Raw genomic sequence first — 56,877 nt, 5'->3', positions numbered from 1 at the left:
CACCACGGTGACCGGGGCGGTGAGGAGGCCGGCTGGCCGGCCGTCCCCCTCACCACCCGCCTCCGGGGATCAGGGCTGCGACGGTCCTTCCAAGAGCTCAGCAGCACTCCGGAGCGCGGCCGAGAGGGCGCCGGCGCACGCGACGGCGTCCTCTCGGCTCATGACCAGAGCCACCGCCCCCGCGCCCTCCGCAGCCACCGACAACCACCGGAGCCGCCCGGCTGACCGACGACGGCGGGCCGGTTGGCCCGCCGGGCCAGTCGTTCTTCCTCGCGTCATTTCTCCACCCTTAGTTGCACGTTGCACCGATGGGATTTCCATCGGCAAAATTCGCGCATCCCGATAGCGAGCCCGCCCACAGATCGCAGCCGCATCGGTCACGCGAGAGAAACAACGAGGCGGTGGTAGTGGCGGCGCGGGGTTTTGGCCGGGTGCCGCAGGCCGGTGGCAGGCCAAAGTAGACGGTGCGGGCGGCGCATCCAGAACTCAGTGGTGACAGCGCAATGCGCCGGGACTCGGGCACCACGCACAAACCGTCCTACCCGGACGGCCCCCACCCGGCCAAAACAAACCGCGAGGGGCGGCAAATTTGGTCGTGCCATTGATCAAAGGGGGTACAACTACGAGTTACCGCGTCATGTAGCTCTTGGAAGGACCGACATGACCCCCCAGAACAACACGCCGACCTTCGGCGGGGAGCCGCATGTGCGGCACCGGCTCCTCCCGCCCGAACGGCTCGCCGCCGCGTACGACGAGCGCTGGCGGTCCCCGGCGGTCTCCGCGTACGCGCTGGCGGTGCGCGCCGTCATCGAGGACTGCCCGGAGATCGGCCCGGTCAACACCTGGAGCAGGCTGGCCGAGCGGATCTGCCAGGGCCGACCCGGCCGCGATCGCGACGTCTGGCGCAAGAAGCTCTCCCGGCACTTCGCCCCCGAGTTGAAGGGCCCTCCGTGGCAGACGGTGGAGATGATCGTGCGGTACGTCGTCCCGGAGTCCGAGCGTGAGGCAACGCTCGGTCGCTTCAAGCGGCTGCACGACGCGGCCCGGGAAGGCTCCCCGCGCAAGGGCTGCAACCCGGGGCGCTTCCCCGCTGGCACGTCCGCGGCCCAGTACCTCCCCGCCGGGCCGTCGCCGACCAACCACGCCCCGGCTGGTCGGCGACGGGCCACCCGGCTCGATCAGGTCTGGGCCACGTCACGGCCAGCAGGTCCGCTTTCCGTCCACCACCAGGTCGACCCGCTTCCGTACGCCCCCGACGGTGCCCGGCGACGCTGACGCGCCGTGCCCACGGGAACCCGGTGCCCACGTCCGGGGGTGTACGTCTACGCCGGAGGAGCGGCCCTCACGTTCCTCGTCCTCGTCACCGAGCGGGGCCGCGACTTCTGGGTCGCCGAGCGCCACGGCAGGGTCCGCCGCTGAGCGGGGCCCATCGCTGAGCCGTCCGGGCCGCAAGGCCCGGGCAGCCCGCAGCGGTCAGCGCATCCGGCCGACGATGCCGGTGTCGTAGTCGCCGGAGCGGAACTCGGCGTTCTCCAGCAGTTCGGCGAAGAACGGCAGGTTGCACTTCGGGCCGCCGATCTCGAACGCCGCCACCGCCGCGCGGGCCCGCTCCAGGGCCTCCGCCCGGTCGTCGCCGCTGACGATGAGCTTGGCCATGAGGCTGTCGTAGTACCGAGGCACGGTGTTTCCGGCGACGTAACCGGAGTCGACCCGCACGCCGTCGCCGGTGGGCTCGTTCCAGGTGCTGATCACGCCGGGGCCGGGCAGGAACCGCTTCGGGTCCTCCGCGTTGATCCGCAGCTCGATGGCGTGCCCGCGCGGGGCGAGCGCGTCCGGGTCGAACGTCGGGGCCAGCCCGGAGGCCACCCGCAGCTGCTCCTCGACCAGGTCGACGCCGTAGACGTACTCGGTGACCGGGTGTTCGACCTGGAGCCGGGTGTTCATCTCCAGGAAGTAGAACTCCTCGGCGCCGGGGGCCGCGCCTTCGGTGTTCCGCTCACGCGGGACCAGCAGGCACTCGACGGTGCCGGCGTTGCGGTAGCCGACCGCCTCCCCGGCGCGCACGGCCGCGGCGAGCAGCCGCTCGCGCAGCTCCGGCGAGACCGCCGGGGACGGGGACTCCTCGACCAGCTTCTGGTTGCGCCGCTGCACTGAGCACTCCCGCTCGCCGAGCGCTACCACCCGGCCGTCGGCCAGGCCCAGGATCTGCACCTCGACGTGCCGCACCCGGGGGAAGTACCGCTCGATCAGCACCGACCCGTCGCCGAACATCCGCTCGGCGAAGGCGCGCACCTTGTCGTACTCGCTGCGCAGCCCGGCCTCGTCGGTCGCCACGCCCATGCCCATCCCGCCGCCGCCGGCCGCCGCCTTGACCATCACCGGGTAGCCGATCTCGGCGGCGGCGACCACGGCCGCGTCCAGGTCGGCCGCCGGCTCGGTGGTCCCGGGCGCGACCGGCACCCCGGCCGCCGCCATCAGGTTCCGAGCATTGATCTTGTCGCCCATCGCGGCGATCGCGTCCGCGTCGGGCCCGACCCACACCAGCCCGCTGGCCGACACGGTACGGGCGAACTCGGCGTTCTCCGACAGGAAGCCGTAACCGGGGTGGATCGCCTGCGCGCCGGTCGACTTCGCGGCGGCGAGGATCGCCTCGACGTTGCGGTAGCTCTGCGCCGGGTCGGCCGGGCCCACGCAGACCGCCTCGTCGGCCTCGGCCACGAACGGCAGGTCGCCGTCGGCCTCCGAGTGCACCGCGATCGTACGGATCCCGAGCCGCTTCGCGGTGCGGATGATCCGGCGGGCGATCTCGCCCCGGTTGGCGACCAGCAGCGACTCGATCATGTTCTCCTCCAGCGTCCAGCATCCGGCGTCCAGAAGGTGGGACGAGGAAAGGAAACCATGACCGACCCGCTCCCCACGAGTCGAGCGCTTCGCCGGCCGGGCAGATCCCGCTCTCGGATACGACATCAGCCACGTCCGCCGCGATCGGCGGCCTCCAGCGGACGGCCCGACGGGCACCGGGTAGGGCGACAGCGGCAACCCGCCCGGGCCCTGATGACGTAAACGACTCAGCTCCATAGGCGCCGCGACACGACACCGACCGCCGCGCCCACGGCCCCGCCGCTCCCGGGCCGACCGGGGACCACAGCCGGGCGACACGCCTGGCCCTTGCGCTCGGACATGGCACAGGCCCCCGACGTATGCGAGGGCCTGTGCTCGAAGGGGCCAAACGTTGAGCGGCGTCAGCCGACGCTCTGCGCCAGGGCGACGAAGCCGCGCCAGGCGGCCGGCGAGAAGGAGAGCATCCCGCCGGAACGGTCCTTCGTGTCGCGGACGAGGACAACACCGGGCAGGTTGCCGGCGACCTCGACACAGTCGCCGCCGTTGCCGCCGCTCTTGGTGCTCTTGCGCCACTGCGCGCCAGTCAGGTCCATGATGCCGCCGCCTCCCCCAGAAGGCCCAGGGACTGCGACCGAGGCAGGGCCTCGCCTCGGATGCGCTCCCACCGCCGCTCGAGCGTAGCTTCGCGGCCGGCCCGGCGGCCCGACGCCTCCGGAGATCGTCAAGCGCTTCCTGTGGTTCCTTCCGCTCACCGACGACGCGCCGGTGCCCACCCGGCAACCGGGGTCAGGCGTCCGTCTCGGCCAGCAGGGCGGCCAGCGTGGCGGCGCGCAGCAGGGCGGCCCGGCGCTGCCGGTCCACCTCGCCGCCGAGGAACGGGGTCGAGTTCATCAGGCCGAACGCGGCGTGCGCCAACACCCGTGCCTCACCGGCGGGCAGGCCCGGGTGCAGTGCCGTCAGCACGGTCACCCACTGTTCGACGTAGAGCCGCTGGAGCCGGCGGATGGTGCGGCGCGGCTCGTCCGGCAGCCGGTCCAGCTCGTGCAGGTGCAGGGCGATCACCGCCGGGTTGGCCAGCGCGAACTCGACGTGGAAGTCGATCAGCGACTCCAGGGTGCCGCGCGGGTCCTCCGGGTGGGCGGCGGCGCGTTCCCGCCCGCCCTCGAGCAGCCCCTCGCTGACCGGGATGAGCGCTGCGGCCAGCATCGCCTCCTTGCCGGCGAAGTGGTGGTAGAGCGCCGGGCCGGTGACGCCCGCCGCCGCGCCGATGTCGTCCATCGATACGTGGTAACCCCGGGTGGCGAAGAGGCCGACCGCGATCTCCAGGATCTCGTCCCGCCGGGAACGCCGTCGGCCCGACCCCGTCGCGCCACCCGCCGCTCCGCGTGTCTGCTGTCCCACCGTCACCGGGTTAGCGTAAACCCGGTGTTGGGGGGCGCATCGCTCCGGTTCCGGCGGATCGGTCAGTTTTCGTCGTCGTTCAGCCCGTGCTCCGCGCGGATCGCCGCCGCCTCGTCCGGGCGGCCCAGTTCGTCGAGCGTTCCGGCCAGCAGCCAGGCGGCCCGCAGGGCCGACCGGGAGCCCTGCGGCATGCCGCCCAGCACCTCGCGCAGCAGCGGCTCGGCCTCAACGGGGCGGCCGGCCCGGCTCAGCGTCTCGCCGACGAGCAGTTCCACGCGCGCCGCCTCACCGAACGCCTCGATCGACCGCAGTCGCGCCGGCACCCCGGCCAGCCGCTCCAACGCCTCGTCCGGCCGGCCCGCCCCGTTCAACACCAGGCCGGCGACCTCGGCGACCAGCGCCACCTCGTACGTCACCGCCGGCGGCTGCTCCGGCTGCCCGGTCAGCGCGACGGCCAGGCCGTCGCAGAGCTCGACCCCGCGCTCCGCCGCCGGCACGTCGCCCGCCCAGAGCAGCGACTCGGCCTCCCGGCGACGGGCGCGCAGCTCGTCGACCGCCGCCCCGGCCAGCCGGTACGCCGTGGCGGCCTCGGCGAACCGCTGTGCGGCGAGTGCATCCCGGTCGGCGTCGTAGAGCAGGCCACCGGCCTCCTCCAGCATCTGCGCCCGGTGCGGCAGGTTGTCCGGCCCGTCCAGGTTGTGGGCCAACTGTTCGAGCAGGGCCAGCGCCGGGTCCAGCTCGCCCAGGTCGACGTAGATCCCGGCCAGCAGGTGCCGGCACCCGTCCGCCTCGGCCTGCGCGCCGAGCCGGTCCAACCCCAGCACCGCCTCCTCGGCGACCTCGGCGGCCTCCGCCGGCCGCCCGGCGGCCCGGTACGCGCTCGCCAACTCCCAGCGCAGGAAGGCATCGCCCTCCGCCCCCTGCTCGACGCAGAGGGTGACCGCCTCGACGAAGTCGTCCACCGCCTCGGCCGCCCGGCGCGCGGCCAGCAGCGCTCGGGCCCGGAACACCCGCACCGGCAGGCGGGCCTCCGGCGGCGCGGCGCGCAACGCCTCGTCGCAGGCCGCCACCTGCTCGGCCGGTGCCTCCACCGCGCGGGCGCAGGCCAGGGCGGCGGCGGTGACCAACTCGCCGACGCCGACGTCCCGGGCCAGCCGGCGGGCCTCGTCGGCCGCCGCCCGGAACTCCTCCGGCCGGTCCAGCTCCTCCACGGCGTGCGCCCGGTGCAACGCCACCCGGGCGGCCAGCCACGGGTCGTCGTGCGGCTCGGCGGCGGCCCGGTCGGCGGCGGCGAGGGCCTCGTCCCAGCGCCCGAGGTGCGCCAGCGCCAACCCGAGCCGGTCGTGGGCGGCGGCCCGCTGTCGGGCGTCGCCGTGGGCGGCGAGGAAGTCGTCGGACTCCCGGGCCAGCGCCAGCCCCTCCTCGCCCTCCCCGGTCAGGCAGAGCAGCACCCCCAACCGTCCGGCGACCACCTGCGCCCGGACCTGGTCGCCCAGTTCCCGGTACGCGGTCAGCGCCGCCCGGGTCGCGTCCCGTACCGCCAAGGGGCCCTCGGCGTCGCCCAGCTCGCCCGCGCGCAGCTCCAACCGACGGGCCACCACCGGTGGCGGGGGCTCGGCGTCGGCGAACCGCTCGTCGTAGGCGGCCAGCGCGGCGACGAACCCCGCCCGGCGGTGGGTGCGCAGGCACTCGTCGGCCAGGTCGAGCAGTTCCTCGGCGGTGGCCCCGGCAGGGACGGGCGTCTCCACCTCCGGGGTCGCCGCCGGCCGACCCGACCCGGCCGAACCGACCGAGCCAACCGAACCGGCGGAACCCGCCGGGCCGGCCGGGCGGCGGCGCAGGCTCGCCGAGAGCGGCAGGTGTTCCCCGACCGGCTCGGCGGCCAACCGGCGGGCGATCAACGTCGACTGGTGCGCGGTGCCGTTGCGGGCGTCGAAGCGGGCGGCCAGCTCCGTCGCCGTGGCGGTCAGCTCGGTGGCGAGCGCGGCGGCCGACACCTCGCCCGCCGGCCGGTCCCCGGTCGCCCGCCGGTGCAGGGTGACCCCGCCACCCCCGGCCGCCCGCCGCAACGCGGCGGCGGCGGTGGCCGCGAAGTGCATCGCGGCGGCCTGGGTGGGCGCCCGGTCCAGCCAGTCCAGGTGCCGCTCGACGATCTCCAGCGCGCGGGCGTCGTTGCCGGTCAGGGTGCAGAACTCGACGTGATCGGCGATGTCCCACAGATCGGCCAGCCGGTCCCGCTGCCGCCGGTACGCCTCCCGGTGCGCGTCGCGGGCCGCATCGAGGCGCCCGGTGCGCAGGTAGGGCACGAGCAGCGCGGTGAGGATGGCCTGCGGCTGCTCGGTGCAGGCCAGCCGGCCGGCGAGGACCGGCTCCGCCAACGCCACCGCCTCGCCGTACCGGCCCACCTGGGCCAGGTACGCGACCTGGGTGGTCGGGTCGCAGCCGGCGCAGTCGGAGAGGTCGTCGCGCGGGGCGGTCAGCCACTCCCGGTGCCACCGCTCGGCGGCCTCGGCGTCGCCCACGTGGTCGGCGACCAGGTAACGGTGCTTGTAGACGGCCTGGAGGCTGTGCCCGCCCTCGGTGTATCGGCGTTGCATGTCGTCGAGCACCGCCAGGGTGCGGTCCAGCGGCAGCTCGGGGAAGCGCAGCATGGCGTTGACCATGTACTTGAAGTGCCACAGCAGCAGGTGGGCGAAGCCTTGGTGGTAGGGCTGCGGGTCCCGGTCGAACTCGGCCAGGCACCAGGAGAAGGTGACCAGCGACTTGGCCGGCTCACCGCCGGAGACGTACGCGGTGGTGGCCTCCATCCGCACGGCGAACGCCAGGCGCCGGTCGTCGCCGGCGTCGGCCCGGCGCATGATCTGCTCCACCGCGGCCGTCCGCCCGGCCCCGTACGGCAGCGCGGTGCTTTCGCGCAGCATCCGCCACAGGTCGCCCTCGCTCATCGCGGTCTCACTCCCGTCCCGGTACGGCCCGGCCCAGCAGGCCGAGGAAGGAACTGTTCAGCAGCGCGGCGTCGGCCGCGCGGATGGGATGGTGGCCCAGCAGCAGGGCCTGCCCGTACAGCGCCTCGACGGCGAGCCGCACCAGCTCCGGGTCGTCCAGGGTGGTGATCCTGCGGACCAGCGGGTTGCGGTGGTTGAGCACGAGCTGCGGGCGGTCCGGCGGGGCGGAGGCGGCGAGCGCGTCGAGCACCCCGCCCCACAACTCGTCGGCCTTGTCCCGGGTCGCGGCGAGCTGGTCGTTGAACGCCGCCGACCGGCTGACCAGGTAGAGCGCGGGCAACGACACCGGGTCGTACGCCCGGATCACCACCTCGCAGCCGAGCCGTTCCAGGGCCCGCTGCGCCCCGGCGAGGAACGGCCGCAGGGTCAGCTCCACCCGCGCGTCGACCGCGTCGAAGCGGGTGGTCAGGTCGCTGGGCTCCAGCCGTTCGATGAGCACCGACCGGTCCACCGACGGCAGCCGCTCGATCAGCTCGCTGTCGTAGGTGTAGCCGGCGTTGACCACGGCCAGGTCCTGCGCGGCGGCGACGGCGGCGAGCTGACGGAACTCGTCCAGGCCGGCGGCGTAGCGGAGCAGGCCGTGACGTTGGCGGAACTCCGCCAGGGTGAGGGTGCCGACGTTGGTCTCCATCGGCCACCACTGGTCGACCAGCCGCAGCATCTCGTCGTCGTGCAGGGCCAACGCCTTGACCCCGAGGTGGTGCACCTGGAGGAACTCGCCGAGCCGGCGCGGGTCGTGCCGGGCCAACCGGACCAGCCAGCCGCGCACCTGCTCGCCCAGGGCGTCGCGGGTGGTGGCGAGCAGGGTGTCCTCGTAGAGCGCCTCGCGGCTGGCGGTGGGGCGCAGCTCGGCGGCGTCCACCACGCAGTGGGCGAAGAACGCCCAGTCGGGCAGCAGCGCGTCGGCGTGCTCGGTGAGCAGCATCCGCTTCAGGTAGACCCGGTGGCCGGCGCGGGCGGCCGGGTTCACCGGGGCGGACAGGATGAACGCGACCCCGGTCAGCCCCGCCTCCGGCACCGACAGCGGCACCACGTCGAACGGGTCGACGCCGAGGAGCCGCCGGGCGTACCCGAGCAGGGCCGGGCGGTCGGCGGGCATCCCCGGGGCGGTCGGCCAGGGCGGCTCGCCGACGGTGGTGACGACGTCGCCGACCCGGACGGTGACCGGCAGCAGCGAGCCGAAGCGGCGGGCCAGGTCGGTGACCGTGGCGGTGTCGAACCACTGGCCGGCGTCGCGGCGCGGCACCAGCGTCACCGTGGTCCCCGGCTCGGGGCGCTGCCGGCCGGCGGGGGCGACCGCCACGGCGTAGCGGCCGTCGGCGTAGCCGGTCCAGAGCACCGTCGGCTGGTCGGCATGCCGGGTGACCACCCGGATCTCGTCGGCGACCACGAAGCAGGAGAGCAGGCCGATGCCGAACTGGCCGAGGAACTCGTGCCGGGAGAAGCCCAGCTCGTCCCGTTTGGAGCTGCGGCCGATGGTGGCCAGCAGCTCGTGCACCTGCGCCTCGGTCAGGCCGATGCCGGTGTCGTCGACCCGCAGCGTGCCGTCGCCGGTCAGCTCCGGGGGCAGGATCCGGACCAGCGCCGGGGCGTCCGGCTCGGTGGCGCGGCGGGCGGTGATCGCGTCCACCGCATTTTGCATCAGCTCGCGCACGTAGACCCGTGGGCTGCCGTACAGATGGTGACTGAGCAGGTCGACCACGCCTCGGAGGTCGACCTGGAAGGTGCGGTCCACGCTGCGCTCCCCGGTCCGATGCCGGCGCTCACCGTACCGGGGCGCCCGGTCGCCCGGCTGCCCCCTGTTGCGCAGTGCGGTCAGGCGCGGCGGTGCACGAGTCGACCGGCGAGGATCGTGGCGAGGCAACTGCCGTCGGCGGCGAAGACGGCCAGGTCGGCCCGGCCGCCCACGACCAGCGCCGGCGGGCGTACCGGATCGAGGACCCGGACGCCGCTGCGGCCGGCCGCCGCCCGCAGCTCGACGTCTTCGAGCGCCCCGGCCGGGACCACCGCCGCCCCCGCCCGGAACAGGGCGTGCACCCGCTCGCGCGGGGTGGGCGCGGCCGGCAGCGGCCCGTCGTGCACCAGCGCCGGCCCGAGCGTCCCGGCCCACCGCCGCACCCGCACCCCCGGGTACGCGGCCAGCAGCTCCTCGGCCGGCGCGACGGCCTCGATCCGGTCGCCGGCCACCAGGACGGCCCGGCCGGGCGTCGGCGGCTCGTCGAGGGTGGCCCGCAGCAGCGGCGCGGTGTGCAGGGTGAGCATGTCAGTCCGTGACCGGGCCGAGCAGGGGCCGCTTCGCGCTGACCGTGTCCCCCGACGACCGGCCGGTCAGCCGGCGCTTGACCCACGGGGCGAGGTGCTGGCCGACCCAGCGCACGTCGGCGGCGCGGGCGGCCAGCCACGGCGTCGGCGCGGGGTGCGGCGGCACCAGCAGCCAGTCCTCCTCGCAGCCGACCCCGAGCGCGGTCAGCACCTGCGCGGCCACCCGCCGGTGCCCGGCCGCCGACATGTGCAGCCGGTCGGTGCTCCAGAGCATCGGGTTGAGGTAGGCGTCGTCGGAGTAGAGGTCGACGAGGATCGCGCCGTGCCGCTGCGCGGTGTCGCCGACGGTCTGGTTGAGCAGCTTGACCCGGGGGGCGACGAGGCGTTGGCCGGGCAGCCGGGCCATCACGTCGGCGAACCGGAACAGCACCACGTCCGCGCCGCCGGAGCGCAACCGGCCCACCACGTCGTCGAAGCGGGCCACCAGGGCCTCCGGGTCGAAGGTGCGGCGCAGCACGTCGTTGCCGCCGGCCGCGAAGCTGATCAGGTCGGGCTTCATCGCCAGTGCCGCCGGCACCTGCTCGGCCGCCACGTTGGGGAAGAGCCGACCCCGGATGGCCAGGTTCGCGTAGCGGAAGTCCGGGCCGGCCTCGGCGGCCAGCCGGGTGGCCACCAGGTCCGCCCAGCCCCGGTACGTCCCGTCGGGATAGGCGTCGTCCATGCCCTCGGTGAAGCTGTCACCCACCGCCACGAAACTGCGCCAGCGCACCGCGCCCTCCCCGATGTGAAGGAAGGGCACCCGATCGACGCGGGTCCCTTCTTGACCTCCGTCAGTCTGGCACCGAACGACCGGGTCACACCGGCGCGACGGCGGCAACGTGAGGGAGTTCATCGCCCGGCGGGCCGGGAAAACCTCGTCGCTGCGCCGGTCCGTGCGTCGTACGCTGCGCTGATGTTGCTGCGCATGTCGACCCTGCTGCTCCGGACCCTGCGCGAGGATCCGGCGGACGCGGAGGTGCCGAGCCACCGGCTCCTGCTGCGCGCGGGCTACGTCCGCCGCGCCGCACCGGGCGGCTACACCTGGCTGCCGCTGGGCAAGCTGGTGCTCGACCGGGTCACCGAGATCGTCCGGCAGGAGATGGCCGCGATCGGCGACCAGGAGGTGCACTTCCCGGCGCTGCTGCCGGCCGAGCCCTACCGCACCAGCGGCCGGTGGACCGAGTACGGCGACGACATCTTCACCCTGGCCGACCGCAAGGGCGCCGAGCACCTGCTGGCCCCGACCCACGAGGAGATGGCCGCGCTGCTGGTGAAGGAGGTCTTCACCTCGTACCGGGACTTCCCGGTGACGCTCTTCCAGGTGCAGACGAAGTTCCGCGACGAGGCCCGCCCCCGCGCCGGGCTGCTGCGGGGCCGCGAGTTCCTGATGAAGGACGCGTACTCGTTCGACCTGGACGACGCGGGCCTGGTCGAGGCGTACCAGCGGCACCGCGCCGCGTACCGGCGGATCTTCGACCGGTTGGGGCTGGACTACGCGGTGGTGCACGCCGTGTCCGGGGCGATGGGCGGGTCGGCGTCGGAGGAGTTCCTGGCCGACACGGCGGTCGGCGAGGACACCTTCGTCGGCTGCACCGCCTGCGACTACGCGGCGAACACCGAGGCGGTCGTCACCCCGGCCCCGCCCGCCGGCGACCCGTCGGCGCAGCCGCCGTCGGTGGTGCACGACACCCCGGAGACGCCGACCATCGCCGCCCTGGTGGAGCTGGCCAACGCCCGCCGGCTCGCCGACCGCGCCGACTGGACCGCCGCCGACACCCTGAAGAACGTGGTGCTGGCCGTCCGCCGGCCGGGCACGGAGACCGCCGAGCCGCTGGTGATCGGGCTGCCGGGCGACCGCGAGGTGGACCTGAAGCGGGTCGGGGCGGCGCTCGCCCCGGCCGGCGTGGCGGTCTTCGACGACCTCGCCGCGCACCCGGAGCTGGTGCGCGGGTATATCGGCCCGCAGGTCCTGGCCAAGCTGGGCATCCGGTACCTGGTCGACCCCCGGGTGGCCGTCGGCACCGCCTGGCTGACCGGGGCGAACGAGCCGGGCCGGCACGCCACCGACGTGGTCTGCGGCCGGGACTTCACCCCGGACGGCACGATCGAGGCGGCCGAGGTGCGCCCCGGTGACCCCTGCCCGGCCTGCGCCGACGGCACGGTGACCATGCGGCGCGGCATCGAGATCGGGCACATCTTCCAGCTCGGTCGCCGCTACACCGACGCCTTCGCCGTCGACGTGCTCGGCCCGGCCGGCAAGCCGGTGCGCCCCACCATGGGCTGCTACGGCATCGGGGTGTCCCGGGCGGTCGCCGCGATCGCCGAGCAGCACCACGACGACCGGGGCCTGGTCTGGCCGGCGGCGGTCGCGCCGTGCGACGTACACCTGGTGGCGGCGGGGAAGGGGCCGCAGCTCGACGCGGCCCTCGACCTCGGCGGACGCCTCGCCGCCGCCGGCCTGCGGGTGCTGGTCGACGACCGCACGCACGTCTCGGCGGGGGTGAAGTTCACCGACGCGGAGCTGATCGGCATTCCCCGCGCCGTCGTGGTCGGCCGCCGCCTCGCCGACGGATACGTCGAGCTGCGCGACCGGGCCACCGGCGAGCGGGTCGAGCTGCCGGTGGACGAGGTGGTCGACCGGCTGGTCGACGAGACGTCGCAGGGAGCGGAAGCGGGCATGCTCACAGAAAGGGTGTAGCGAACGCCGCACAGGGTACCAGTTACCAATCGGCACGGTTATGCATTCGGAGGCTTCTCATGACCGGTTACCGCGTCAGCGACGTGATGACCAAGCAGGTCGTCTACCTGTCCACGGACACCACGCTGGACGAGGCGGCGAGGGTGATGAAGGAAGCGGACATCGGCGACGTGGTGGTCACCGACGGGGCCAGCCTCGCCGGCATGTTGACCGACCGCGACATCGTGGTCCGCGCGGTGGCGGAGCGCAGCGATCCGGCCACCACCACCATCGGCTCGATCATCACCCGTGAGGTGGTGATGATCGAGCAGCACTCCACCGCCGGTGAGGCGGCGGCGCTGATGCGGGAGCGCGGCATCCGCCGCGTCCTCGTCTGTGACAGCGATCGCAAGCTCGTCGGCATCGTCTCCCTCGGCGACCTGGCCATGCAGCTCGACCCCAACTCGGCCCTCAGCGACATCAGCGAGCAAGCCCCGACGGCCTGACGAGCCGACCCCGCCGTCCGCGCGCCTCCGCGCCGACGGCGGGGTCGCCCGGACGGCGGTAACCTGACCGGATGCCCGAGATGCCGACCAAGCTGGCCGAGATCGTCGACGAGTTCGCCACGGCACCGCGCGACGTGGTGCTGGAGATGCTCCTCGAGTACGCCGACGTCATCCCCGCGCTGCCGGCGGAGCTGACCGACCGGGCGGGCATGGAGCAGGTGCCCGAGTGCCAGTCCCCGCTCTTCCTGCGCGCCGAGGTGGCCCCGGACCGGACGGTGACCGCCTGGTTCGACTGCCCGCCGGAGGCGGCCACCACCCGGGCCTTCGCCGGCATCCTCGCCGAGGGCCTAACCGGGGCGAGCGTCGAGCAGGTGCTGGCCGTGCCGGACGACCTCTACCAGCGGCTGGGGCTGACCCAGGTGGTCAGCCCGCTGCGGGTCCGGGGCGGCACGGCGGTCCTGACCCGGCTGAAGCGCCAGGTCCGCGAGCAGACGGGCTGACCGCTGCGGCGCCGCGTCCCCGCGCCGCGCCGCGTTTCCATGGCGCGCGCCCTTCGGGGGAACAGCCGAGCCCGCCGGCGGGTTGACCCCGGTCATGGAGATCGAAATCTACGCCGACGTGGTCTGTCCCTGGTGCTACATCGGCAAGCGCCGCCTGGAGCAGGCCCTGGAGTCGTACGACGGTGAGGTGACGATCCGGTACCGGCCGTTCCAGCTCGACCCGTCGCCGGTGTCGACCCCGCAGCCACTCATCGACGGGCTGGCCGCGAAGTTCGGCGACCGGGCCCGCGCCGAGCAGATGCTCGCCCAGGTGACCCAGGTCGCGGCGGGCGCGGGGCTGCGGCTGGACTTCGACCGGGCGGTCACCGCCAACACCTTCGACGCCCACCGCCTGGTCCGGTACGCCACCGGGCGGGGCCGCGCCGCCGAGGCCGTGGACGCCCTCTACCGGGCCTACTTCACGGACGGCGTGGACGTCGGGTCGCGTCCGGCGCTGGCCCGGATCGCCGCCGAGGTGGGCCTCGACGAGAACGATGTGCGGACCTTCCTCGACTCCGACGCCGACGTTGCGGAGCTCACCGCCGAACTGGCCGCCGCCCGGAGTCTCGGCGTCACCAGCGTCCCGACCTTCGTGCTGGCCGGCAAGTACGCCGTCACCGGGGCGCAGGAGCCGCAGACCCTGCTGGCCGCACTCTCCGAGGTGGAGCAGCGCGAGGCGGCCACCCGCTGACATCGACTGCCGTGATGTTTCACGTGCAACGACATCCGCGCTGATCGATCGCTAGACGGCCCTGGCCAGGCCCTCCAGCACCTGCGCACCGGGCAGCGCGCCGAGCGCCGGGCCGGGAAGGGCGATCTTGCTGTGCCGCACGCCCGATCCGACGATCACGTGCGGAGCGGCGATCACCCGTGCGTCGACCAGGATGGGCCACTCCTCCGGCAACCCGATCGGGGTGATCCCGCCGTACTCCATGCCGGTCGCCTCGACCGCGTCGGCCATCGGGGCGAAGCTCGCCTTGCGCAGGCCGAGCGTCCGGCGGGCCACCCCGTTGACGTCGACCCGGGTCGTGGCGAGCACGACGCAGGCCGCGTACCGGAGCACGCCCTCGCGCTTGCCGGCGACCACCACGCAGTTCGCCGACACGTCGAGCCCCACCTCGTACGCGGCGCAGAAGGCGGCGGTGTCCGCGAGGTCCGCGTCGATCGGCGCGACCAGCACGTCGTCGACGTCCACCGGCGCGTCGGCGGCCCACTGCCCGATCGCCGCGGCCACCGGCGAAGCCAGCAGGTCGGGGCGGCTGCGGGCGGGCTCGGTCTTCAGCGTTCCCATCACGGCTGCGATCCTCGCACCCCCGGACGAAGCCCGCCCGCCGGGCCACCACCTGCCGCCGGGTGCCGTGCCCGTCAGGCCGGGCGGCCGTCAACCGTTGGCGACGAAGGGGTTCTCGCGGACGAAGGACCGGTCCTGCGCGGCGGCGGCCTCCTGGCCGCGCAGCAGCCCGGGACGGCGGGTCTCCAGGTCCTCCAGGGCGTGCCGGACGGCGAGCCGGATCACCCCGTAGAGGAACACGAACCCGCAGACGTAGAGGATCACGGTGGCGACAAGAACCAACATGGCGTCACGGTAGGCGGACGCCCGACCGGTGAACTTCTCATCTTCCGCCGGTTCCCCCGTACGTGTCCGGCCCAGGTCACCGGCCCGCAATTCCGGCCGCGCGGGAGGCGCTCAGCCCGCGGTCGCCGGCTCGGTCGGTCGCCGCGTGAAGAAGCGGACGATGTCGTCGGCGGCGGTGGGGGAGAGCATCATCGCCTGGACCCGCGCGGACATCTCGGCGATCGGGTGGATCCTGGCGAACATCGCCTCCTCGTACGCCAGGATCGCCGAGTCGGGGTCGGCGGGATCGGCGGCGATAGCGGCGGCGAGTTCGGCGGCGTCGAGCATGGCCTGGTTGGCGCCCTCGCCGACCGGCGGCATGAGGTGCGCGGCGTCGCCGAGCAGGGTGATGCCCGGCCGGTGGGCCCAGCGGGTGCCGCGGGGCATCGCCTCGATCCGGCGCGGGACCGGCGCGCCGTCGCCGGCTTCGACGAGGGCGGTGAGGCCGGGATCCCAGCCCTCGAACATCTCCAGCAGAGCACCCTTGCTGCGCAAGGTGTCGAGGTCGCGCTCCTCCGCGCGCAGCGAGACCCCGACCTGCAGGCTGCCGTCGCCGAGGCGTTGCGCCGCCAGGACCTGGTCCACGCCCACGCACCACAGGTTGCCGGGGCCGACCAGCTCGGCGAGCGCCGGGTGGCGCCGGTCGACGTCGTCGATCCTCAGCTGCACCAACGTGGCGACGTAGGAGAGTTTCGCGTCGGTCAGCAGCGGTCGGACGACCGAGCGCGCGCCGTCCGCGCCGACGAGGACGTCGCAGTCGACGTGGTGGCCGCCGTCGAACGTCAGCCGAAAGCCCCCGCCGGGTCGTGGCGTCGCCGCGACGAGCCGGTGCTGCCACGCCACCGTGTCGCCGGGGAGCGAGTCGAGCAACAGATCCCGCAGTACGCGCCGGTCGATCTCCGGGCGTCCGGCGAACGAGCCGGGTCGTGGCTTGTGGTGCACGAGGGTGCGTCCGGCCGGGTCGAGGATGCGATGCTCCTCGCCCTCCGGCCGCGCCTCGGAGCGGAACCGGGCGGTCAGCCCCGCCTCGGCCAGGGCCCGCTGCCCGGACTCCGGGTGCAGGTCGAGCATTCCGCCCTGCGACCGCGCCGATCGGCTCGCCTCGCGTTCGTAGACCACCGCGTCGACGCCGTGCCGGCGCAGGATCCGGGCCAGGGTCAGGCCGCCGAGGCCGCCACCGGCGATCGCCATTCGCATCGTCAACTCCCTTAACGTACGCTGTATCTTATGGATACGCCGTACGGTAGCGCGCCGCTGCCCGTCTGGGAACGGCCCGAGCCTCAGCCGCGAGCGGCCCCGGTGCCGCTGAGCCGGGCGAAGATCGCCGACGCCGCGATCCGGCTCGCCGACGCCCACGGCCTCGACGGGCTCTCCGTGCGCAAGATCGCCAAGGAGCTCGGCGTCGGCCCGATGCGGCTCTACGACTACGTGGCCAACAGATCCGAACTGCTCGACCTGATGGTCGACGCCGTCTATGCCCGGATCGCCGAGGCCGACCAGCACCCCGAGTGGCGCGACACGGTCCTGGCCATCGTCCACCGGACCCGCGCCGCCGCCCTCGACCACGAATGGTTCGCCGACCTGCTCGGCGCGCGGCCGCACCTCGGGCCGCACGCGCTCGCGGTGGGCGAGTCGACCGCGGCGGCGCTCAGCCAGGCCCCCGGCGTGCGGAGCCTCGACGACCTCCAGCGGGCCACGGGAGCCCTCAACGCCTTCCTCGTCGGAGCGCTCCGCAGGGAGGTCACCGAGCGACGCACCGCCCGTGCCACCGGCACCGACGTGACCGCCTGGCAGGCCGCCCTCGGGCCCTACCTGAACCGCATGCTCGCCACCGGCCGCTACCCCACCATCGCCCGGCTCGTCGTCGACGGCGCCCACCTCGACGCCGAGGAGACCTTCCGCCACAACCTGACTACCGTCCTGGACGGCATCACCGGCCACCCCCACCCCTGACCTGCTGCCCGCCTGACTGTGCGGCTGGCCGGCCAGCGATCGGCCGACGTCACGTCGTTGCCGCCACGTCCGCCGACCTGCGGCCTTCTTCCCGCCGCCCAGGCAGGGTGGTCAAGAGTGGTCAAGGGAAGACGCCGCCCGGGCACGGCGATTCCGGCTGTCCGATCGAGGCGTATCGGCAGCGGGAAGGTGGTGGCCCGTGGATCCTTTGGAGCTGATGTCGTAAGTGCATCACCGTGAAAGACCCCGATCGAGCGCGCTGATGTCGTAGGTGACTCAGCTCCAAAGGGCCCGCAGTAGCGCAACGCTCAGCTCCAGAACAGCCGCAGTAATCCACCGTCGACGAAGGCAGGGCGCCCGCCGTAGCCCGCGCCGAGGCAGACCGGCGGGCAGCCCGGCAGGCACGGTCGATAGGCACGCAGGCACGGTCGATAGCCACGCAGGCCCGCTCGGATAGGGCCGTACTCCCCCCGCCGTCCGGGGTCAGGGCCGGGGCCGGGGCAGCGGGACGACCCGGCCGGCGAGGAGGACCCCCACCGTGGCCAGGCCGGCGGCCAGCGCGAGCGTCGTGGCGTAGCCGGCCCGGCTCGGAGCCGCTCCTGCGGCCAGCACCGCGCCGGTCAGCGCCAGTACGGTCGCCGCGAAGAGGGAGTCGCCCAGTTGCAGCGAGGAGCTGTTGCGGCCCTGCTCGCCCGGGGCCGACAACTCCAGGGTGAGCACCGACAGCGACGGGTAGAGCAACCCCATCCCGAGCCCGGCGACCGCCCAGCCGAGCACGCCGACGGCCAGCGGCACCCGGGGCCACACGGCGAGCGTCACCGTCGCGGTCCCGACGGCGATGCAGACCAGGCCGGCGCGCACGAGGGTGGCCGGCGAGCCCGTCAGGGACAGCCGGACGGCCCGCCGTCCGCCCACCGGGACGGTCCCCGGGGCGGGCAGCCGGCCCTGGAACCAGGACCCGGCCGACCAGGAGAGCGCCCCGACGGTCAGCACCAGGCCCGCCCCGGTCGCCGACAGCCCACGCTCGCGGGAGAGCATCAGCGGGATCACCACCTCCGCGCCGGCGAAGGCGGCGGAGGCCAGCCCGCGCAGCCCGACCACGGTCGGCAGTCCCCGGCCGGCGCGCAGGAAGCCGGCCGGCAGCAGGCGTGGGGCACAGCTGAGCAGGCCGGCGATCCCGGCCCCCACGAGGCCGAGCGCGAGAGCGCCGCGCTGCTGCCCCCCGTAGTGCAGCAGTGCGGCGCTCACCCCCGCCCCGCAGGCCCAACCGATCCGGGCGGCCGCGTGCGCCGCCGGTCGGACGGCCGACGGCGCGATCCCCCGCAGCCCCGGCTGGATCAGCAGCGCCGCCGGCACCGCCACCACCGGCACCGCCAGGAAGACCCAGCGCCAGCCGAGGTGCTCGACGATCAGCCCGGCCAGCGCCGGGCCGACCAGCGAGGGTACGACCCAGGCCGCCGCGAACGCGGCGAAGATCCGCCGGTGCAGCGCCTCCGGGTAGACCCGTCCGACCACCACGTAGAGCGCCACCATCAGCAGGCCGGAGCCGAACCCCTGCACCGCCCGCCCCACCACGAGCACCCCCATGGTGGAGGCGGTGCCCGCCAGCAGCAGCCCGGCGACGAACCAGCCGACGCCGTGCCACACCGGTGCCCGGGGTCCCCGCGCGTCGCACCAGATCCCCGACACCACCATCGCCACCACGCCGGAGGCGAAGGGGCCACCGAACGCAAGCCCGTACAGCGACAGGCCGTCGAGGCTCTGGGCGACCGTGGGCATGGCGGTGCCGACGGCCAGCGACTCGAACGCGAGCAGCGACACCAGGGCCACCATGCCCACCGTCATGGCCCGCAGGTGCGGGGAGAGCAACCGCTCGGCGGCGACCGGGGGCCGCCGGGCCGCCAACATCAGTGGTACGCGCGACATGCGGCCAGCGTCCGCCGTGAACCCTGCTTCAGGTCAAGCCCGGACCCGAAACTTTCCCGCCCGGCAGGGGCATGACCCCCGCGCGGATGGGAAGCCAGCCCGCCGGGACCGAGTGCGGGAGGCGCGATGGGCGACGGCGGGGGCAACGACGGCACCGGCCGTCCCGGTCGGCGTCGCGGCCGTACCCCCCGATGACGTCGCTGGGCCGGATGGCCGGCCGCCTCCTGCCGGCGCTGCCGGCACCCCACCTGGTGGAGGAGGCGTCCCGGGCCGTGCCCCACCTGGTCGGGGAGGCGACGCGTACCGCCGGCACCGCCGCGACCCGGCTGGCCCGGCTGGCCGGGCTGACCCGGCGGCGGGTCTGGTCACGCCCCGGGCGGCACCACATCGAGGTGCACGGCGTCAGCCAGGACGGCGGCGACACGCTGGCGCGGCAGGTGGAGTGGACGTTGGAGCGGCTGCCCGGGGTGGCCTGGGCCCGGGTGAACGCGCCGTCGGGCCGGGTGGTGGTGGCGGTCGAGGAGCCGGAGCCGCAGCTGCGCGACCTGATCGCCACGGTCGCCCGGTGCGAGCGCAACTGCGAGCACGAGCCGGACCCGGAGGTCCCGCCGCCGCACCCGCCGGAGGAGGGGCCGCGCACCCCACGGACCCTCGGCGCGCTGGCCTCCGACGCGCTCGGCCTGGGCATCCTGGCGGCCACCCGGATCCTGCCGCTCGCCCCGGTCCCCGCCGAGGTGGCCGGGTTCCTCGCCGCCGTCGACCTGCACCCGAGGCTGCACGCCCTGATCAGCCGGAAGGTGCGCGCCGACCCCCGCGCCGACGTGATCTTCCCGCTGGCCGAGGCGGTCGTGCAGGGCCTCAGCGGCGGTTGGATACCGATCCTGTTGGACGGCGCCCAACGGGTCGTGCAGTGGGGCGAGGCGCACGCCCAGCTCGCGGCCTGGTCGAGGGCGGAGCCTTGGCTCACCGGCGATCCGGACCGGGCCGTGGCCCGGGTGCCCCGGGCGGAACGCCCGAACCCGAAGCCCGACGGCCCCGCCGAACGCTTCACCGCCCGGATGTTGGCGGCGGGCGCGGCGGCCGGCGCGGCGGCGATTCCGGTGGTCGGCCCGAAACGGGCGGCGGCGCTCGGGCTCTCCAGCCTGCCCAAGGCCCCGGGCAGCGGCCGCGAGGGGTACGCGGCCCAACTGGGCCGGATGCTCGCCCGGCGCGGCGTCATCGCCATGGACCGCAGCGTGCTGCGGGAGCTGGACCGGATCGACACGGTGGTGCTGGACGCGGCGGTGCTCGGCTCGGGCCGGGGGGTGCTGGCCGACCTGGCCCCGCTCGCCGGGGCCGACACCACGGCGGTGGCGACCCGCGCGTTCGCGCTGTTCGACCCGGCCGCCCCCGCCGGGCTGCGGCGGGCGGACGGCTGGCGGCTCGGCCCGCTGGACGAGATCGACGCCACCGACCCGGGCGACACCGACGACAGCCGCCGGTTGCGCGGCACCGGCGGGGCCCTGCTCGGCCTCGCCGAGACCGACCGGCTGGTGGCCCTGCTGCGGGTGGATCCGGAGCCCGCCCCCGGCGTGGACGCCCTGCCCGGCGCCGCCCGCCGGGCCGGCCTGCGCCTGGTGGTCGCCGGCGACGACGACGACGGCCGGTACGACTTCGCCGACGCCGTACGGCCCGGCGGCGGCGAGCTCACCGAGACGGTACGCGGGCTGCAACGCGAAGGCGCGGTGGTGCTGCTGCTCTCCGCCGACCGGACGGCGCTCGGTGCCGCCGACTGCGGCCTGGGCCTCTCCGGCCCGGACGATCTGCCGCCCTGGGGCGCGCACCTGCTGATCGGCACCGATCTGCGCAGCGCCGCGTTGATCATCGAGGCGGCCGGGGTGGCCCGCCGGATGACGGCACAGAACATCCGACTGTCGGCGGCCGGCACCGGCCTGGCCGCGCTCGGCGCGCTCACCGCCGACCCCCGCCTGTTGCCGCGCCGGTCGCTGGCGGCGGTGAACGGGGCCGCCGTCCTGGCCTTCGCGCACGGCATGTGGCGGGCGGGCCGGTTGCCGGACCACGCCGACGGGCCGGTGACGCCGGTGACGCCGTGGCACCTGATGCCGGTCGACGCGGTGCTGCGCCGGCTGAACACCGACGCCGACGGCCTCAGCTCGGCCGAGGCGCAGCGCCGCCACGGCGACGGATCGCCGGACCCGCCGGGCGGGACGTCCGGGCTGCTGCACGCCTTCGTCGACGAGTTGGCCAACCCGCTCACGCCGGTGCTGGCCGCCGGCGCGGTGCTCTCCGCGAGCTTCGGCTCGCTGGTCGACGCGGCCCTCGTCGGCGGGATCGTCGGCGGGTCCGCCCTGGTCGGGGCGGTGCACCAGCGCAACACCGACCGCTCCCTGGCCGACCTGCTGTCCCGCTCGGCGGTCACCGCCCGGACCCGACGCGACGGCGCGGAGCGGATGGTGGCCGCCGAGGACCTGGTCTGCGGCGACGTGGTCGTGCTCGGCCCCGGCGACGCCGTGCCGGCGGACTGCCGGGTGCTGTCCAGCGCCGGGTTGGAGGCGGACGAGTCGTCGCTGACCGGCGAGTCGCTGCCGGTGGGCAAGACCGCCGCCCCGGTGATCGCCGCCTCCGTCGCGGAGCGGCGCTGCATGGTGTACGAGAGCACCACGGTCGCCACCGGGCACGGCGTCGCCGTCGTGGTGGCCACCGGAGCGGGCACCGAGGCGGGGCGGAGCCTGGCGCTGGCCCGGCAACCGTCCCCGGCCAACGGGGTGGAGGCCCGGCTCAGCCGGTTGACCGCCCTGGCGGTTCCGGTCGCCGCCGGGTCGGCCGTGGCGGTGGCCGGGGCGGGGCTGCTGCGCGGCGTACCCCTGGCGGAGACGGCGGCGACCGCCGCGAACCTGGCCGTGGCGTCGGTGCCGGAGGGGCTGCCGTTCCTGGTCAGCGCCGCCCAGCTCGCCGCGGCCCGGCGGCTGGCCGAGCACGGCGCGCTGGTCCGCAACCCGCGCACCATCGAGGCGCTGGGCCGCGTCGACGTGCTCTGCTTCGACAAGACCGGCACCCTCACCGAGGGCCGGCTGCTGCTGGCCGGCGTCGGCGACGGCACCCGGTACGCCCCGCCGGAGCGGCTGGAAGGCCCGCTGCGGCTGGCCCTGGCCGCCGCGCTGCGGGCCACCCCGGGCGGCGACCCGGACGACCTGCCGCAGCAGACCGACCGGGCGGTCCGCCGGGGCGCCGAGGTGGCCGGGGTCGACGAGCGGGCCGGCGCGGAGGGTTGGCGGGCGGTCGGTGGGCTGCCGTTCGAGCCGTCCCGGGGCTACCTCGCCACCGTCGGCAGGACCGGTGCCGGCCTGCTGCTCAGCGTCAAGGGCGCGCCGGAGACCGTGCTGCCCCGGTGCGCCGCCCGGCGCGGTGGCGACGGCGGCGACCGGCCGCTGGACGACGCCGGACGCGCCGAGCTGCATCGGCTGCTCGCCGACCGGGCCGGGGCCGGGCACCGCATCCTGGCCGTCGCCGAGCGGCCGGCGCCGGCCGAGACGGTGACCGACGACGAGGTGGACGGCCTGGTCTTCGTCGGTTTCCTGGCCCTCGCCGACGGGGTACGCCGCTCCGCCGCGCCCGCCGTGCGGCGCATCCGGCAGGCCGGCGTGCACACCATCATGATCACCGGCGACCATCCGGCGACGGCGGCGGCGATCGCCGCGACCATCAGCCCCGACGACGGCGAGCAGCGGGTGGTGACCGCCACCGAGCTGGACCGGCTCGACGACGCGGCGCTCGCCGAGCGGCTCGCCCGCACCGACGTGGTGGCCCGCTGCACCCCGGCGCACAAGGTCCGGATCATCCAGGCGTTGCAGGCGTGCGGGCGGACCGTGGCGATGACCGGGGACGGCGCCAACGACGCGCCCGCGATCCGGCTCGCCGACGTCGGCATCGCCCTCGGTCGACGGGGCACCCCGGCCGCCCGCGCCGCCGCCGACCTGGTCGTCACCGACGACCGGCTGGAGACGATCATCGCCACCCTGGTCGAGGGGCGGGCCATGTGGTCGTCGGTGCGCCACGCGCTGAGCATCCTGGTCGGCGGCAACCTCGGGGAGATCGCGTTCAGTGTGCTCAGCGCGGCCAGCACGGGCCGTTCCGCACTCAACGCGCGGCAACTGCTCCTGGTCAACCTGCTCACCGACCTGGTGCCGGCGCTGGCCATCGCGGTCCGGCCACCCGCCGCCGACCACGCCGCCGACCTGCTGCGGGAGGGCCCCGACAGCTCGCTCGGCGAGACCCTGAACCGGGAGATCGCGCTGCGGGCGGCGTCAACCACGCTGGGCGCGACGGTGGGTTGGACGCTCGCCCGGTACACCGGGCGGCGACGCCGGGCCGGGACGGTCGCGCTCGCCTCGCTGGTCGGCACCCAACTCGGGCAGACCGTGCTGGCCGGTGGGACCAGCCCGACCGTGCTGGCCTCGACGGCCGCCTCCGTGGGCGCGCTGGTCCTGGTGGTGCAGACCCCGGGCGTCAGCCACTTCTTCGGCTGCACCCCGCTCGGGCCGGTCGGCTGGGGCATCGCCGTCGGCTCGGCCATCGGCGCCACCGCCGCCAACGGCGCCCTGAGCCGGGTCCTGGACGGCACCCCGCAGCCGCCGGTCGACCCGGCCGCCGAGGCCCCCACCGGCGCGGCTCCCGAGGACCCCGCCGGCCCAGCCGCCGAGGCCGCCGCCGGCCCGCCCGCCGAGGCCGCCCGCTGAGGCGCCGCATGGGCCCGCCGGCTCGGGGTACGGCTTGGTGCGGAGGTGGAGAATGATGACGCAACGACCGGAGGTCACCTTCGTCGGCACCGCCACGACGGTGCTGCGGATCGGCGGGTTCACCCTGCTCACCGACCCCAACTTCCTGCATCGCGGGCAGCGGGCGTACCTGGGCAGGGGGCTGTGGTCGCGGCGGCGCACCGACCCGGCGCTGGAGATCGCCCAGCTTCCGCAGCTCGACGCGGTCATCCTGTCCCACCTGCACGGCGACCACTTCGACCGGGTGGCCCGCCGGGAACTCGACCGGGAAGTGCCGATCCTCACCACCCCCGCCGCCGGGCGCAAGCTGCGCCGCTGGGGGTTCCGGGCCGCCGAAGGGCTGCCCACCTGGCGTACCCACGAGCTGCGCCGCGGCGACGAGACCCTGCGGCTGACCGCGCTGCCCGGCAAGCACGGGCCCGGCGCCCTCGACCTGGTCCTGCCCGACGTGATGGGCACGATGATCGACCTGGAGCAGGGCGGCGTCCGGTCGTTCCGGCTCTACGTCACCGGCGACACCCTCAACAAGCCGCTGCTGGCCGAGATCCCCCGCCGGTACCCGGACATCGACGCCATGCTGATCCACCTCGGCGGCACCCGGATCGCCGGGATCCTGCTCACCATGGACGCCCGGCAGGGCGCCGACCTCACCGAGCTGATCCGACCCCGGCTGACCGTGCCGATCCACTACGACGACTACCCGGTGTTCCGCTCGCCCCTGGCCGACTTCCTCGCCGAGGCCCGCCGCCGCGGCCTGGGCGACCGGATCAGGCCCGTCCACCGGGGCGAGACCGTCCCCCTGACCCCCTGACCCGCCGGCGCGCGCCCCGGGGCCGGTCGGGCGCGCACCCGGCGGCGGCCGGCCCGGCGGCTCAGTCGTGTCCGCGCCAGGTCGCGGCGGCCCGGCCCAGCCGGTCGTTGATCGCCCGCCCCACCCCGACGTCCGGGACCCGCTCGGCGACGATCTCGCCCACCCCGGCCGCGTCGAGCCGGTGCAGCGCGTCGAAGAGCCGGGCCGCCGCCGCCGTCAAGTCACCGGCGGGCGAGAGCACCTCCACCGCCGCCCAGTCGCCGCCCGCCGGGCGCTCCCGGAACGCCAGCAGCCCCCGTCGGCCGCCGCCGGCCGCCGGGCCCGCATGCTCCACCACCCGCAGCGGGGTACGCGGGGCGTAGTGCGCCGCCAGCGTGCCCGGTGCCACCGGCTGACCGGAACTGCCCGGCCGCACGGTCACCGGGCCGACCGCCTCGACCAGCGCCTCCACCGGCAGCGCGCCCAGGCGCAGCACCACCGGCCGTCCGCTCCGGGCGTCCACGATGGTCGACTCGATGCCGCACCGGGTCGGCCCACCGTCGAGCACCACGTCCACCGCCGCGCCGAGCCCGGCCACCACGTGCTCGGCCCGGGTGGGACTGAGCTGGCCGAACCGGTTGGCGCTCGGCGCGGCCACCGGCACCCCGGCAGCGGCGATCAACGCCCGCGCGGAGGGCTCGTCCGGCACCCGGACGGCCATCGTGGCCAGGCCGGAGGTCACGATCGCCGGGATGGTGACCGGCCGGTCCACGATCAGCGTCAGCGGCCCCGGCCAGAACCGCGCGGCCAGCGCGGCCACCGCCTCCGGCACCGGCCCCACCAGCGCAGTCAGGTCGGCCGCGTCGGCCAGGTGGGTGATCAGCGGGTCGAAGCTCGGCCGCTGCTTCGCCTCGAAGATCCGCGCCGCCGCGCGGGCGTCCAGGGCGTTCGCGCCCAGCCCGTAGACCGTCTCGGTGGGGAACGCCACCAGGCCCCCCGCCCGTAGGGCGGCGGCGGCCTCGGCGATGCCGCCCTCGGCGGGCAGGACACGTGGGGATCCGGTGCTCACGCACCGACGCTAACCGCCCGCACGGACGGCGCGGCCGGTGGGGACCCATCCGTGCGCCCCCTTCACCTCGCCGCGCGGGTGCGACAGGATGCGGGGATGCTGCGAACGCCACGTGCCCTGCTGCTCGACTTCGGTGGCGTCCTCGCCGACTCACCACCCCGGTCCCCCGCCCCACCCGAGCTGGTGGAACGCCTGGCCCGGCTCACCGACCTGCCCGCCGACCGGATCACCCGGGACCTGATCGACGGCGACCGGGCGTACGCGGCGTGGCGCGACGACGAGAGCGACCGGGAAGAGCCGGTCGAGCTGCCCCACGCGCAGGTCTGGGCCCGGTTCTTCACCGGCGGCTGGCCCCCGGCGGCGGCGGCGGCCGTCGCGCGGGAGGCCACCCCGCTGGCGTACGTCTGGACGTGGCGCGACGCCTGGGCGGTGCGCCCCGGCATCCCCGAGGCGTTGGCCGCCGCCGCGCGGGCCGGTCTCCCGCTGGCGGTCGTCAGCAACACCACCTGCGGCGCCGCCCACCGGGACTTCCTGGCCGCCGCCGACCTCGACGGGTTCTTCGCCGCGCAGCTCTACAGCGACGAGGCCGGGCCGCGTAAACCCAACCCGGAGCTGGCCCGCCGCGCCGCCCACGCCGTCGACGTGCCGACCGGCGAGTGCTGGTTCGTCGGCGACAGCCGGCACCGCGACGTGGCCTGCGCCCGCCGGGCCGGCATCGGGGCGGCGGTGCTGATGCGCTCGCCGCGCACCGACCGGGAACCCGCCGCGCCCGATCTCGAACCCGACGCCCTGGTCGAGGACGGCCACGGCCTGCTCACGCTGCTCCGGGACGCCGGCCTCGCCTGATCTCCCCGGCGGTCCCGGCGCCGCCGACCCGGCCGCGACGCTCGACGCCGCGGCTCCCCAGGTTGTGTCGGGCCGGTCAGCGGCGGGTGCGGGACCGGTTGACCGCCCAGACCCCACCGACGATCGCGGCCACCGTCGGCAGGAGGCAGAGCAGCATGACGACCAGGTGCCACGGCTTGATAGCTCCCATGGTCAGAGGGTAGGCGCGGCGACCCGGAACCGCTGTCCCGCCGCACGGCCCGGGGTCGACGCCCGCACCGGCGTCCGCCCAGGGGCCCGAGCCCGGCGCTCGGGCATTGCCGCGCCGGCGTGCCTGCTCGACGATGGGCGGATGAACGATGCCGTCGACCTCGCCGCCGCCCTGTCCACCTTCGCCGAGCCGTGGTCACCCCGCACGGTCGCCGTCCTCAACGACTACGACGTCCGCGTGGTCAAGACCAAGGGCGAGTTCACCCGACACAGCCATCCGGAGACCGACGAGTTCTTCCTCGTCCTGCGCGGATCACTGACCATCCGGATGGACGCCGGCGACGTCACCCTCGGCCCCGGGCAGTTGTACGTGGTGCCGCGCGGAGTGCCGCACCAGCCCGTCTCCGTCGAGGGCGCCGACGTCGTGCTGATCGAGCCCAGCACGACCGTCAACACCGGCGACACCCCGAGCGAGCTGACGGCCGAGCGCCGGCTGGCCTGAGAACCAGTCGTCGCCGTCTCGCCTCGCTGGGTACCGTGTCGAAATGCCGACGGACGAACACCAAACGAAGCCGGCCCCGCACTCGCAGTTCCCGCGCAGCCGGGTGGCCGGCCGCGGGCGTGCCTGGTACCGAGGTGACTGCCACGTGCACTCGGCACGCTCGAACGGCGGGGAACTGACCCCGGAGCAGCTCGCGGCCGCCGCCCGCGACGTCGGGTTGGACTTCATCGCCATCACCGAGCACAACACGGCCGACACCCATGGCGCCTGGGGACCGTTCGCCGGTGACGACCTGCTGGTGATCCTCGGGCAGGAGGTCGTCACCCGCACGGGGCACTGGCTGGCGCTCGGCCTCGCGGCGACCGACGTGGTCGACTGGCGGTACGGCGTGCGGGATGACGCGATCGGCCGGCATCTGGACCAGGTGCACCGAGCCGGTGGGCTCTGCGTCGCGGCTCATCCGCACGCGCCGTATCCCGCCGGTGTCTTCTCGTACCCGTTCCAGGGGTTCGATGTGGTGGAGGTGTGGAACGGGCTGTGGAGCTCCGACCGGCCGTGGAACGCCGACAACGAGGCGGCGCTGGCCGAATGGGGACGCGGCCTGGCGGCCGACATCCACAACGGCCGCTGGCGACCGGCGATCGGCAACAGCGACGCGCACGTGGCCGGCCAGCTCGGCGTCCCACAGACGGTGGTCTTGGCCGAGGAGTTGAGCAGGGACGCGGTCCTCGACGGCATCCGCGCCGGTCGGGTCTGGATCGCCGAGTCGGCCACGATCGAACTACTGCTCACGGTCTCCGCCGGTGGGCGGAGCGCCGGGACTGGCGAGCGGTTGGCGACCCACGGCGAGCCGACGGTCGTACGCGCGGAGGTGCGCGGTGTGCCGGCCGGCAGGGTCAGCTTCCACACCGATCGGGGCAGGGTGCACAGCGAATCGCTGCCCGCCGACGGGGCCGGGGCCGTGCAGTGGCAGACCGACGCGGCGGAGTCGGCGTTCGTCCGCATCGAGGTACGCCACCACGGAGGGCAGATGGCGGCGCTCACCAACCCCGTCATCCTGGCCTGAGCGTCATCGGAGCAGTCGCTGCCCTGCTGGTCACCAGGGGATGACACCGTCGTCGTTGACGAACGACCCGGTCGGCCCGCCGTCGGGGAGCGTGGCGAGCCGGATCGCGGTCGCGGCGGCCTCCTGCGGAGGCCGGCCCTGGAGTCCGGTGAAGTCGGTCGCGACCAGGCCCGGGCAGACGGCGTTGATGAGGATGCCCGTCCCGGCGAGCTGCCGCGCGTAGTGCACGGTGACGGCGTTGAGGTACGACTTCGTCGGCGAGTAGGCCGCCATGATCGGGCCGACGTCGATGTTCGGGTCCGACTGCCAGGTCATCGAGCCCACGCTGCTGGAGATGTTGACGATGCGCGGGGCGGCCGAGCGCCGCAACAGCGGCAGCATCGCGTTGGTCACCCGGATCACGCCGTAGACGTTGGTCTCCACGACCGCGCGGACGACGTCGAGGTCCAGCGCGGTCGGGTCCTGCGCCCAGCCCGGCCCAGTCTCCCCCGAGATCCCGGCGTTGTTGACGAGGACGTCCAGGCGCCCGCCCTGCCGTTCGATCAGCTCTGCGGCCTCGGCGACGCTCCGGTCGCTGGTGACGTCCAGTGGGACCGCGTACGCGTCCACGCCGGCGGCGTGCAGCATCTTCACGGCCGCCTCGCCCCGGGCCTTGTCGCGGGCCCCCACCGCCACGCGGTGACCCCGCGCGCCCAGCCCCGCCGCGATCTCGTATCCAAGTCCCTTGTTCGCGCCGGTCACCAGCGCGGTCTTCGTGTCGCTCATGACGCCGATGGTGGCTCGTCGGGCAGCGGTCTCCTTACACCGTTCAGGTCCGCTGTCATACCCGACCGGTATCACCGCAGTATCGTGGCCCGATGGACACCCTGGAGACCCGCGAGCTCAGATACTTCGTCACGGTCGCCGAGGAACTGCACTTCAGCCGGGCGGCCGAGCGGCTCGGCATCGCCCAACCGCCCCTGTCCCGAGCGATTCAGCAGCTCGAACGGCGCCTCGGTGTCACCCTGCTCGAACGCAACCGCCGCAGCGTCGCCCTCACCGACGCGGGCCAGGTGCTGCTGGACGAGGCCCGCGCCATCCTCGACGCCACCGCCGCGGCCACCCGCCGCACCCGACGCGCCGCGTCCGCCCCGAACCGGCTGTCGCTGGCGACGAAGGCCGGCGCGAATCACGAGTTGTTGCGGAAGCTCCTCGACGCCCACACCGCTGAGCCCGACGCGGCCGAGATCGAGGTGCTGCTCTGCGGCATGGGCGACCAGGCGCGGATGCTGCGCGACGGCCGCGCCGACGTGGCCTTCATGCAGCGGCCCTTCGACGCCCTCGCCGGGTTCGACACCGAGGACCTGCTGACCGAGCAACAGGTCGCCATCCTGCCCGCCGGGCATCCGCTCGCCACGCGTACGTCGCTGACCATGGCTGACCTCGGCGGCGTGGCGGACCTGCCGGTCGCCCGCTGGCCCCGCCAGGACGGCACGTACGAGCCGGGGCCGGGCCCCGAGATCCACGACCAGTCGCAGTTGGCGCAGTTGATCGCCCTCGGGCACACCATGGCCGTCCTCTGCGCCTCGTCCCGGTCGTGGCTGTGGAGCGCGCACGCCGCCGTCCCGTTGACCGACGCGCCGTACGTCACCACCGTTCTCGCCTGGCCCCCGCAGAGCCGCTCCCGGGCCGTCGCCGGGCTCGTCCGCACGGCAGCCCGGCTGCGATGAGTCCCTCGACGCCGGTGCCGTCGAGGCGGCCCCGCTGCGCCCCGGAGATCTTCGGGAATACGCCCGCGTCGGCTGGGTCTACGCCCACCGGCTTGGTGACTACGGGTGCTGCCCCTCCTCCGCGCCGGGTTTCCCGCCGAGGGACTCCTGATAGCTCTCCGCGTGGGTGCGCGAGTCCTTGACCAGGTCGTCGCAGAACGCGGCGACGTCGGGGCCGATGAGTTCCGAGACCCCCTTGCCGGCCGCGACGCCCTCCTCGAAGAAGTCGACGATCCCGGGGAGCAGAGGCCCGTCGGCCAGGCCGACCGGCCCGACCTTGAACAGGTACCTCTGCATCTCCTTGTAGACGATCTGGTAGTCCGGCGGGAGCGCCTTGACCCGAGCCAGGTGCGCCCGCCACTGCTTCTTGCCCTCGATGATGTCCTGGATGCCCACGTCAGCCTCCTAGCCGGCCCAGTTTCCTTGCCACGTTTCGGTTCAACTGCTCGCGCCACCGGTCCCGATAGGTCCGGGCACCCTCGCCGCCGGCGAGCGCCGCGCAGAAGCCGGGGATGTCGTCGCCGAGCACCTCGCGGACGCTCAGCCCGTGTGCCGACGCCTCTTCGAGCAGCCCCAGCGCGGCGTCGAGGATCGGCAGCAGGCCGCGACCGGTGAAGTCCCCGTACGGGAAGAGGTGGGTCTTGATCTGCCCCCACGCCGCCTGGTGGTCGGCCGGCAACGCCTGGGCCCGGGCTTCGAACGCCTTCCATTCCCTGGTGAGATCGCTGCCCGTGATCCGCTCCCAGAAGTTCATCGGCTGCCCTCCTTGAGCCTGTCGATGCGCGATGAGACGTACTGCCACTTCGCCCAGAACGTCGCGAGCTCCCTGCGCCCGGCGTCGTTCAGCGCGTAGAACTTGCGCGGCGGGCCGACCTCCGAGGGTCGTTTCGTGACCTGGACGAGGCCGTTGCGCTCCAGCCGCAGCAGGATGGTGTACACGGTTCCGTCGACGACGTCGGTGAAGCCGAGCTCGTTGAGCCGGCGCGTGATGGCGTACCCGTAGGTCTCCTCGCCGCGGATGATTTCGAGCACGCAGCCCTCGAGCGTGCCCTTCAGCATCTCCGTCAGGTCGTCCATCGCGGCCCCTCTCCGCTCCAGCTACCTCGTACCACTGGGTACCGCTATACCGTAACACTAGGTACCGGTACCTGGTGGTCCTCAGTCGATGCGCCGTGGCGAGGCACCGCCGGCTCCGCTGCATCGCGGGCTAATTCCGATGACGGCCCCCTTGGCGGGCAGCAAGAATGGCGCGTCGAAGGGGGTGCGACCGAAGGATGGCACGCACGGCTGGCACGGATCAACAGCATCGCCCCGTCGCCCTGGTGACCGGCGCCGGCCGCAGGGCTGGCATCGCGGCATCAGTGGTGCTGACGCTGGCACGGAGCGGATGGGACGTCGGCTTCACCTACTGGACCCCGTACGACGAGCGGATGCCCTGGGGAGCCGATCCCGACGCCGTGACGCAGCTGCGCAACCAGGCCGTCGAGCACGGGGCGAAGACCGCCGCCATCGAGGCGGACCTCGGGGATCCGCACGCGACGACCGGCATCTTCGACGCCGTGGAGCGAAAGTTGGGCGCGGTCGGCGCGCTCGTCCTCGCCCACTGCGAGAGCGTCAACTCGGGCCTGCTGGACACCAGCATCGAGAGCTTCGACCGTCACTTCGCGGTCAACACCCGGGCCAGCTGGCTCCTGATCCGCGAGTACGCCCAACGGTTCCAGGGGCCACCTGGCACCGGACGGATCGTCAGCCTGACCAGCGACGCCACCGTCGGCAACCTTCCCTACGGGGCCAGCAAGGGCGCTCTCGACCGGATCACCCTGGCGGCTGCTCAAGAGCTGGCCCACCTCGGCGTGACCGCCAACGCCATCGACCCGGGCCCAACCGATACCGGCTGGATGACCGCAGAGATCAAGGCTGCCGTCCTGCGGTCCACGCCGCTCGGTCGCCTCGGGCGCCCACAGGACTGCGCAAACCTCGTCGCGTTCCTGTGCTCACCCGACGGGGGCTGGATCAACGGCCAACTCCTACACAGCGACGGCGGCATTGCCTGACCGTGACTGCGGTAGGAGCTGGCGCAAGGATCACCAGTTGGGGCACTGCGACCGCCGCCCCCATGCTTGGGGCTTGCCGCTCCTCACCTACGGGCCATCGACCCAATCGGCTGGCATCTACGCAGCGCCGCGCTGTTGCTCATGACCCCGCAGTCTCCGCTCGTTCTCCACTCCCGGGGCACTCCTCGGGCGGGGCGTAGGCACGAATGGTGCCGTTGTGCCGCGCAACCCTTCCGCCAGCGGTGAGGGCTACGACGCGTTTGCAGACGGGGCACCGACCCCGCTGGTGCTGCGAGCGCTGAGCCACCTTGCCTCCTCGGGTAGGCCATTGCACCTCTTCAGTTCTACCCGCCACGTCCCGAGGTGCCGACCCACAGAACCGTTCTAGCACTGAGGTGCGCGGGGGCCGTCCGGTCGGTGTCGGGAGCTGCCCCGCGTGCGCCCAGTTGCGGCCGGCTGCGGCTGTCGACTGGGTGGCCGAAGCGGCAGCGTCCGAGGGCCCTGGTCGGCACGGTGCTACAGGCTGCCGGGGATCGAGCGGCGGAATCCAGGTGACGTGTGCCCGTTGATCTTCGGCGGGCAAAACGCCTGGTCAAAGGCGGTAAGGGTGGAGCCCAGGGGACTTGAACCCCTAACCCCTGCCTTGCAAAGGCAGTGCTCTGCCAGTTGAGCTAGGGCCCCGAGAGCGGCGAAGCCGCCGCGAGCTGGCCGTCGGAGGAACGCCTCAGCGCAGGTCGGTGGTGGCGGTGGTCGCCTCGTGCCACACGGCGCGATCGTGGTTCGAGGTCTTGATCTTCCTGGCCACCACGGCAGCCACTCCGACGACGCCGGCCAGGATCAAAAGCTTCTTGAACATGGGGATATCCCTCGCGCTCGACAGCCGTCGGAACGATGTGCGGTGGGGCTAGCTGGAATCGAACCAGCGACCTCAGAGTTATCAGCTCTGCGCTCTAACCGACTGAGCTATAGCCCCGCGTGGCGACGGCCAAGGTTAACGCATCCGCCCGGCGCCCCCCAAATCGGGGGTCACCGCCCGCCGCCTGCCCCGCCGCGCCCCTGAAACTACCCGGACGTACGACGCCGGGGCGACCGCTTTACGCGGCACGCCCCGGCGTCGGGTGGGTCAGTCGCGCTCGGCGAGCGTCAACTCGATCCCGCCGACCAGGTCGGCGCAGACGTTGTAGACGAACGCGCCGAGGGTGGCCAGCGCCGTGAACAGAACCACGTTGACCAGGCCGATCAACGCGGAGCTGAGGATCACGCCCTTGGCCGTGACCTGGAAGCTGCTGGTGCCGGCCTGCCCGCCGGCGCTCACCAGGTCGGCCAGGCTCTCGTTGACGCTCTGGAACACACCCATCGCGTCCAGCGCCAGGTAGAGCACCGAGGTGGCGACGACCACCACGATGAAGAGCACCACGGAGACGGCGAAGGCGAACTTCATCACCGACCACGGGTCGATCCGCTTGAGGTTCAGCCGGGCCCGGCGCGGCCCCCGCGAGGCGGCCGAGCTGACCGCGGTACGCGCCGCCCGTACCGCGTCACCGACCCGGGCGGCCCCGACGGCGGACGAGCCGGCCACCCCCGGCGGCAACCCACCGCCGTTGGCGGGCCGGTTTGTGCCCCCCGTACGCCCGCCGTCCGGCTGTGGCTTGGCCTTGCCGGTGCCCACTCGCGGGATGCTGCCGGTGGACGTGTTGCCGGCCGGCTGGCCGCTCCCCGTCCGGATCGGCTGGGTCGTCCCCGGGCGGGCGGCGTCACCCGCCCCCACGACGGGAGTCGTCACGGAGGTGGGTGGATCGATGTCGGATGTCTCCGGCCGATCACTCGTCCCCGAGTCGTCGCCGGGGGACTCCGGTGGCGGCGCCATGCCGGGGGCCCGGGTGAACTTCGGGGCAGGCGCGTCGGCGGGGACGGTTGCCCGGCCCACGGCCGCGCGGCCGGTCGCTGGTGCGCCGCTCTTCGCGGCGGCCTCCTCGTCGACCGGGTTGGCCGAGGTCCCCTTGTTCCCCGACTTCGCCTGTGTCTCCGTCATCAACTAGTCCTGTTCGTCAGGCTCGTCGGCATTGCGAGCAATCGCCACGATAGTCACGCCGTCCGGGAGGTCCATCAGCTTGACCCCCATTGTGTTCCGGTCACGGGTACGGCGTACAGGCTTCACCGGAGTCCGGATGACGCCACCGTTGCTGGTGATCGCGAACAACTCGTCGTCCGGGTGGATCACCACCGCACCGACCAGACCACCGCGTCGTTCGGTGATCTTCGCGGTCAGCACGCCCTTACCTCCCCGGCCCTGGACCGGGTATTCCTCGATCGGGGTACGTTTGGCGTATCCCCCGTTCGTGGCCACCAGCACGTCCAACCCCTCGCGGACGACCTCCATCGCCAGCAGGACGTCGTCGTCGGTGAACCGCATGCCGATCACGCCCGACGTGGCCCGCCCCATCGGCCGCAGCGCCTCGTCGGTCGCGTTGAAGCGGATCGCCTGGGCGTTCTTCGACACCAGCAACAGGTCGTCGGACGGCGCCACCAGGGCAGCACCGACCAGCTCGTCCTCATCGCGCAGGTTGATCGCGATGACTCCGCCGGAACGGTTGGAGTCGAACTCCTCGAGCCGCGTCTTCTTCACCAGGCCGTTCTTCGTGGCCAGTACCAGGTAGGGGGCCACCTGGTAGTTCGGAATTTCGATGATCTGCGCGATCCGCTCGTCCGGTTGGAACGCGAGCAGATTGGCCACGTGCTGGCCCTTGGCTACCCTACTGGCTTCCGGAAGTTCGTACGCCTTGGCCCGGTACACGCGGCCCTTGTTCGTGAAGAACAGCATCCAGTCGTGCGTGGAGCAGACGAAGAAGTGGCTGACGATGTCGTCCTGCCGCAGCGTGGCCCCGCTGACCCCCTTGCCGCCGCGCCGCTGCGAGCGGTACAGGTCCACCTTGGTCCGCTTCGCGTACCCGGTGCGGGTGATGGTGACCACCACGTCCTCGCGGGCGATCAGGTCCTCCATGGAGACCTCGCCGTCGAACGGCATGATCTTCGTACGCCGCTCGTCGCCCCACTTCGCGACGATCTCGCCGAGCTCCTCGGAGACGATCCGCCGCTGCCGTTCCGGCTTGGCCAGGATGTCCTTGAGGTCCGCGATCTCGATTTCCAGCTTGGCCAGGTCGTCGAGGATCCGCTGCCGCTCCAGGGCGGCCAGCCGGCGCAGCTGCATGTCCAGGATCGCGGTGGCCTGGATCTCGTCGATGTCCAGCAACCGGATCAGGCCCTGCCGGGCGTCGTCCACCGTGGGCGAACGCCGGATCAGGGCGATCACCTCGTCGAGGGCGTCCAGCGCCTTCGACAGGCCGCGCAGGATGTGCGCCCGCTCCTCGGCCTTGCGCAGCCGGAACGCCGTCCGCCGCCGGATCACCTCGATCTGGTGCTCGACGTAGTAGCGCAGGAACTGGGCCAGGTTCAGCGTGCGCGGCACGCCGTCGACCAGCGCCAGCATGTTGGCGCCGAAGGTCTCCTGGAGCTGGGTGTGCTTGTAGAGGTTGTTGAGCACCACCTTGGCGACCGCGTCGCGCTTGAGCACGAGCACGATCCGCATGCCGGTACGCCCGGAGGACTCGTCGCGGATGTCGGCGATCCCGGCGAGCTTGCCCTCCTTGATCAGCTCCGCGATCCGCTCGGCCAGGTTGTCCGGGTTCACCTGGTACGGCAGCTCGCTGACCACCAGGCAGGGCCGGCCCCGCTTGTCCTCCTCGACCTCCACCACGGCCCGCATCCGGATCGAACCCCGACCCGTGCGGTACGCGTCCTGGATCGCCTGGGTGCCGACGATCAGGCCGTGCGTCGGGAAGTCCGGGCCCTTGACGATCTCGATGAGCGCGTCGAGGGTCTCCGCCTCCTCCACGTCCGGGTTGTCCAGGCACCACTGCACCGCCGCGCCGATCTCGCGCAGGTTGTGCGGCGGGATCTTGGTGGCCATGCCGACCGCGATCCCCTCGGAGCCGTTGATCAGCAGGTTCGGAATCCGCGACGGCAGGATCGTGGGCTCCTTGGCCCGGCCGTCGTAGTTGTCCTGCATGTCGACGGTGTCCTCGTCGATGTCCCGCAGCATCTCCATCGCCAGCGGGTCGAGCTTGCACTCGGTGTTGTGGCTGACGAAGCCGTCGGAGACGAACGAGTGATCGTCGGTGTCCACCCGGATGCTGTAGACCGGCTGCACCCCGGCGTCGGTGACGCTGGCCACCTCGGCGTAGTAGAACCGGCCGTCGACCAGCGGCTCGACCACGTCGAGCACCTCGCGCTCGGTGATCCGGGCGGCGATCTCGTCGCGGTCGCGCTCCCAGCGCTCGATCCGGTCGACGTTGTGCCGGCGCAGCCAGTCCCGCTCGGTCCACCGGGTCGCGCCGTGCTCGCGGATGAAGTCGCCGACCAGCGGCACGAAGTCGCCGGAGAGCGCGGTGCTGCTCGCCGGCACGGCGGCCAGCTCCGACTCCAGCTTGGCCTGCTTGCGGCCGAGGAAACCGACGTGGGCGGCGAAGATCCGCGCGTCGCGGCGGTTGGTGACGACCACCTTGATCTCGCCCGAGTCGTACCGGCACTGCCGGCTGATCACGCCGAACTCCAGCAGCAGCTGCTGGACCTCCCCGGCCAGCCGCTCGCTGCGGGTCGAGTACGAGACCTGGATGCTGTTGCGGGGCAGCAGCGAGGACGAGCCGTCGCCCTCGAAGAGCGCCTGGAGGAACGCCCGCTTGATCGCCGCCGGCCCCTGCCAGACGAACTCGGGAACGAACTTCGCGGCGCTGCCCGCCCCGACCAGCTCGCCGAGGATGCTCGCCCGCAGCGCGGAGAGGTCCTGGATGTCGATCTCGTGCAACACGCTGCCGGAGGCGATCGTGCGCTGGCTGACGTAGCGCGGGCCGCCGACGGCGAGGTCGTAGGCCGCGAGGACGCGGACGAAGAACTCCCGGTCGACGTTGTTGAAGCCGGCCCGCTCCTGCGACACCCAGCCCTCGCTGACGAACGCGCCGGCCAGCACCGCCGCCTCGACGTGCTCGAGCATCGGGTAGCCGATCTCGTCCGGCACCGTCCGCTGGAGGACCACCCGGTCGCCGGGGGACGTCTCGGCGAGCAGCTTCCACAGCAGGGTCGGCACGCCGGCCACGTCCACCAGGCAGAGCACCGGGTGGTTGTGGGTGCCGGTCAGCTCGTACCCCTCGCGGGTGCGCAGCCGCAGGGTGGCGTGCTCGCCGGAGTGGAAGAACCGGGAGGCGTGCACCAGGTCGCCGTTGCGGTCGCGGACCTTGAGCGAGACGTCGGTCTCGCTGCTCGGTGCCGCGCCCGGCACGAGCTGGTCGATCCGGACCGACCCATCGGCCGTACGAATCCGGACATCTCCCGAAATACAGTAACGCATCGCGGCAGCCGGATCGTTGCCCGGCGAGCCGAAGTTGCCGTTGCCGTCGACCAGCGGGTACCGCAGCGACCAGGACTGCGCCATCCGGACCAGCGCGTCGTAGATGGCCGAGTCGCCGTGCGGGTGGAACTGGCCCATCACGTCGCCGACGACCCGGGAGCACTTCACGTATCCCCGGTCCGGCCGGTAGCCGGAGTCGAACATGGCGTAGAGGATCTTGCGGTGGACCGGCTTGAGCCCGTCCCGGACGTCCGGCAGCGCCCGCCCGACGATGACGCTCATCGCGTAGTCGAGGTAGGAGCGCTGCATCTCCACCTCGAGGCCGACCGGCTCGACGCGGTCGTGCTGCACGACTGCGGCGAGGGCCTCGGGGACCTCGGGTTCGCTCGGGGTGGACTCGGGGGTATCGGTCACTGTTTAACCCTTATCAGAATCAGAGTCGGTTTCATGCTGTGGATAACCGCTGTGGAAACCGACCGTGCTGTGGATAACTCTGTGGATGAGCGGGCGACCCGGTGGAGAACCGGCCCGCCCGCCCGGTCCGTCAGATGTCCAGGAAGCGGACGTCCTTGGCGTTGCGCTGGATGAACGAGCGGCGTGCCTCGACGTCCTCACCCATCAGCACAGTGAACAGCTCGTCGGCGGTCGCCGCGTCGTCGAGCGTCACCTGACGCAGGGTGCGGGTCGCCGGGTTCATCGTGGTCTCCCAGAGCTCGGGATAGTTCATCTCGCCGAGGCCCTTGAAGCGCTGGATGTCGTCCGGCTTGGCGTTCGGCTTCTTCTGCTGGCGCAGCGCGATCAGCCCGTCCCGCTCGCGGTCGGAGTAGGCGTACTGCGCGTCGTCGCCCTTCTTGTTCCACTTGATCTTGTAGAGCGGCGGGGCAGCCAGGTAGACGTGGCCCAGCTCGACCAGCGGCCGCATGAAGCGGAACAGCAGGGTGAGCAGGAGCGTCTGGATGTGCTGGCCGTCGACGTCGGCGTCGGCCATCAGCACCGTCTTGTGGTACCGCAGCTTCTCGATGTCGAAGTCGTCGTGGATGCCGGTGCCCAGCGCGGTGATCAGCGCCTGGACCTCGGCGTTCTTGAGCACCCGGTCGATCCGGGCCTTCTCCACGTTGAGGATCTTGCCGCGGATCGGCAGGATCGCCTGGGTGCGCGGGTCCCGGCCCTGCTTGGCCGAGCCGCCGGCCGAGTCGCCCTCGACGATGAAGACCTCGGACTCGCGCGGGTCGGTGGACTGGCAGTCGGCCAGCTTGCCCGGCATCGAGCCGGACTCCAGCAGCGACTTGCGCCGGGCCAGCTTGCGCGCCTGCTGCGCGGCGATCCGGGCCCGGGCGGCCTGGGACGCCTTCTGGATGATGGTCTTCGCCTCGGCCGGGTTCCGGTCGAACCAGTCCACCAGCCGGTCGTTGCAGACCCGCTGCACGAAGCTCTTCACCGGGGTGTTGCCGAGCTTGGTCTTGGTCTGCCCCTCGAACTGCGGGTCGGTGAGCTTGACCGAGATGATCGCGGCGAGCCCCTCGCGGATGTCCTCCCCGGAGAGCCGCTCGTCGCCCTTGAGCAGCTTCTTCTCCGCGCCGTAGCGGTTGACCACGCTGGTCAGCGCGGCCCGGAAGCCCTCCTCGTGGGTGCCGCCCTCGTGGGTGTTGATCGTGTTGGCGAAGGTGTAGACCGACTCGCCGTACGACTCGTTCCACTGCATGGCGATCTCGACCGACATGCCCTCTTCCTCGGACCCGAACTCGACCACCGTCTTGTGCATCGGGTTCTTGGAGGCGTTGAGGTGCCGGACGAAGTCGGCGATGCCGCCCTGGTAGCAGAAGGTGACCTCGCGGATCCGGCCGTCCTCGCCCTCGGCGACCCGCTCGTCGAGCAGGTGGATGGTGAGGCCGCGGTTGAGGAAGGCCATCTCCTGCAGGCGGCGGTAGATGGTCTGGAAGTCGAACTCGACGGTCTCGAAGATCTCCGCGTCGGGCCAGAACTCGACGGTCGACCCGGTGTGGTCGGTGGCCTCGCCCTTCTCCAGCGGTTCTGGCTTGGAGTAGACGTACTTCTGCCGCCAGACGAAGCCGGACTTGTGGATCAACACCGCCATCCGGGTGGAGAGGGCGTTGACCACGGAGACGCCGACGCCGTGCAGACCGCCGGAGACCGCGTACGCCTTGCCGTCGAACTTGCCGCCGGCGTGCAGCACCGTCAGCGCGACTTCGACGCCGGGCTTCTTCAACTTGGGGTGCAGGTCGACCGGGAAGCCACGGCCGTTGTCGACGACCCGCACCCCGCCGTCGGCCAGCAGCACCACGTCGACGCGGTCGCAGTAACCGGCCAGCGCCTCGTCCACGGCGTTGTTGACGACCTCCCACACCAGGTGGTGCAGACCGCGTTCGCCGGTCGACCCGATGTACATGCCGGGCCGCTTGCGGACGGCCTCCAGCCCTTCCAGGACGGTGATCGACTCGGCGCCGTACTCCTGCTTGTCCTGCGCTGCCACCCTCGGCCACTTTCTCGCGCCGCTCGGGCCGCTGCTAGCGGCACGGCGGGCGCGGGTTCGGCGGACAGGACGCGACGTCGGCGTGCGGACCGACACCGGGGACACTCTCCCGGGCACGGGCCGAAACGCCGGTCGCCGCGGTTGCCCGCGGATCGCGATCGGCTCGACCCGGCGTGGGACAATCATCGCGGGCCGGTGGGCCCGTGTCCGTCGCTCCGTGCCGGGTCTTCGTCTCAACCTCAATCTTACTGTGCGCGGACGACAGAACCACCACTCGGCACCTCTTCGCGGCGGCTGAGAACTTCGTAGCCGGCCGAACCGCGCCACCCACGGCCCCCCCTACACGCCACGACCCGATCGGGAAATCGCGCCGCAGCCGGGTCGGGCCGCAACACGGGGGCCGGGGTCGCGCCGGACCGGGCGGTGGGCGTACCTTTGCGGCGCCACCGTGGCCGTTCTTGATCTTTTCCGGTCGGAACCGGACGATCGACGGCGAACGCTTCGACACGTGCTCAAGGGGTGACACCAGATGGGGCTGGACAACGTCGCGGTGCACTGGCCGCGCACCGGCCGCTTCTACGACCCGGTCGCGCCGGCCGAGTTCGTCGACTTCGGCGAGATCGTCGAGGTGCCGGGCATCTCCGCGCCGACGGCCGCCCTCGCGGAACACATCGCCAAGACCGGGACCGTGCGGGCCACGGCCTACACCGAGCTGGTCGACCTGCTGCTCGGGCTGGAAAATGTGCTCTACGCCACGGACGCCGCCGCCGAGGACGAGGACCCGGTGATCGACCCGGACGGCTGCTCCTGGATCGCCGGCGGCGTCGAGCGCTTCGTGGCCGGGCACCGCCCGCACGGCGAGACGGTCACCTTCGACTCGGTCAGCGCCGTGCTGCGCGGCCTGCTGGCCGACGGCCGCCTCGCCGAGCAGCAACTGCGCTGGCTGGCCAGCCGCCTGGACGCGCTGCGCGACGAGAACGGCGATCCGCCGCAGTGGGACTTCAGCTGCGCCGAGTTGGGCGTCCTGGCCGCCTTCTACCGCCGCTGCGCCGACCGGGGGTTCGCCGTCTACGCCGACGCCTGAGCAGGCCGCCCCGCCGGTGGTGTACGAATTGTGGCGTACAGCGGATGTCCTGGCGACACGGGAAAGGCCACGCGGATGAGCGGCGACGAGCAGGCGACCGGCGACCCGACGGGTGGGGGCGGCCGGATCATGGGTTGGGTGTTCCGCCACCTCGCCGGCCCCTCCCAGGTGCAGGGGGCGGTGCAGGGCGGCTCACGGCACGCCCGGGATGCCTGGAAGCAGGACCTGGAGCGGCGCAAGCAGTGGAGCCGGGAGCAGCGGGAGCGCAAGCGCGCCGAGCGGGAAGCCCGCCGCGCCGAGCAGTGAGGCTCAGCCGTACGTGTCGCGGGGGCCCCGCCCCCGGACCCGGCGCGGCCCCTTGGACCACGACGGCGCGGCCGGGCCGTGGATGTGCAGCTTGCGCACCACGTTGTGCCCCACCTCGCTGGCGATCTGCCGCAGCAGGGAGGCGGCGAGCAGCCGGAGCTGGGTCGCCCACGCGGTCGAGCGGGCCTCCACGGTCAGCTCGCCGTTCTCCAGCTTCACCGGTCGGCTGTTCTGGGCGACCTCCGAGCCCACCACCCGCTCCCACGCGCCGAAGACCGTCGCCTCGGCCGCCGGCTGCGCCCAGCCCCGCGCCTTGACCAGCCGGTTGAGCACGGCGCTCAGCGGCTGCGGGTCGCGCGGGTCCGGGCCCGGCCCGGAGTAGCCGCGCAGCCGTCGGCCGCCCTCGCCGTCGCCGGAGACCGCGCTGCGCTGTCGGGTGCGGGCCGTCGCCGCGCGCCGGGCCTTCGCGGCGTCGAGCACCGCCCGCGCCAGCTCCGGCCCGGCCGCCCCGCCGGCCGGCTCCGCCCCGCCGGCCTCGGCCGCCGGGGCGGCGTCGGCCGCTCGCCCCTCGGGCCGCCCGGTGGCGGCGTTCGGCCGCGTGGCGGCAGCGTCGTTCGGCTGCGCCGCCTGGCCGCCGGCCCGCCGCCCGGCCCGCCGCGGCGCGGCGGCCTCGTCGCCGCCCGGCTGGGCCTGCGACCCGGACGTGCTTCCGTCGGCGGCCGCTCCGGTCGGGGTACGCCCCCGGCGGGGTGGCCCGGTGCGGGCCGGTGGAAGTTGCGGCTCATTCGACACGGCGTACCGTCCCCTCGCCCACCCGGTACCGGGTGCCCCGCAGGCCGTCCGGCACGTCGTCGTCCACGGCGCAGGTGACCAGCACCTGGCTGGCCCCGCCGACCAGCTCCGCCAGCCGGTCCCGGCGGCCGGCGTCCAGCTCGGCGAAGACGTCGTCGAGCACCAGCACCGGCTCGATGCCGTCGGAGCGGAGCAGGTCGTAGCCGGCCAGCCGCAGCGCCAGCGCGAACGACCAGGACTCGCCGTGGCTGGCGTACCCCTTGGCGGGCAGCGGGCCCAGGTTGAGCACCAGGTCGTCGCGGTGCGGGCCGACCAGGGTGGTGCCGCGCTCCACCTCGGCGGAGCGGGACTCGGCCAGCGCCGTGGTCAGCGCCGCCGCGAGGGCCTCCCGGTCCGGCGTCGGGCCGGGCAGCTCCACCGACGGCCGGTAGGTGATCCCCGCCGCGCCCCGGCCCGCCGCCACCGCGTCGTACGCCTTGGTGACGTGCGGGCCGATGGCGGCGACCAGCTCCAGCCGGCCGGCCAGCAGCTCGGCGCCGTGCCGGGCCAGGTGGGTGTCCCAGACCGCGAGGGTGGAGAGGTCACCGCCGCGCGACCCGCCGGTCTTGCGGGCCAGGTACGCGGTGCGCAGCAGGGCGTTGCGCTGCTTGACCACCCGCTCGTAGTCGGCGCGTACCCCGGCGTAGCGGGGCTGGCGGTTGACCAGCAGGTCGTCGAGGTAGCGGCGGCGCTCGGCCGGGTCGCCCCGGACGAGTTCCAGGTCCTCCGGGGCGAAGAGCACCAGCCGCAGCGCGCCGAGCACGTCGCGCGGCCGCCGGGCCGGGGAGCGCCCCAGCCGGGCCCGGTTGGCCTTGCCGGGGACGATCTCCAGCTCGACCAGCAGCTCGCGCCCCTCGTGGGCCACGGCGCAGCGGATCACCGCGGCGGAGGCGCCCATCCGGACCAGGGGGGCGTCCGTGGCGACCCGGTGCGAGTCCAGGGTCGCCACGTAGCCCAGTGCCTCGACCAGGTTGGTCTTGCCGACGCCGTTGGCGCCGGTCAGCACGTTCGGACCCGGCTCCAGGTCGACGCCGACCCGCTCGTAGGAGCGGAAGTCGACCAGTTCGAGCCGGCGGACGTACACAGGTTGTGGGTGCCGCTCAGCGCTTGTGCACGGCGTGGCCGCCGAACTGCTGACGCAGCGCGGCGACGGCCTTCATGGCGGGCGAGTCGTCCTGCCGGGAGGCGAACCGGGCGAAGAGCGACGCGGTGATGACGTTCAGCGGCACGGCCAGCCGGACGGCCTCGTCGACGGTCCAGCGGCCCTCGCCGGTGTCCTCCGTGTAGCCGCTGAGCTCGGCGAGCTCCGGGTCCTCGTCGAGGGCTCGGTCGAGCAGGTCGAGCAACCAGGAGCGGACCACGGTGCCCTCGCGCCAGGACTTGAACACGCCCGGCACGTTGGTGACGAACTCCGACTTGGCCAGCAGCTCGTAGCCCTCGGCGTAGGCGTGCATGAGGCCGTACTCGATGCCGTTGTGCACCATCTTGGCGTAGTGCCCGGCGCCGACGGGGCCAGCGTGCACGAAGCCGAACTCGCCAGCCGGCTTGAGCGCCTCGAAGATCGGCATCAGCCGGTCGACGTGCTCCTGCGCGCCGCCGACCATCAGGCCGTACCCGTTCTTGTTGCCCCAGACGCCGCCGGAGACGCCGACGTCCAGGTACCCGATGCCCTGCTCGGCGAGGCGCTCCGCGCGGGGGGCGTCGTCGCTGAACCGGGAGTTGCCGCCGTCGATGATGATGTCGCCGTCGCCGAGCAGCCCGGCGAGCTCGTCGATGGTCGTGTCGGTGACCCCGGCCGGGACCATCACCCAGACCGCGCGGGGGGCGGCGAGCTTGTCGACCAGCTCGGCGAGGTCGGCGGCGTCGCTCAGCTCCGCGTTGCGGTCGTAGCCGACGACCTCGTGCCCGGCGGCGCGCAACCGTTCGCGCATGTTGCCGCCCATCCGGCCGAGTCCTACGAGGCCGAGCTGCATCTGTTCCTACCTCCGCTGCGTCTGGATCAAGGGGGGTGCGATCAGCGGGAGACGCGGATCGGCATGATCAGGTATCGGTACCCGGGGATGACGTCGCCATCCTCGCCGGAGGGGGAGATCACGGCCGGCTTGAACGCGTCGACGAACGACAGCACCGCGAACTGGGCGCCCAGGTTGGTCAGGCCGTCGATCAGGTACTGCGGGTTGAACCCGATGGTCAGCGGCTCGCCGGTGAAGGTGGCGTCCATGGCCTCGCTGGCGCGGGCCTCCTCGGTGCCGCCGGCCTCGACGACGAGCCCGTCGGTGCTGAAGCTGAGCAGCACCGGGGTGGTGCGCTCGGCGACCAGGGCGACGCGCTTGACGACCTCGATCAGGGCGCTCACCGCGACCCGGGCCTCGGCGTTGTGGCTGGCCGGGAAGAGCGAGCGCACCGGCGGGTAGTTCGCCCCGTCGAGCAGCCGGCTGGTGGTGCGCCGGGTGCCACCGGAGAAGCCGATCATGCCCTCGCCGGCCGCGCCCTGGGACAGCGACACGGTGACCTGGCCGCCGAGCGGGCCGAGGGCCTTGGCGGTGTCGTGCAGGGTCCGGGCCGGCACCAGGGCGTTGATGCTCACCTCGGGGTCGTCGGGGTTCCACTCCATCTCGCGCAGGGCGAGGCGGTAGCGGTCGGTGGCGAGCATCGCCACGTTGCCCCCGGAGAGCTCGATGCGCACGCCGGTCATCATCGGCAGCGTCTCGTCGCGGCCGGCGGCCACGGCCACCTGGGCGACGGCCGCGGCGAACGCGGCGGCGTCGACGGTGCCGGCGCTGGCCGGCATCTCCGGCAGCGAGGGGTAGTCCTCCACCGGCATGGTGGGCAGGGTGAACCGCGCGCTGCCGCAGACCAGCTCCAGGTGCGCGCCGACGGCGGCGATGTCCACCGGCTTGGCCGGCAGCGCCTTGGTGATCTCGGCGAGCAGGCGGCCGGAGACCAGGGCGGCCCCGTCGGCGTCGCCCTGCACGTCGACGGTCACCTGGCTGGAGACCTCGTAGTCGAAGCCGGAGACCTGCAGGTTGCCGTCGGTCACCCGCAGCATCACACCGGCCAGCACCGGCACGGACGGCCGGTTGGGCAGGCTCTTCGCCGTCCACGCCACGGCCTCGGCGAGCGCGTCGCGCTCCACTCGGAACTTCATAACTGCCTCCGCGTCGACGTCAGCGCCAACTCTCTCATGCCGACCGCTGCCCACCGTCCCGCCCGACCGTGCGGGTCTCATCGCACCTTAGGGCGCGAGGGCATCGGCTGTACGCCCGGCCCCGTGCATCGCTCGGTGCCGGGCCGGGTGTCTCCGGGCCGGTTGCGAGCCCATCCACAGCAAGCCCAACGGTGATGATTGGTTTTTGTTCTCTTAAGAAGAGAACCTCATAGTCTTCATCGGTCCTGTGCAAACTGTGGAAAACCCGCGTTTGCGCTGGTAGGAGCGTTATCCACCGGTGAATTGGCTGTGGAGAACCTGGGCTTAACCGGCCCCTGCGTCCACAGGCAGCGGGGGCGGGCCGAGTTGTCCACCGTCGTCCACCGGTTATCCACCGGTTATCCACCGACTTTCTCCCCAGTCCTGTGGACAGGCGAACCGGCCCGAGTCGTCGTTGTCCCCAGAACCTTCAACAGGAAATTCACAGGCCACCCGGGAACGGTGGATGACGAGCGGCGTCGTCCACAGCCGTCCACAGGCATCCACAGGGTCGTCCCCAGGGTTTTTCCACAGCCTGTGGGTAACTGGCCTGAGACGCCGCGTAGTTATCCACCACCGGTGGATAACTTGCTGTGGATAACTTGGGGGCGTTGTGGACAACCTGGGCGGATTCGAGGGCTCCGGCGGGCCTCGCTGGGGGCCTCGGCCGGCCAAGGGGTGCCGAGCAGCTCCGGCAGCGGTCTGTGGACGGCGGGCGGTCCGGGCGAAAAGTGGCGCGGGTCACACCGCTGTGCGCCTCGGCGGAGACACCGGTCATTCGCCGGGACACCGGTCATCGCAGGGGACACCGGTCATCGCCGGGGACACCGGTCATCGCCGGGATCGTGCTGCGGTCGGATTCGGACACCCGTTATCCGGGCCCGTGCGCACGCCCGCGCGCCGTGTCGTGGCCGGGCCGCCGGTGGCGGCCCTGGCGCGCGGTCCCGGCGCGTAGCGCTGGTGGGGAGCCCCGGCCGCGTCGGCCGTCGGCCACGACCGGCCCGCTGCGGTCCGGGCTGTCGCGGACGGCGAACCGCCGGCTGCCGGCCGAACGTGATCGACTTCTTGTGCGGTATGTGGTGGCGTCCGGGTCTTGTCAGGCCGCGTTGTGCCGCACATTGAGCTGATCAACCCGCCGCTGCCGGGGCGGCCGGGCGTCGACGATCGGACCACCGGCCCGAGCGCCGGCCCGAAAGGCGGGGCTCAGGTGGTCTGCTTGATCCGGTTGGTCAGCTCGGCGATCTGGTTGTAGAGCGAGCGGCGCTCCGCCATCTGCTGCCGGATTTTCCGGTCGGCGTGCATGACCGTGGTGTGGTCCCGCCCACCGAAGGCCTGCCCGATGCGGGGCAGCGACAGGTCGGTCAGTTCCCGGCACAGGTACATGGCCACCTGGCGGGCGTTGACCAGCACCCGGGACCGCGAGTGCCCGCGCAGGTCCTCCAGGCTGACGCCGAAGTACTCGGAGGTGGAGACCATGATCTGGTCGGCGGTGATCTCCGGGCCGGCGCCGTCGGGGATGAAGTCCCGCAGCACCTCCTCGGCCAGCGACAGCTCCACGGTCGATCGGGTGAGGCTGGCGAAGGCGGTGACGCGGATTAGCGCCCCCTCCAGCTCCCGGATCGAGTTCGACACCCGCGACGCGATGAACTCCAACACGTCCGGCGGGGCGTAGAGCCGCTCCTGCGCCGCCTTCTTCTGCAGGATCGCGATCCGCGTCTCCAGGTCCGGCGGCTGGATGTCGGCCAGCAGCCCCCACTCGAACCGGGTCCGCAGCCGGTCCTCCAGGGTGGCCAGCTGCTTCGGCGACCGGTCGGAGGTGATCACGATCTGCTTGTTGGCGTTGTGCAGGGTGTTGAACGTGTGGAAGAACTCCTCCTGGGTCCGCTCGCGGTTCTCCAGGAACTGGATGTCGTCGATCAGCAGGATGTCGACGTCGCGGTAGCGGCGCTGGAACGCACTGGTCTTGTCGTCGCGCAGCGAGTTGATGAAGTCGTTGGTGAACTCTTCGGTCGAGACGTACCGGACCGAGCGGGCGTTGCCCAGCGTGGTGGCGTAGTGGCCGATCGCGTGCAGCAGGTGGGTCTTGCCCAGCCCGGAGCTGCCGTAGATGAACAGCGGGTTGTACGCCTTCGCCGGCGACTCGGCGACGGCCACCGACGCGGCGTGCGCGAACCGGTTGGACGAGCCGATGACGAACGTCTCGAACATGTACTTCGGGTTGAGCCGGTTGCCGCCGCTCTCCGTCCCACCGGGCAGCCGCCTGTCGTCCCGGCCGCCGGGACGGTGATTCGCGCCACCGCGCCCGGGCCCGCTGTCCGTGCCGCCGTCGCGGGGCAGCCGGGGGCCGGCGTCGCGGTACCGGGGCTCGTACGGCCGGGTGTCGGTGCCCGGCCCCTCGTAGCCGCGCCGGTCCTGGCCCGGCCTCGGCGGGGCCAGCGGCTCGGCGAAGGCCGCGCTGAACAGCGGCTCCTGGGCGTCCCGGCTGTTCGGCACGAGGCCGGGCCGGTGCCCGTCGGCGGCCGTCGACGGGCGGGGGTCGCCACCCTCGGCCGCCTGGTGCTCCGCCGTGCCGCGCTGTGGATAGTTTCCGTCGTGCCCGGCGTAGTTTCCGTCACGCTCGGCGTAACCGTCGTCACGTCCGGAGTACCCGCGGTTGCGGTCCGGGTAGCCGGCGTCGCGCCCGCCGGCCGGCCGGCCGTGGCCGCCGTGGTCGCCACGATCGCCGTGGTCGCCGTGCTCGCCACGATCGGGCTCCCTGCGGTCCGGGTAGCCGGGGGTGGAGAAGCCGGCGGTCTGCTCGTGCCGGTTGCCCGGCCCGTCGTAGCCCCGCGCGTCGAACGTGGGCGGGGCGTCGAAGTTGGGGGGACCGTCCTGGTCGCCATCGGGGGTGCTGCGGTAGACCGTGCCGCCCGGCCGGCCGGCCGGGTCCTCGGGCGCCCGCACGGTGACCGCCACCTGTATCGGCCGGCCGAGCCGCCGCGTCAACGCCTCGGTGATCGCCGGCCGCAGCCGGGACTCGATCACGTCCCGCGTGAAGGCGTCCGGCACGGAGAGCAGCGCGGTGTCCTCCACGATCGCGCGGAGCCGGGTGAGCCGCAGGTACGCGCGTTGCTGCGCGGAGATGATCTCATCGGCGAGCTCGTCCGTGGCCGCAGTCCACACCGCGGCAAGGTCGGTCGTACCGGCCACCGTCGTGCCACCCCCTCGCCTCTGCTCCCGACCGCCGCTGTGGTCCAGCCCGAATGGCTCACCGGTCGGCGTTGTCCACAAGTTATCCACAGCCTGTGTGCCGACCGATCGGGGCCTCCCGCCGGAGCGGGTCGGACCTGCCCCTGGCTGGGCAGGCGCTGAAGCGGGTTTCACCGTGCCGAACGATTCACTACCCTGTCGGGTCTTGCCCGCCGGCGGCAACCGGTGCCGACACCGACCAGCCTGGCCACCGACCAGCCTGGCCACCGACCCGACCGGCCGCGACACCGACCGCAAACGCGCACGGTAACAGCGGGGGGCGGGGGCCATCAACCGCCGGCGCGTGGCACCCTTGTCGGCATCAGTGAAAACCGCCGCTTCGGTCGTCCGCAGGGGCAGGTGATGGGCGTCGGCGAGGTGTTTGACGGTCATTGTCCCGCTGCGTAGGCTGGAACGGCTGCTCTGCCGCCCTCTGCTAGGGTGGTGTGTGCTTGCTGTCCGTGGTCGTCATCCTCGCCTCGTCGAGGCCCGCGCCGCCGGGCAGCACCGATCGGGGGCCACCGCCGAGGTGGCCTGGACCACCACACGACCCCGGCGGTCCAGCGCCCGGGGCGTACGAAAACGGAGAGCCTGACGTGAGCAAGCGCACCTACCAGCCGAACAACCGCCGGCGCGCGAAGACCCACGGCTTCCGGCTGCGCATGCGCACCCGGGCCGGCCGCGCCATCATCGCGACCCGTCGCTCCAAGGGCCGCACCCGCCTGTCGGCCTGAGCCGACCGGTCTGATTCGGGGGACGTGGGCTCGTGCTGGCGGCCGCGCAACGACTGCGGCGCAGCAGCGACTTCGCCGCAGCGGTTCGCGGTGGCAGACGTGCCGGGCGAGGCGCGGTGGTCGTCCACCTGAGCCTGCCCCACACACCCGGATCGACAACCGACACGCCGCCGGAGCCGGCGCGGAGCACCGGTGCGGAGGAGACCTCCGCACCGACCCGCGCCGGCTTCGTCGTCTCCAAGGCCGTCGGCCCGGCCGTCGTCCGTAACACCGTCCGCCGCCGGCTGCGGCACCTGGTCCGCGAGCGACTGACGGCCCTGCCCCCAGGCGGCACCCTCGTCGTACGCGCGCTGCCCGCCGCCGCCGAGGCGTCGTACGCGGGGCTCGCCGCCGACCTCGACGCGGCGCTCGCCGCAGCCGTCCGCACCCCTCGGGGGCGGCGATCCCGATGAGCAGCGGTTCCACCGCATCCCGGCCGCCAAGCCCGGGTGCCCGGGTGCTGACCTGGCCGATCATCGCGTACCGTCGTTGGATAAGCCCGGCGTTGCCGGCCCGCTGTCGGTTCCACCCGTCGTGCAGTGCGTACGCCGTCGAGGCCCTCTCCCGCCACGGCGCGATCCGGGGGTCCGGCCTCACGGTCCGACGGTTGTCGCGCTGCCACCCCTTTCACCCTGGTGGATACGACCCGGTGCCCGAGCCGGGCGGCCGCCGCCGCGCCGATGTGACTGGAGCCTGAGAATTGTTCAGTCTGGACTGGATCTACTCCGCGATCTCGTGGATCCTGCTGACCTGGCACTCGGCCTGGGACGCCATCGGGGTGTCGGCCGGCACCGTAATCGGCACGAACTGGTCCTGGATCCTGGCCATCATCTTCCTGGTCGTCACCCTGCGGGTGATCCTGTTCCCGATCTTCGTCAAGCAGATCAAGTCCCAGCGGGCCATGCAGTCGTTGCAGCCCAAGGTCAAGGAGCTGCAGGAGAAGCACAAGGGTGACAAGGAGACGCTCCAGAAGGAAATGATGGAGCTCTACCGGAAGGAAAAGGCCAACCCGCTCATGGGTTGCCTTCCGATGTTCCTCCAGATCCCGGTCTTCCTCGGCCTCTTCCACGTGCTGCGCCGCCTCGACCCGGCCAAGTCGGAGGACAAGAAGACCCTCTACGGCTGGACGGTCGAGCAGTTCAACAGCGTCTCGCAGGCGGAGATCTTCACCGCGCCGATCGCCGCCAAGTTCGGCTCGACCGCCGACGAGTTGGCCCGCCTGGGCGCCAACGGCACCACCGTGAAGGTGATCGCCGGCATCCTGGTGCTGTTCATGATGGGCACCACGTACCTCACCAGCCGCCAGATGATCCTCAAGACCGGCTGGGCCGAGGACCCGCAGCAGCGGATGGTGCAGCGCCTGATGCTCTACGGCATCCCGCTGTCGCTGCTCATCTCCGGCGCCATCTTCCCCATCGGCGTGGTCATCTATTGGGTCGTCAACAACCTGTTCACCCTCGGTCAGCAGCAGTGGGTGCTGCGCAAGTACCCGCCGCCGCCCAGCCCCGTGCGCCCCGGCGCGACCCCGTCCCGTAACCCGGTCCAGCCGGCGAAGACCGCCGGGCTGTTCGGCCGCAAGGCCGCCCCGGCCCCGGCGAAGCAGGCCCCGACCACGCCCAAGGTCGCCGGGCCGAAGCCGGGTGCCAAGCCGATCAAGCCGGGCACCAAGCCTGCCACCCCGGCCACCCCGGCCGCGAAGCCGACCACTCCGGCCGCGAAGGCAGCCGGCCCGGGTGCCAAGGCGGCCGGACCGAAGAAGAGCGGCCCGGCCAAGCGCCAGGGCTGACCGCGCCTGCCGTGCGTCGCCGGTCGGGTCGGCGGCGCACGGACCGCCCCAAGGCAGCCGCCCGCGCAGGGCCGGCGCCGGGGCGGAACCCACCGCGCGCAGCGCGGTCGCGGGCGAAACTGGCCCGTACAGACGTGCCCGGGGCACCGCCGGTCTCCCGCCGGCCGGCCCCGGGGAATCCAGCGGACCCGACGGTCCGGCGAGCGAGTACGGAGATGAGACCGTGACCGAGACCAGCATCCCCAGCGCGGACCAGTCGGTGGAGGAGGAGGACACGCCGATCGAGGCCACCGCCACCGGCGACACCGAGTCGGCGGAGCCCGAGACCGGGCCGGCCGCGCGGGAGAAGAAGGCACCGGCCGAGAGCGAGCTGTTCCAGCAGAGCGAAATCGCCGCCGACTACGTCGAGGGGCTGCTCGACATCCTCGACTACGACGGCGACATCGACGAGTTGGTCTCCGGGGGGCGCCCGGTCGTCGAGGTGGTCGGTGACGGGTTGCAGAACCTGGTCGGCCAGCGCGGCGCGACGCTGGAGGCGCTCCAGGAGCTGACCCGGCTCGCGGTGTTCCGGCAGACCGGCACCCCGAGCCGGCTGCTGCTCGACGTCGGGGGCTACCGGGCCAACCGCCGCAAGGAGCTCGGCGCCGTGGCCAAGAACGCCGTCGAGAAGGTCAAGGAGTACGGCGAGCCGGTGCGGCTGGAGCCGATGTCGGCGTTCGAGCGCAAGTGCGTCCACGACGTCGTCAACGCGATGACCGGGGTGGAGAGCGAGTCCGAGGGCGTCGAGCCGAACCGGCGCATCATCATCCGGCCGGCGGACTGATCGAGTGACGCGCGACGACCGCACGGCTGCTGCCGTGTCCGGCCCGGGTGGCACGCCACCCGGGCCGTCGCCTGTCCGGCGAAGCAACGACCGGCAGGACAGGATCGACCGGCCGGGCGGAGACGATCGCCCGGCAGACCTGCACGATTCCCCGCCCGCACCGGCTTCGAGCTCCGCGCCGGATCCGGCTTCCGAGCCCGATTCGGCCGCCGGGCCGGATCCGAGCTCCGGGCCGGATCCGAGCTCCGGGCCCGACCCGAGCGCCGCGGCGCTGCCGCCGGAGTTGGCGGTCGCGGCCAGGACCCTGTTCGGCGACCGGCTCGACCTCGCCGCCGCGTACGCCGAACTGCTGGCCACCGACGGCGTGCTCCGGGGTCTGATCGGGCCCCGGGAGGCACCCCGGGTCTGGGACCGGCACCTGCTCAACTGCGCCGCCGTGACGGAGCGCATCCCGCAGGGCGTGACGGTGCTCGACGTCGGTTCGGGAGCCGGCCTGCCCGGTCTGGCGATCGCCATTGCCCGCCCCGACCTGACCGTGACGCTGATCGAGCCGCTGGCCCGACGCACGTCCTTCCTCGTTGAGATCGTCGAGCGGCTCGGGCTGGCGAAGACGGTCCGGGTGTTCCGCGGCCGCGCCGACGAGGCGGCGACCGGGTCCGCCGGGGTGGGGCCGTTCAGCGGCGACATCGTGACGGCTCGGGCGGTCGCCCCACTGGACCGGCTCGCCGCCTGGTGTCTGCCGCTGACCGTGCGCGGCGGACGGGTGATCGCGTTGAAGGGGGCCTCCGCCGCCGACGAGATCACCGAGCACGCCCAGGCGGTCGTCAAACTCGGCGGCGGCGAGCCCGCGTTGCATCGGTGCGGGGTCGGCGTGATCGAGCCGCCCGCCACCGTGGTGGAGATCACCCGGGAGCGGGTCCTGAAGCAGCCCAAGCCGACGCCGAAGCGCGCGCGCGGCGGTCAGCGCCGGGGTCGCTGATTCGACTTCCTCGACCTGCGGCCGGCTTCCGGCCGCAGGTCGAGTCGTTGAATCGGGTACGGGGTGCGGTCGAGGGCGAAGCCCGACGTGGACCGGCCGAGCCCGTCCGCCGTAGGCTGGCCGCGTCGACAGTGTGGAGTGGCCGTCAGCTACGGGCCGAGGGGTCCCGGTCACCCGCACCGGGCCGTACGCTCCGTGGTGCGACGCGCGGCCAGGACGACGGGGTGCGGACCGACCATCCGGAGCGGGTAGGGATGACAGGTGCATGACGACGGCAGGTACGACGACGATCCACGGGTGACGAGCGGCTACGTGGGGCCCTCCGCAGCCGTACCCGTTTCACGTGAAACCGACCGCCGCGACCGGGGCGGGGAGGTGGCGGCTCCCGCCTCGCTCGACTGCGCGCCGGTGGTTCACCGCGAGGCACCGACGGGCGTTCCGGCCGATTCTCCGACATCTGCGGCCCACGGGTCGGTCTACGGCGCGGCGAACCCCGACGATCCCGTCGCCGAACGTTCTCCCGTAGCCAGCCGCCGCGACGCGGCCGCACCGGAGCGGGCCGGAGCGCCGCCCACTGGCAGGGCGGCCTACCCCCGCCGACCCACCCACGATGCGGCTCCCCCGGCCGCCGTTGCTGTCGACACGCCGGCACCGCCGGCCGAGGCCTACCGGACCGATCCGGTGGAGGCCGCGTACGTTTCACGTGAAACCCCGACGCGCGAAGAGGATGACCCACCGTTGGCTATGGAGGCTATGCGCGCCGTGCAGATCCTTAATCCGAGTGGCGAGGTGACCATGCCCCGCCCCGAGCGGACCCGGGTGATGTGCGTCGCCAACCAGAAGGGTGGCGTGGGTAAGACCACGACCACGGTGAACCTGGCAGTGGCGCTCGCCCTGCACGGCAACCGGGTCCTCGTGGTCGACCTGGACCCGCAGGGCAACGCGTCGACGGGGCTGAACGTCCCCCACCACACCGGGATCCCGGACGTCTACGACTGCCTGATCAACAGTGTGCCTCTTGAGGAGGTCGCCCAGGGCGTCGAGGGCATCCCGAACCTCTGGTGCGTGCCCGCCACCATCGACCTGGCGGGTGCCGAGATCGAGCTGGTGTCGGTGGTGGCTCGGGAGTCCCGGCTGGTGCGGGCGATCGACGCCTACCCCGGGCACTTCGACTACGTCTTCATCGACTGCCCGCCCTCGCTCGGCCTGCTCACCGTCAACGCGTTGGTTGCCGCGCAGGAGGTGTTGATCCCGATTCAGTGCGAGTACTACGCACTGGAGGGGCTCAACCAGTTGATCAACAACATCAACCTGGTACGCCAGCACCTCAACCCGAAGCTTGACGTCTCCACCATCCTGCTCACCATGTACGACCGCCGCACCCGGCTGGCCGACGCCGTCGAGCAGGACGTCCGGAACCACTTCGGCGACAAGGTGCTCCAGGCGGTCATCCCCCGAAACGTGCGTGTCTCGGAGGCACCGAGCTACGGGCAGTCGGTCATGACCTACGATCCCGGTTCGCGGGGGGCGACGAGTTACTTCGAGGCCGCCCAGGAGATCGCCGAGCGTGGGGTCAAGGAGCCGAGCCGGAATGCGTAGTGCGGACGAGTCGCTGGGAGGCGTCGTATGAAGAACCGTCCTCGGGGCGGTTTGGGCCGGGGTCTTGGGGCACTGATCCCCACCGGCCCGGTCCCGCCCACCGCAACGGCGACGCCGGACGGCGGTGAGGTCGCCTCGATTCCGCCGGCGATGGTCCCGTCGCCGCCGGCCCCGGCAGGCGAGGCAGCCGCCGACGGCCCCACCGCCGACGCCTTCGACACCGCCGAGACCAAGACGGCCGTAGCGGCCGTCGCGGCGGAGCCGGAGTACCAGCTGAGCCCGGTGCCAGGGGCCCGGTTCGCCGAGATTGCGGTCGACGCGATCATGCCCAATCCGAAGCAGCCCCGGCAGGTCTTCGACGAGGATGCCCTGGAAGAGCTGAAGACCTCCATTCAGGAGGTGGGCTTCCTCCAGCCGATCGTGGTTCGCGCGCTGGACGGCGAGAAGTACGAACTCGTCATGGGTGAGCGCCGGTGGCGGGCCGCACAGGCGGTGGGCCGCGAGAGCATCCCCGCGATCATCCGGGACACCCGGGACGACGCCATGCTGCGGGACGCGCTGCTGGAGAACATCCACCGGGCGAACCTCAACCCGCTGGAAGAGGCGGCCGCCTACCAGCAGCTCCTGGAGGAGTTCGGCGCCACCCACGAGGAACTGGCCCGGCGGATCGGCCGCAGCCGCCCGCAGATCTCCAACACGATTCGCCTGCTGAACCTGCCCGCCCCCGTGCAGCGGCGGGTCGCCGCCGGGGTGCTCTCGGCCGGGCACGCCCGCGCCCTGCTGAGCCTGGACGAGTCGGAGGCGCAGGAGCAGCTCGCCAAGCGCATCGTCGCCGAAGGGCTCTCCGTCCGGGCCACCGAGGAGATCGTCGCCCTCGCGTTGGCCGACGGCCCGGCCAAGGCCCCCGCCGCGCAGCGACGGGCAAAGCCGCACGCTCCCGCCCTGACCGATCTTGCCGATCGGCTCTCCGACCGCTTCGACACCCGGGTCAAGGTGGACATCGGCCGGAGCAAGGGCAAGATCACCATTGAGTTCGCCACGGTCGACGACCTGGAACGGATCGTCGGCATCATCGGGGTCGGCCAGGAGGAAGCCCCCGAGGACTGATCCGTCCGACGACCACCACCTTCGGCCGCGCCGCCCGCCAGGGCGACGCGGCCGGTGCGCTTTCCGGGCTGCCGTCGACTTCGGCTTTCGGGGCTGCGGTCGACGGCTTTCGTGCCGGCGTGGCACTCGTCGGGTGCGGTCGATCGCCGTGCCGGCCCGGCTGGTGGTCGGCGTGGCCGGTGGCACGCTCGCAGGCACATTTCGGATGTCGGGTTACGCCCGCCCGGCAGTGCAATGGAGGCGATCGCGCGGCCGACCCGTCGGTGACGCGTGCGCGGGTGATCGGCTCGGGATCGGAAGGCAGCGAGAGCCCGCTGTACGCGGCCGTGCAGCCACGGGACAGCGAGACGCACCCGACACGGCGCTGATGCGATCTTCGGCCCGCTGAGGGCCGTCTGGCGCCTCGAGCCTAGGGCTCGGTGCTTCTGGTGGCGAGGCGGAAGCTGTGCCGGCGGTCAACCCGTCAACCGCCGGGGGGTGACTTAGCGGCGTGGCACAGCACGGGAGAGACGTGTACGCCCCCGCTCGGCACGCTTGCCCCCGCAGAGCGCGGTACGGCAATCACGCCGTTATGCCAGTCATGCCCCCGGCCCGGCCCGACCCGATCCCACCAGCACGGCGAGGCACGGCACGGCGAGGCACGGCACGGCGAGGCACGGCAGCGACGGACCGCGTGAAGGGCTAGCCGGTACCCGAGGCCGCGAAGGAAAGGACGCGGTTTCACGTGGAACCGTCCGCCTCCCGCCTCCCGCCTCCCGCCTCCCGCCTCCCGCCGACCTCTCGCCACCGCATGACGCCGGGCAGAGGCGTCGGGGCGGTTTCACGTGGAACCGCCCCGCCCTCACGAGGAGCCATCGGCCAGGCCGGGGAGCTGACCCGCCGACACCCCTTGCCGCTGTTGGCGAGCCGGGGCGGCCCGGTTTCACGTGAAACCGCCAACCGTCATCGACGGGCCAGGCGCGGTTTCACGTGAAACCGGGCCGCCCTTCGTCGCGGGGGAGTCCGGGGGCGGGGCACGTTCCACGTGAAACCGCCGTTCGTCGTCCCGGAGGCGGGCGCGGTTCCACGTGAAACCAGGGACCGGTGGCCGCTCGGCGGCGCACCCCGGCCAGACACGTGGACCGGGAATCGCCGCGTGGGCATCGCCTGTTCGATCCGGCTCGTCACCGCGATCGAGGCCGTCTAGCCGACTCACGGAGGCGTCGAGCGCCAATTGCGCATTCGATGGCGCGTCTGCCAAAGTCCCATCGTTCGACCGCCCTGCCGGACGTGCCACCGTGGCCGCCATGCAGCGGCCCCAAAGGTGCCGCTCCCCGTCGCCCGTCCGTAGGTTCACTGCCAGCCCGCCCCGCTCCGCTGGCACCCAGCACCACATCCAAGGAACAACCCGCCCTGCGACGCCTCCCGCAAGCGGAGGGACGCGGTCCAGAGGGCAGGGAAAGCGCGGAGCGGAAAATGTCGAGCCGGAGACGTGGAGCC

At 73.1% G+C, this 56,877-nt stretch carries 48 protein-coding genes, 2 tRNA genes and 2 pseudogenes; 24 read left to right on the top strand and 28 right to left on the bottom strand.

Annotated elements, in window-relative coordinates; translation table 11 throughout:
• Positions 1-660: 660 nt before the first annotated feature.
• Together ACLQ2V_RS25510 and ACLQ2V_RS25505 are read left to right on the top strand one after the other, a co-directional pair.
• On the top strand, positions 661-1,275 hold the full coding sequence (locus ACLQ2V_RS25510; RefSeq protein WP_425721107.1) for a hypothetical protein: 615 nt from the start codon (positions 661-663) through the stop codon (positions 1,273-1,275).
• A 6-nt stretch (positions 1,276-1,281) separates the two neighbouring features.
• On the top strand, positions 1,282-1,419 hold the full coding sequence (locus ACLQ2V_RS25505) for a hypothetical protein (RefSeq protein ID WP_425721106.1): 138 nt from the start codon (positions 1,282-1,284) through the stop codon (positions 1,417-1,419).
• A 54-nt stretch (positions 1,420-1,473) separates the two neighbouring features.
• Here the strand turns inward: ACLQ2V_RS25505 and ACLQ2V_RS25500 are convergent, their stop codons facing one another.
• The 8 genes and pseudogenes from ACLQ2V_RS25500 to ACLQ2V_RS25465 form a co-directional block, all read right to left on the bottom strand.
• A complete protein-coding gene (locus ACLQ2V_RS25500) occupies positions 1,474-2,841 on the bottom strand; it encodes an acetyl-CoA carboxylase biotin carboxylase subunit (protein WP_425721105.1) in 1,368 nt (455 codons plus the stop codon).
• 401 nt (positions 2,842-3,242) lie between these two features.
• Positions 3,243-3,434: a DUF397 domain-containing protein gene (locus tag ACLQ2V_RS25495; protein ID WP_425721104.1), complete on the bottom strand. Its 192-nt coding sequence runs from the start codon at positions 3,432-3,434 to the stop codon at positions 3,243-3,245.
• A pseudogene (locus tag ACLQ2V_RS25490) lies at positions 3,425-3,523 on the bottom strand (XRE family transcriptional regulator); the annotation flags it as partial. The gene ACLQ2V_RS25495 and the pseudogene ACLQ2V_RS25490, both read right to left, overlap by 10 nt.
• Positions 3,524-3,627: 104 nt before the next feature.
• Positions 3,628-4,248 (bottom strand): TetR/AcrR family transcriptional regulator, encoded by a 621-nt coding sequence (locus ACLQ2V_RS25485; RefSeq protein ID WP_425721103.1) that lies wholly within the window; start codon positions 4,246-4,248, stop codon positions 3,628-3,630.
• A 56-nt stretch (positions 4,249-4,304) separates the two neighbouring features.
• Positions 4,305-7,187: a hypothetical protein gene (locus ACLQ2V_RS25480; protein ID WP_425721102.1), complete on the bottom strand. Its 2,883-nt coding sequence runs from the start codon at positions 7,185-7,187 to the stop codon at positions 4,305-4,307.
• Positions 7,188-7,194: 7 nt separating this feature from the next.
• The gene (locus tag ACLQ2V_RS25475; RefSeq protein ID WP_425721101.1) at positions 7,195-8,982 is read right to left on the bottom strand and encodes an HSP90 family protein; all 1,788 of its coding nucleotides are present in this window, start codon (positions 8,980-8,982) and stop codon (positions 7,195-7,197) included.
• Between the two features lie 80 nt (positions 8,983-9,062).
• A complete protein-coding gene (locus ACLQ2V_RS25470; RefSeq protein WP_425721100.1) occupies positions 9,063-9,509 on the bottom strand; it encodes an imidazolonepropionase-like domain-containing protein in 447 nt (148 codons plus the stop codon).
• 1 nt (position 9,510) lies between these two features.
• Positions 9,511-10,278, bottom strand: coding sequence for an SGNH/GDSL hydrolase family protein (locus ACLQ2V_RS25465; protein ID WP_425721155.1), 768 nt, complete (start codon positions 10,276-10,278; stop codon positions 9,511-9,513).
• 183 nt (positions 10,279-10,461) lie between these two features.
• On the opposite strand from ACLQ2V_RS25465, the gene ACLQ2V_RS25460 reads away from it, so the two are divergent.
• The 4 genes from ACLQ2V_RS25460 to ACLQ2V_RS25445 all read left to right on the top strand — a co-directional run bounded on the left by ACLQ2V_RS25460 (position 10,462) and on the right by ACLQ2V_RS25445 (position 13,961).
• Positions 10,462-12,246 (top strand): proline--tRNA ligase, encoded by a 1,785-nt coding sequence (locus ACLQ2V_RS25460; protein ID WP_425721099.1) that lies wholly within the window; start codon positions 10,462-10,464, stop codon positions 12,244-12,246.
• Between the two features lie 59 nt (positions 12,247-12,305).
• Positions 12,306-12,731: a CBS domain-containing protein gene (locus ACLQ2V_RS25455; protein WP_425721098.1), complete on the top strand. Its 426-nt coding sequence runs from the start codon at positions 12,306-12,308 to the stop codon at positions 12,729-12,731.
• Between the two features lie 71 nt (positions 12,732-12,802).
• Complete coding sequence (locus ACLQ2V_RS25450) at positions 12,803-13,231, top strand: SufE family protein (protein WP_425721097.1); 429 nt, start codon at positions 12,803-12,805, stop codon at positions 13,229-13,231.
• Between the two features lie 94 nt (positions 13,232-13,325).
• Positions 13,326-13,961, top strand: a complete 636-nt coding sequence (locus ACLQ2V_RS25445) for a DsbA family oxidoreductase (protein ID WP_425721096.1) — start codon at positions 13,326-13,328, stop codon at positions 13,959-13,961.
• 51 nt (positions 13,962-14,012) lie between these two features.
• Here ACLQ2V_RS25445 and ACLQ2V_RS25440 read toward each other — a convergent pair whose 3' ends face one another.
• The 3 genes from ACLQ2V_RS25440 to ACLQ2V_RS25430 all read right to left on the bottom strand — a co-directional run bounded on the left by ACLQ2V_RS25440 (position 14,013) and on the right by ACLQ2V_RS25430 (position 16,082).
• The gene (locus ACLQ2V_RS25440; RefSeq protein ID WP_425721095.1) at positions 14,013-14,561 is read right to left on the bottom strand and encodes a YbaK/EbsC family protein; all 549 of its coding nucleotides are present in this window, start codon (positions 14,559-14,561) and stop codon (positions 14,013-14,015) included.
• A 90-nt stretch (positions 14,562-14,651) separates the two neighbouring features.
• Entirely contained in the window at positions 14,652-14,846 is a 195-nt protein-coding gene (locus ACLQ2V_RS25435) for a hypothetical protein (RefSeq protein ID WP_425721094.1), read from the bottom strand.
• 111 nt (positions 14,847-14,957) lie between these two features.
• Positions 14,958-16,082 carry an FAD-dependent oxidoreductase gene (locus ACLQ2V_RS25430; protein WP_425721154.1) on the bottom strand — a complete coding sequence of 375 codons (1,125 nt, stop codon included), beginning with the start codon at positions 16,080-16,082 and terminating at the stop codon, positions 14,958-14,960.
• A 30-nt stretch (positions 16,083-16,112) separates the two neighbouring features.
• Here ACLQ2V_RS25430 and ACLQ2V_RS25425 point away from each other — a divergent pair, with 30 nt between their 5' ends.
• On the top strand, positions 16,113-16,838 hold the full coding sequence (locus tag ACLQ2V_RS25425) for a TetR/AcrR family transcriptional regulator (protein WP_425721093.1): 726 nt from the start codon (positions 16,113-16,115) through the stop codon (positions 16,836-16,838).
• A 483-nt stretch (positions 16,839-17,321) separates the two neighbouring features.
• Here the strand turns inward: ACLQ2V_RS25425 and ACLQ2V_RS25420 are convergent, their stop codons facing one another.
• Complete coding sequence (locus ACLQ2V_RS25420) at positions 17,322-18,764, bottom strand: MFS transporter (RefSeq protein WP_425721092.1); 1,443 nt, start codon at positions 18,762-18,764, stop codon at positions 17,322-17,324.
• Positions 18,765-18,955: 191 nt separating this feature from the next.
• Between ACLQ2V_RS25420 and ACLQ2V_RS25415 the strand changes: the two genes are divergently transcribed.
• The gene (locus ACLQ2V_RS25415; protein WP_425721091.1) at positions 18,956-23,500 is read left to right on the top strand and encodes an HAD-IC family P-type ATPase; all 4,545 of its coding nucleotides are present in this window, start codon (positions 18,956-18,958) and stop codon (positions 23,498-23,500) included.
• 55 nt (positions 23,501-23,555) lie between these two features.
• On the top strand, positions 23,556-24,350 hold the full coding sequence (locus tag ACLQ2V_RS25410) for an MBL fold metallo-hydrolase (protein WP_425721090.1): 795 nt from the start codon (positions 23,556-23,558) through the stop codon (positions 24,348-24,350).
• A 61-nt stretch (positions 24,351-24,411) separates the two neighbouring features.
• Here ACLQ2V_RS25410 and ACLQ2V_RS25405 read toward each other — a convergent pair whose 3' ends face one another.
• Positions 24,412-25,374 carry an L-threonylcarbamoyladenylate synthase gene (locus ACLQ2V_RS25405; protein ID WP_425721153.1) on the bottom strand — a complete coding sequence of 321 codons (963 nt, stop codon included), beginning with the start codon at positions 25,372-25,374 and terminating at the stop codon, positions 24,412-24,414.
• Between the two features lie 120 nt (positions 25,375-25,494).
• Between ACLQ2V_RS25405 and ACLQ2V_RS25400 the strand changes: the two genes are divergently transcribed.
• The 3 genes from ACLQ2V_RS25400 (at position 25,495) to ACLQ2V_RS25390 (ending at position 28,001) form a co-directional block, all read left to right on the top strand.
• Complete coding sequence (locus ACLQ2V_RS25400; RefSeq protein WP_425721089.1) at positions 25,495-26,244, top strand: HAD family hydrolase; 750 nt, start codon at positions 25,495-25,497, stop codon at positions 26,242-26,244.
• A gap of 331 nt (positions 26,245-26,575) precedes the next feature.
• Positions 26,576-26,935 (top strand): cupin domain-containing protein, encoded by a 360-nt coding sequence (locus ACLQ2V_RS25395; protein WP_425721088.1) that lies wholly within the window; start codon positions 26,576-26,578, stop codon positions 26,933-26,935.
• A gap of 43 nt (positions 26,936-26,978) precedes the next feature.
• Positions 26,979-28,001: a CehA/McbA family metallohydrolase gene (locus ACLQ2V_RS25390; RefSeq protein WP_425721087.1), complete on the top strand. Its 1,023-nt coding sequence runs from the start codon at positions 26,979-26,981 to the stop codon at positions 27,999-28,001.
• 30 nt (positions 28,002-28,031) lie between these two features.
• Here the strand turns inward: ACLQ2V_RS25390 and ACLQ2V_RS25385 are convergent, their stop codons facing one another.
• On the bottom strand, positions 28,032-28,766 hold the full coding sequence (locus tag ACLQ2V_RS25385; RefSeq protein WP_425721086.1) for an SDR family oxidoreductase: 735 nt from the start codon (positions 28,764-28,766) through the stop codon (positions 28,032-28,034).
• Between the two features lie 101 nt (positions 28,767-28,867).
• Here ACLQ2V_RS25385 and ACLQ2V_RS25380 point away from each other — a divergent pair, with 101 nt between their 5' ends.
• Positions 28,868-29,710 (top strand): LysR family transcriptional regulator, encoded by an 843-nt coding sequence (locus ACLQ2V_RS25380; protein ID WP_425721152.1) that lies wholly within the window; start codon positions 28,868-28,870, stop codon positions 29,708-29,710.
• Between the two features lie 99 nt (positions 29,711-29,809).
• Here ACLQ2V_RS25380 and ACLQ2V_RS25375 read toward each other — a convergent pair whose 3' ends face one another.
• The 3 genes from ACLQ2V_RS25375 to ACLQ2V_RS25365 are packed head-to-tail and all read right to left on the bottom strand — an operon-like array spanning position 29,810 to position 30,826.
• Positions 29,810-30,145 (bottom strand): DUF1048 domain-containing protein, encoded by a 336-nt coding sequence (locus ACLQ2V_RS25375; RefSeq protein ID WP_425721085.1) that lies wholly within the window; start codon positions 30,143-30,145, stop codon positions 29,810-29,812.
• A 1-nt stretch (position 30,146) separates the two neighbouring features.
• The gene (locus tag ACLQ2V_RS25370; RefSeq protein ID WP_425721084.1) at positions 30,147-30,503 is read right to left on the bottom strand and encodes a DUF1048 domain-containing protein; all 357 of its coding nucleotides are present in this window, start codon (positions 30,501-30,503) and stop codon (positions 30,147-30,149) included.
• Complete coding sequence (locus tag ACLQ2V_RS25365; RefSeq protein WP_425721083.1) at positions 30,500-30,826, bottom strand: PadR family transcriptional regulator; 327 nt, start codon at positions 30,824-30,826, stop codon at positions 30,500-30,502. The genes ACLQ2V_RS25370 and ACLQ2V_RS25365 overlap by 4 nt, the downstream gene beginning before the upstream one ends.
• Before the next feature lie 245 nt (positions 30,827-31,071).
• On the opposite strand from ACLQ2V_RS25365, the gene ACLQ2V_RS25360 reads away from it, so the two are divergent.
• Positions 31,072-31,803 carry an SDR family oxidoreductase gene (locus ACLQ2V_RS25360; RefSeq protein ID WP_425721082.1) on the top strand — a complete coding sequence of 244 codons (732 nt, stop codon included), beginning with the start codon at positions 31,072-31,074 and terminating at the stop codon, positions 31,801-31,803.
• A 608-nt stretch (positions 31,804-32,411) separates the two neighbouring features.
• On the opposite strand, the gene ACLQ2V_RS25355 is transcribed toward ACLQ2V_RS25360, so the two are convergent.
• The 6 genes from ACLQ2V_RS25355 to gyrB form a co-directional block, all read right to left on the bottom strand.
• Positions 32,412-32,484: transfer RNA gene (locus tag ACLQ2V_RS25355), tRNA-Ala, on the bottom strand.
• Positions 32,485-32,527: 43 nt separating this feature from the next.
• Complete coding sequence (locus tag ACLQ2V_RS25350; RefSeq protein WP_425721081.1) at positions 32,528-32,659, bottom strand: DLW-39 family protein; 132 nt, start codon at positions 32,657-32,659, stop codon at positions 32,528-32,530.
• A 43-nt stretch (positions 32,660-32,702) separates the two neighbouring features.
• Positions 32,703-32,776: transfer RNA gene (locus ACLQ2V_RS25345), tRNA-Ile, on the bottom strand.
• A 150-nt stretch (positions 32,777-32,926) separates the two neighbouring features.
• On the bottom strand, positions 32,927-33,835 hold the full coding sequence (locus ACLQ2V_RS25340) for a DUF3566 domain-containing protein (protein ID WP_425721080.1): 909 nt from the start codon (positions 33,833-33,835) through the stop codon (positions 32,927-32,929).
• A gap of 3 nt (positions 33,836-33,838) precedes the next feature.
• On the bottom strand, positions 33,839-37,618 hold the full coding sequence (gyrA, locus tag ACLQ2V_RS25335; RefSeq protein ID WP_425721079.1) for an intein-containing DNA gyrase subunit A: 3,780 nt from the start codon (positions 37,616-37,618) through the stop codon (positions 33,839-33,841).
• A gap of 130 nt (positions 37,619-37,748) precedes the next feature.
• Positions 37,749-39,695, bottom strand: a complete 1,947-nt coding sequence (gene gyrB, locus ACLQ2V_RS25330) for a DNA topoisomerase (ATP-hydrolyzing) subunit B (RefSeq protein ID WP_425721078.1) — start codon at positions 39,693-39,695, stop codon at positions 37,749-37,751.
• A 529-nt stretch (positions 39,696-40,224) separates the two neighbouring features.
• Here gyrB and ACLQ2V_RS25325 point away from each other — a divergent pair.
• Positions 40,225-40,779, top strand: a complete 555-nt coding sequence (locus ACLQ2V_RS25325) for a hypothetical protein (protein WP_425721077.1) — start codon at positions 40,225-40,227, stop codon at positions 40,777-40,779.
• Positions 40,780-40,854: 75 nt separating this feature from the next.
• Positions 40,855-41,085: a hypothetical protein gene (locus tag ACLQ2V_RS25320; RefSeq protein WP_425721076.1), complete on the top strand. Its 231-nt coding sequence runs from the start codon at positions 40,855-40,857 to the stop codon at positions 41,083-41,085.
• Between the two features lie 3 nt (positions 41,086-41,088).
• On the opposite strand, the pseudogene ACLQ2V_RS25315 reads toward ACLQ2V_RS25320, so the two are convergent.
• From ACLQ2V_RS25315 to dnaA, 5 genes and pseudogenes are all read right to left on the bottom strand, one after another.
• Positions 41,089-41,682: pseudogene (locus ACLQ2V_RS25315) on the bottom strand (DciA family protein); the annotation flags it as partial.
• 184 nt (positions 41,683-41,866) lie between these two features.
• Positions 41,867-43,000: a DNA replication/repair protein RecF gene (gene recF / locus ACLQ2V_RS25310; RefSeq protein ID WP_425721075.1), complete on the bottom strand. Its 1,134-nt coding sequence runs from the start codon at positions 42,998-43,000 to the stop codon at positions 41,867-41,869.
• Between the two features lie 16 nt (positions 43,001-43,016).
• Complete coding sequence (gene gnd / locus ACLQ2V_RS25305) at positions 43,017-43,889, bottom strand: phosphogluconate dehydrogenase (NAD(+)-dependent, decarboxylating) (RefSeq protein WP_425721074.1); 873 nt, start codon at positions 43,887-43,889, stop codon at positions 43,017-43,019.
• A 41-nt stretch (positions 43,890-43,930) separates the two neighbouring features.
• On the bottom strand, positions 43,931-45,064 hold the full coding sequence (gene dnaN / locus ACLQ2V_RS25300; protein WP_425721073.1) for a DNA polymerase III subunit beta: 1,134 nt from the start codon (positions 45,062-45,064) through the stop codon (positions 43,931-43,933).
• 1,242 nt (positions 45,065-46,306) lie between these two features.
• On the bottom strand, positions 46,307-48,622 hold the full coding sequence (dnaA, locus tag ACLQ2V_RS25295) for a chromosomal replication initiator protein DnaA (RefSeq protein ID WP_425721151.1): 2,316 nt from the start codon (positions 48,620-48,622) through the stop codon (positions 46,307-46,309).
• A gap of 305 nt (positions 48,623-48,927) precedes the next feature.
• Between dnaA and rpmH the strand changes: the two genes are divergently transcribed.
• From rpmH to ACLQ2V_RS25255, 8 genes are all read left to right on the top strand, one after another.
• Positions 48,928-49,065 (top strand): 50S ribosomal protein L34, encoded by a 138-nt coding sequence (rpmH, locus tag ACLQ2V_RS25290; RefSeq protein ID WP_184680567.1) that lies wholly within the window; start codon positions 48,928-48,930, stop codon positions 49,063-49,065.
• A 32-nt stretch (positions 49,066-49,097) separates the two neighbouring features.
• Positions 49,098-49,517 (top strand): ribonuclease P protein component, encoded by a 420-nt coding sequence (rnpA, locus tag ACLQ2V_RS25285; RefSeq protein ID WP_425721072.1) that lies wholly within the window; start codon positions 49,098-49,100, stop codon positions 49,515-49,517.
• On the top strand, positions 49,514-49,801 hold the full coding sequence (yidD, locus tag ACLQ2V_RS25280; RefSeq protein WP_425721071.1) for a membrane protein insertion efficiency factor YidD: 288 nt from the start codon (positions 49,514-49,516) through the stop codon (positions 49,799-49,801). The genes rnpA and yidD overlap by 4 nt, the downstream gene beginning before the upstream one ends.
• A gap of 3 nt (positions 49,802-49,804) precedes the next feature.
• Positions 49,805-50,890 carry a membrane protein insertase YidC gene (gene yidC / locus ACLQ2V_RS25275; protein WP_425721070.1) on the top strand — a complete coding sequence of 362 codons (1,086 nt, stop codon included), beginning with the start codon at positions 49,805-49,807 and terminating at the stop codon, positions 50,888-50,890.
• A 223-nt stretch (positions 50,891-51,113) separates the two neighbouring features.
• A complete protein-coding gene (locus ACLQ2V_RS25270; RefSeq protein ID WP_425721069.1) occupies positions 51,114-51,713 on the top strand; it encodes a protein jag in 600 nt (199 codons plus the stop codon).
• A 283-nt stretch (positions 51,714-51,996) separates the two neighbouring features.
• Complete coding sequence (gene rsmG / locus ACLQ2V_RS25265; RefSeq protein ID WP_425721068.1) at positions 51,997-52,692, top strand: 16S rRNA (guanine(527)-N(7))-methyltransferase RsmG; 696 nt, start codon at positions 51,997-51,999, stop codon at positions 52,690-52,692.
• Positions 52,693-52,953: 261 nt separating this feature from the next.
• Complete coding sequence (locus tag ACLQ2V_RS25260; RefSeq protein ID WP_425721067.1) at positions 52,954-54,291, top strand: AAA family ATPase; 1,338 nt, start codon at positions 52,954-52,956, stop codon at positions 54,289-54,291.
• 27 nt (positions 54,292-54,318) lie between these two features.
• A complete protein-coding gene (locus ACLQ2V_RS25255; protein ID WP_425721066.1) occupies positions 54,319-55,398 on the top strand; it encodes a ParB/RepB/Spo0J family partition protein in 1,080 nt (359 codons plus the stop codon).
• Positions 55,399-56,877: the final 1,479 nt, after the last annotated feature.

This window comes from Micromonospora sp. DT233 (assembly GCF_049841815.1).
In the GTDB taxonomy this organism is placed as follows: Bacteria; Actinomycetota; Actinomycetes; order Mycobacteriales; family Micromonosporaceae; genus Micromonospora.
This window is presented reverse-complemented; position numbering and strand designations above follow the sequence as displayed.

Coding starts and splice junctions, on each gene's coding strand:
- ACLQ2V_RS25500 (WP_425721105.1), bottom strand. CDS start 2,841: ATGATCGAGTCGCTGCTGGTCGCCAACCGGGGCGAGATCGCCCGCCGG.
- dnaA (WP_425721151.1), bottom strand. CDS start 48,622: ATGGCCCCCGCCCCCCGCTGTTACCGTGCGCGTTTGCGGTCGGTGTCG.
- ACLQ2V_RS25510 (WP_425721107.1), top strand. CDS start 661: ATGACCCCCCAGAACAACACGCCGACCTTCGGCGGGGAGCCGCATGTG.
- yidD (WP_425721071.1), top strand. CDS start 49,514: ATGAGCAGCGGTTCCACCGCATCCCGGCCGCCAAGCCCGGGTGCCCGG.
- ACLQ2V_RS25400 (WP_425721089.1), top strand. CDS start 25,495: ATGCTGCGAACGCCACGTGCCCTGCTGCTCGACTTCGGTGGCGTCCTC.
- ACLQ2V_RS25350 (WP_425721081.1), bottom strand. CDS start 32,659: ATGTTCAAGAAGCTTTTGATCCTGGCCGGCGTCGTCGGAGTGGCTGCC.
- ACLQ2V_RS25435 (WP_425721094.1), bottom strand. CDS start 14,846: ATGTTGGTTCTTGTCGCCACCGTGATCCTCTACGTCTGCGGGTTCGTG.
- ACLQ2V_RS25320 (WP_425721076.1), top strand. CDS start 40,855: ATGAGCGGCGACGAGCAGGCGACCGGCGACCCGACGGGTGGGGGCGGC.
- ACLQ2V_RS25450 (WP_425721097.1), top strand. CDS start 12,803: ATGCCCGAGATGCCGACCAAGCTGGCCGAGATCGTCGACGAGTTCGCC.
- ACLQ2V_RS25445 (WP_425721096.1), top strand. CDS start 13,326: ATGGAGATCGAAATCTACGCCGACGTGGTCTGTCCCTGGTGCTACATC.
- ACLQ2V_RS25255 (WP_425721066.1), top strand. CDS start 54,319: ATGAAGAACCGTCCTCGGGGCGGTTTGGGCCGGGGTCTTGGGGCACTG.
- ACLQ2V_RS25425 (WP_425721093.1), top strand. CDS start 16,113: ATGGATACGCCGTACGGTAGCGCGCCGCTGCCCGTCTGGGAACGGCCC.
- ACLQ2V_RS25395 (WP_425721088.1), top strand. CDS start 26,576: ATGAACGATGCCGTCGACCTCGCCGCCGCCCTGTCCACCTTCGCCGAG.
- ACLQ2V_RS25455 (WP_425721098.1), top strand. CDS start 12,306: ATGACCGGTTACCGCGTCAGCGACGTGATGACCAAGCAGGTCGTCTAC.
- ACLQ2V_RS25480 (WP_425721102.1), bottom strand. CDS start 7,187: ATGAGCGAGGGCGACCTGTGGCGGATGCTGCGCGAAAGCACCGCGCTG.
- ACLQ2V_RS25415 (WP_425721091.1), top strand. CDS start 18,956: ATGACGTCGCTGGGCCGGATGGCCGGCCGCCTCCTGCCGGCGCTGCCG.
- ACLQ2V_RS25385 (WP_425721086.1), bottom strand. CDS start 28,766: ATGAGCGACACGAAGACCGCGCTGGTGACCGGCGCGAACAAGGGACTT.
- dnaN (WP_425721073.1), bottom strand. CDS start 45,064: ATGAAGTTCCGAGTGGAGCGCGACGCGCTCGCCGAGGCCGTGGCGTGG.
- ACLQ2V_RS25460 (WP_425721099.1), top strand. CDS start 10,462: ATGTTGCTGCGCATGTCGACCCTGCTGCTCCGGACCCTGCGCGAGGAT.
- ACLQ2V_RS25340 (WP_425721080.1), bottom strand. CDS start 33,835: ATGACGGAGACACAGGCGAAGTCGGGGAACAAGGGGACCTCGGCCAAC.
- ACLQ2V_RS25470 (WP_425721100.1), bottom strand. CDS start 9,509: ATGCTCACCCTGCACACCGCGCCGCTGCTGCGGGCCACCCTCGACGAG.
- ACLQ2V_RS25430 (WP_425721154.1), bottom strand. CDS start 16,082: ATGCGAATGGCGATCGCCGGTGGCGGCCTCGGCGGCCTGACCCTGGCC.
- ACLQ2V_RS25325 (WP_425721077.1), top strand. CDS start 40,225: ATGGGGCTGGACAACGTCGCGGTGCACTGGCCGCGCACCGGCCGCTTC.
- ACLQ2V_RS25440 (WP_425721095.1), bottom strand. CDS start 14,561: ATGGGAACGCTGAAGACCGAGCCCGCCCGCAGCCGCCCCGACCTGCTG.
- ACLQ2V_RS25420 (WP_425721092.1), bottom strand. CDS start 18,764: ATGTCGCGCGTACCACTGATGTTGGCGGCCCGGCGGCCCCCGGTCGCC.
- ACLQ2V_RS25410 (WP_425721090.1), top strand. CDS start 23,556: ATGACGCAACGACCGGAGGTCACCTTCGTCGGCACCGCCACGACGGTG.
- gnd (WP_425721074.1), bottom strand. CDS start 43,889: ATGCAGCTCGGCCTCGTAGGACTCGGCCGGATGGGCGGCAACATGCGC.
- ACLQ2V_RS25390 (WP_425721087.1), top strand. CDS start 26,979: ATGCCGACGGACGAACACCAAACGAAGCCGGCCCCGCACTCGCAGTTC.
- ACLQ2V_RS25370 (WP_425721084.1), bottom strand. CDS start 30,503: ATGAACTTCTGGGAGCGGATCACGGGCAGCGATCTCACCAGGGAATGG.
- ACLQ2V_RS25365 (WP_425721083.1), bottom strand. CDS start 30,826: ATGGACGACCTGACGGAGATGCTGAAGGGCACGCTCGAGGGCTGCGTG.
- ACLQ2V_RS25495 (WP_425721104.1), bottom strand. CDS start 3,434: ATGGACCTGACTGGCGCGCAGTGGCGCAAGAGCACCAAGAGCGGCGGC.